Below are 57,671 nucleotides of genomic sequence, written 5' to 3'. Positions count from 1 at the left end.
TGGGAATGCTGCGATTTGCCGACCTCTCTAGCGCTCAACTGGGCAAAGTGCGATCGCGCTGTGAAGCTAGCGGCGGATTTCTCACGGTTTTGAGCGGGTCGATCGCCCTCAAACAGCAGTTCGACCTGTGGGGCAATGTTGGCAACGCCCTCCCCATCATGCACAAGCTCAAACAGCAATTCGACCCGCACTCCCTCTTCAGCCCTGGCCGCTTCGTCGGCGGTATCTAACCCAATTTTGCCGATACCCGACACCCCATTCCCCATGACCGCCAACCTCACTCCCGATTCCATCCCTGCAACGCCCGAACTCTCCTTCACGCAAGGCTTTGACGCCGATCGCCCGCCTGACCCAAAGCTGATCGATAGCTGCGTCCACTGCGGATTTTGCCTTTCGACCTGTCCGAGCTATCGCGTCATCGGCAAGGAAACCGATTCGCCCAGAGGCCGGATTTACCTGATGGACGCGATCAACGAGCAGGAAGCACCGCTCATTCCCAGCACGTCACAGCATTTCGATTCCTGCTTGGGCTGTTTAGCCTGCGTCACCGCTTGTCCATCTGGTGTGCAGTACGACAAGCTCATCGCCGCGACTCGTCCGCAAGTCGAGCGCAACGTGCAGCGAAACCTGGGCGATCGACTGTTTCGCCAGCTCATTTTCTCGATGTTTCCCTATCCCGATCGCCTGCGGGCACTGCTGATTCCGCTGTGGCTCTATCAAAAATCTGGTTTGCAGGGTGTGGTGCGCTCTTTGCCAATGCTGCAAAAAATTTCGCCTCGGCTGGCGGCAATGGAATCGATTTTGCCGAACATTACGGCCAAGGCGTTTGCCGCTCCGCCCCCGACGATCGTTCCGGCTCAAGGCGAAAAGCGCTATCGGGTCGGCGTGATTTTGGGCTGCGTGCAGCGGCTCTTCTTCTCGGAAGTGAATGAAGCAACGGTGCGCGTGCTGACGGCGAACGGCTGTGAAGTTGTGATTCCATCCGAGCAAGGCTGCTGTTCGGCACTGCCGCAGCATCAGGGGCAAACCGCTCAGGCGCAAGCGCTCGCTCGTCAGATGATCGACAGCTTCGAGAAGACGGATGTGGACGCGATCATCATCAATGCGGCGGGCTGTGGGCACACGCTGAAAGAATATGACCACATGTTGCAGGATGACCCGCAATATCGCGATCGCGCCAAGGCGTTTGTTGCCAAGGTGAAGGACGTGCAGGAATTTCTGGCGGCGATCGAATTCACCGCGCCGCTGCATCCTTTGCAAGATGCGCCGCTGACGATCGTGTATCAAGATGCTTGCCATCTGCTGCACGGTCAAAAGATCAGCCTTCAGCCGCGCCAGTTGCTACGCAAAATTCCGGGTGTGAAGCTGAAAGAACCGATCGATGCCGCCTTGTGCTGTGGCAGTGCAGGAGTCTACAACATGCTTCAGCCCGATGTTGCCGAAGAACTCGGACGCCAGAAGATTCAAAATTTGCTGGCAACAGGCGCAACGCTAATTGCTTCATCAAATCCAGGCTGTTCACTGCAAATTCAAAAGCATCTGCGCGAGCAAAATCAAACGGTGCCAATTTTGCATCCAATGCGGTTGCTGGATTATTCGATTCGCAATGTCAAGCTGTAGGTACATATTCGGACGACAATGCAGATAACGAAGCAAATGTGAGTTTGCGCTTTCAGCCGGAACTTGAGTTCACGGCTTCTGCTACTGAACGAAAACCGTCGATTCTCGGCTTGCTTGTAAAGTTACGTTAACTGATGCATAACGCCTTACCCAACTCCTGACCGATTAGCAGAGACAAACTGCTCAAATCACTTCACCAGGAGCTTTCGCAATGGTCACGAACCCCAACTTATTTGGTGTACAGCCTCTTCAGATTTCTCGATCGCTGCCGCTCACACAGCCGCTTCCGGCCTTTGGTGGAACGACACCGACCGCAACCGTCGCCGCCACAGGCGATCGCAACATCGACGGTTTACTATCTGGCGCGAAGTGGAACACGAATTCAGTCACCTTTAGCTTCACAGACAGCATCAGTGACTATGAATCTGGCTATCCCGATCGCGCTGCTCATGCCACCAACTTTCAAACCCTCAACGCAACTCAGCGAGCCGTTGCCCGCGAATGGATCGGTACGGGCGGCGAGTACTACAACGTTTCTAATCTTGCTCCTGTTGAACTGACGGGCACAAGCGATCGCGATGCCACGATTCGCATGGCAATGTCAAGCGTACCGGGAACTGCCTTTGCTTATTACCCTGAAAACACGGTGCAAGGCGGTGATGTCTGGTTCAAGCGGGGAACAGCCACCGATCCGGCATACAACAATCCGCAAATCGGCAACTATGCCTATCACACGGTTGGACATGAACTCGGCCATGCCCTCGGCCTCAAACATGCTCACGAGACAGGCGGGCCAGGCAACATTGCCATGAGTGCCGATCGCGACTCAATGGAGTTTTCGATCATGAGCTACCGTTCCTATGTCGGTGCTAGCACATCGGGGGGCTACACCAATGAAGCCTGGGGATATGCCCAATCGCTGATGATGTATGACATCCGAGCAATTCAGGAGATGTATGGCGCTTGGTTTGGTGCCAACGCGGGCAACACAACCTACACCTTCTCGACAACGACCGGAGAAATGGCAATCAATGGAGTCGGGCAGGGCGCTCCAGGCGCTGGCGCTCCAGGTGCTAATCGCGTGTTCCGCACCATTTGGGACGGCAACGGAATTGATACTTATGACTTTTCAAACTACACCACCAATTTATCGGTTGATCTCAGTCCGGGTGGCTGGTCTGACCTGAATGTGGGCGGAAACTTCCAGCGGTCTTACTTGGGCGATGGTCGATATGCGCGAGGTCACGTGTTCAATGCCTTGCAGTACAAAGGAGATGCGCGATCGCTAATTGAAAACGCCAAAGGTGGTTCGGGCAACGATACGCTCAAGGGGAACGCTGCCAACAACGCGCTGTACGGCAATGCAGGAAACGACAACATCAGCGGCGGTAGCGGCGACGACTACATGGATGGCGGATCGGGCATCGACACGGTTGACTACACCTTCTGGAACGGCGGCGGCACATACAACCTAGCAACCGGACAAGCCGTATTTGCTGGCTTCTACACCGAAGACATCCTCAACTTTGAGAACATCTCGACTGGCAATGGCAACGACACGATCGTTGGCACAACGGCCAGCAACACCATCAGCAGCAGCGGCGGCAACGACTCCATCAACAGTGGCGATGGCAATGACACGATCTACGCAGGCGACGGCAACGATCGCGTGGATGGAGGCAACGGCAACGATGTAGTTTACTTGGGAAATGGCGACGACTACCTCAACATTACCTCTTCCGGAAATGACACCTTCTACGGTGGCGCAGGCAATGACTACATTTACGGCTATACGGGCGACGAAGTTTACTACGGCGATGATGGCAACGACAGTCTATTGGGATCAGGCGGAAACGACAGCATCAGCGGCGGTAGCGGTGACGACTACATGGATGGTGGATCGGGCGTTGACACGGTTAACTACACCTTCTGGAACGGCGGCGGCACATACAACCTGGCAACCGGACAGGCCGTATTTGCTGGCTTCTACACCGAAGACATCCTCAACTTTGAGAACATCTCGACTGGCAATGGCAATGACACGATCGTTGGCACAACGGCCAGCAACACCATCAGCAGCAGTGGCGGCAATGACTCCATCAACAGTGGCGATGGCAATGACACGATCTACGCAGGCGACGGTAACGACGACTTGATTGGCGGCGGCGGCAACGATTACCTAGTAGGCGGTGCAGGCGTCGATTACCTCAACGGTTACGGTACTGTAACCAACGACCTGTCGCAGTTTGACACGCTTGTGGGTGGCGCAGGAGGCGATCGGTTCATCTTGGGCGGCAGTTGGGGTGTTTCCTACGTCGAGTCAGGCGATGGCTACGCTGTCATTGAAGATTGGGATGCAAGCGCAGACTGGATTCAAGTCACAGGAAGCCTCAGCCAGTACAGCCTGGAGTTCAAAAATGTCATTGGCTCGGCAGCGCAAGACACCGAAATCTACTTCCACAGTGCCACTGGCAAAGACCGCATCGGAATCATCAAGGACAACACCAACGTCGTTATCTCTCGCGATTTCACCATTGCATAAGGTCAGCAATGCTCACAGCAAGTTGAGCTACTAGAGGAATGGGCTTAGGCAGATCTGCGTCAGGGCATGGCAACACCGTGCCCCCGCAGTCTACAGATCTGACTTGTGTTCTCATCCAATTGGTAGCCGTAGAGAATGAAAGTTAGTTCAAATAGCTTGGTCACAACGCACAAGGAGAGAAGTTGGATGAAGAGCAATCGCCTGAAAAAATCTTTGATAATTGGTTGCCTTGCAGCGCTTTCGATCGCCTTACTTGGTGTCCTCAAATCAGCAACGCAAGAAGTTTCTTCCCCACAAAACGAAAATGGAATGAATCCTCACGTTGAACCGCAAAACCACGAGCAGCCCTCATCACCTCCGTCAAATTATCAACGGCCAACCGTGCAATTTAAGGCAGAAGAATTCAATTTTCAATCTCAAATCAATTCACCTTCAAGCTCGATCGATCTAGAGCAATACACCGAATTGGTCACCTCCAGCAACGGCACACTTGACCTCACCTTGATCGATCAAGGTGATGCAGTGACCTATCTCTTTCAAATCTCCAGCATTTCCACTCCTTGTGCACCAGAAGACGCTAGAGCCTGTCAAGCTGCGCCTGCCAGAGGCAATGTGGCAGAAGTTCAGCTTACTCTGCCAAGCGGCAGGTTAAGGCCAGGAGTTTATTCGTTCAGCGAGGAGATATCAGCATCCGGCAATGAGGCGATCGTTTACTCGCGCCAGCTTTATTCAGACCCTGCTCATGGTCAGTTAGGCTGTCAGCAATGGGGTCGCGGAACGCTGGATGTTGCGAGCGTATCATATGACGCGAACGGCAACTTGGAATATTTAGATGCATCCGTAATGCGAGAGTGTCGGCAAACCACACCACTGCCGCCCGTCCTGCCGCAAGATGGAATACCGCAAACAGAAGTCGAAAGGATGACAAGCTACACTTATCGCGCTTCGTGGCGTGGCAGGTATGTTCCAGTTTTGGAACAGGATTGAGGCAAAAGCCGTGAAATCAATTTCTGGCTGAAAGCTCAAACCCATTCAAATAGGTTAGTTTGAAAGGTTTAGTTCGTTTTAGCTGCTAATGCGTTGGTAGGAACAACAAAAAACTCGAAGTCCAGTTTTGAATCTAGGCTGACCAGGCTTCACGAAAGTCGGCATACAGCGTTAAGCCACCATCAATGTACAGCGTTTGTCCGGTGATGTAGGCCGCTTCATCCGACGCTAAAAACGCAACCGCTGCCGCCATTTCTTCGGATGTTCCAGCGCGTCCCATTGGGATATGGCTCTCAACAATTGCTTGTTGTTTGGGGTCTTCTGTCCAACTCTCGTTGATCGGCGTTATCGTTGCGCCAGGGGCGATCGCATTGACGCGAATGCCGCGATTAGCGTATTCCAAAGCGAGCGTTTTCGTTAGATTTCCCATGCCGCCTTTACTGATGGAATAGCTGATATACATCGGACGTGGAATCACTTCATGCACGCTGGAGATGTTGATAATCACGCCCGATCGCTGCTGGGCTAGCAAGTGCTTGATAGTTTCTCTGGCACACAAATAAGCACCGCGCAGATTCACCGCAAGAATGCGATCGAATTCCTCGGTTGGAACTTCGTGTGAGGCGCTTTCGGTTTGAATTCCGGCATTGTTAATCAAAATGTCGAGGCTGCCAAACTTTTCGATCGTTTCGTTCACCATGCGAAGAATGTCTGCTTCTTTGGACACATCGCCTTGAATCAGCAGCGTTTTCACAGCGCAGTTTGCCGCTTGACCGCAGGCAGTTTGCAGCGCCATTGCTTCGGTATCCTCGGCCTCTTGTGCACTTTTGCGGTAGTTGATGGCAACGTTGCAGCCTTCTTGAGCGAGGCGAATGGCGATCGCCTGACCAATGCCGGAACTAGCTCCAGTAATCAGTGCTGTTTTGCCTTGCAGTCCTTTCACGATCGTCCTCTCGCTGACTTCAAGTGGTTTTTCTTTGATCTCAACTATAAATTGCGGTTGAAAAATCAGTGGCGGTTCGATCGAAAAGCAGCGTTTTCGATCGGCAATTCGCAGAAAATTCGGCAGGGCGAATCGACTTTAGGGTAAGGTGAATCGACGGGAGCGATTTGCTTCCCTTGTCCTTTAAGAAATGTCGATTTGCTGAGGTAGCTTCATGACTCGCGCCATTATGGAAACCGAGAAAGGCACAATTAATCTCGATTTGTTTGACGAAGACGCGCCTGCCACTGTGAAGAATTTTGTTGATTTGGCTGAAAAAGGCTTCTATGACGGCTTGGTTTTCCATCGCGTCATCCCCAACTTTATGATTCAGGGCGGCTGTCCGAAAGGCACGGGCACAGGTGGCCCCGGCTACACGATCAAGTGCGAAATCAACTCAAACAAGCACAAAGCCGGAACGCTGTCAATGGCACACGCTGGACGCGACACGGGCGGCAGTCAGTTTTTCATCTGCCATTCGCCCCAACCGCACCTCGACGGCGTTCACACCACGTTCGGACAGACGCAGGATATGAATGTGGTCAATGCGATTCGCAAAGGCGACAAAATTCTCTCGGTGAAGATTGAAAAGTAGCCGCCCGCTTGCCTCAAATAGCGCCAAAATCCCTCGAAACAGAGGGATTTTTTGTAGGCTACTTCTGGTTACATCGATCGCACACGCGACTTTACAAAGCTTTACAAATCTGAAATCAGATAATGCACATTTTAGTGTAGTAACGTAGCAATGCTTTAGGAACAAGCATAAAAAAGCAACAGTTCAACACAAGATTAAAAAATTGTAAGGAATATAAATGGTAGTTATAGAAGGACAAAGAACATTCAAAGTTCTGGCCGAATTTGACTGTTCGATTCCTGATACTATGACTGATGAACCCGTCGGAGAGGGCGATCTAATCGTTGCGTTTGCCGCGCCAGTCGCGAATTTCGCAAACCCTAAGTTTATAGCCGATCGATTTCGTTGTCGCAAGTAGTGTCTTGAGATGCAATGCTCACTTTGTCAGTTTTGGCAAGTGAGAAAGGGTTCGATTTGATCCGAAGGTTCGGATTTTCAGTGATTCACAGGAAGGGAAACCAATGTCTTATTCTCAAACACGAACTCAGTCCAAAGCTGGGTATCAGGCCGGGGTCAAAGACTATAAATTGACCTACTACACGCCGGACTACACGCCCAAAGATACCGATATTTTGGCTGCGTTTCGCGTCACGCCTCAGCCCGGAGTGCCCCCGGAAGAAGCCGGAGCCGCCGTTGCCGCTGAGTCTTCAACCGGAACCTGGACAACCGTTTGGACAGACTTGCTGACGGATCTCGATCGCTACAAAGGCCGCTGCTACGACATCGAACCTGTGCGCGGCGCGGATGACGGTCAGTTCATCGCCTACATCGCCTATCCTCTGGATCTGTTCGAGGAAGGCTCGGTGACGAACATGCTGACTTCGATCGTCGGAAACGTGTTCGGCTTCAAAGCCCTCCGCGCCCTGCGTCTGGAAGACCTCCGCATCCCCGTCGCCTACCTGAAGACGTTCCAAGGCCCCCCTCACGGCATTCAGGTGGAGCGCGACAAGATCAATAAATATGGTCGTCCCCTCCTGGGCTGCACGATCAAGCCGAAGCTCGGTTTGTCTGCGAAGAACTACGGTCGCGCCGTGTACGAATGTCTGCGCGGCGGTTTGGACTTCACCAAGGATGACGAAAACATCAACTCGCAGCCGTTCCAACGCTGGCGCGATCGCTTCCTCTTCGTGGCTGACGCCATCCACAAGGCACAAGCCGAAACCGGAGAAATCAAAGGCCACTACCTCAACGTCACCGCTGCTACCTGCGAAGATATGCTGGAGCGGGCACAGTTCGCCAAAGAACTGAATATGCCGATCATCATGCATGACTTCTTGACGGCAGGCTTCACGGCAAACACAACCCTGGCGAAATGGTGCCGCGCCAATGGCGTGCTGCTGCACATCCACCGTGCGATGCACGCGGTGATCGATCGCCAGAAGAATCACGGAATGCACTTCCGCGTCCTCGCCAAGTGTCTGCGGATGTCCGGCGGCGACCACATCCACACGGGAACGGTTGTGGGTAAGCTCGAAGGCGAACGCGGCATCACGATGGGCTTCGTGGATCTCCTGCGTGAAAACTACGTTGAAAAAGATCCAGCTCGCGGCATCTACTTCACCCAAGACTGGGCTTCGATGCCTGGAGTGATGGCCGTTGCATCCGGTGGTATTCACGTCTGGCACATGCCCGCCCTGGTGGAAATCTTCGGGGATGATTCCGTCCTGCAATTCGGCGGCGGAACGCTCGGCCACCCCTGGGGCAATGCTCCCGGTGCAACCGCAAACCGCGTCGCGCTGGAAGCCTGCATCCAAGCTCGTAACGAAGGCCGCAACCTGGCTCGCGAAGGCAACGACGTGATCCGCGAAGCCTGCAAGTGGTCGCCGGAACTGGCTGCTGCCTGTGAACTGTGGAAGGAAATCAAGTTCGAGTTTGAAGCAATGGATACCGTCTGATCCGAGTGAATTTGGCAAAAGGTGGAGGATAAACACGCTTCCACCTTTGACCCTTCATCTCATCGGACGCGATCGATGGATCTCAAGCAAATTGCGAAAGACTCAGCCAAAACGCTGATCAGCTACCTGACCTATCGAGCCGTCCGCGTGGTCGTGGCGCAACTGAGCGAAACGAATCCGCCGCTGGCAATTTGGCTCAATAGCTTCTCCAGCACTGGAAAAATTCAGGACGGAGAACTCTATCTTCAGGAACTCATGCAGGCTGAGCAAGGGTTGGCGCTGCGAGTGATGACGGTGCGGGCACATCTGGCGCAGGAAATTACCGAATTTCTGCCGGAAATGGTTCGCACGGGCATCGATCAGGCTAATGCCGATCATCGCCGCCAGTATCTCGAACGCATCACGCAAATGGGCGCGATCGAACCTTCCACCGATGCGATCGATCCGCCTTCCGAATAACCTTACTTTTCATCCAACACCATGCAAACTCTCCGTAAAGAGCGCCGCTACGAAACCCTGTCCTACCTGCCGCCTTTGAGCGATCAGCAGATCGCCAAGCAGGTGCAGTACATTCTCGATCAGGGCTACATTCCGGCTGTCGAGTTCAACGAAACCTCGGAACCGACCGTCTACTACTGGACGCTGTGGAAGCTGCCGCTGTTTAACGCAACGGGCGTTCAAGAAGTGCTGGGCGAAGTCAACGAGTGCCGCAACTCGTACCGCGATTGCTACATCCGCGTGGTCGGTTTTGACAATATCAAACAGTGCCAAGTGCTGAGCTTCATCGTCCACAAACCGGGAAGCGCCAACAACGGCAGCAGCTATCGGTATTAATTTGTAGGACGCGATCGAGCTTCGATCGATTTTTGAACGGGGTGGGTTTCGACTCACCCTGTTTTTTGATTGCAGTTTTCTAGCAGTATTATCACAGAAACAGATGTGTGAATTCTCACCCGCAAGTTTGTAAATTTACGGATAAGTCTCCGGTATTGAAATTTTACTTGTGTATCATTAGGTATGGCTTAGAGAGAATGTTACACCCAATCTTTTGCTGGGCACATTTAACTGTAAACATATTTGAATCCACCTTAGTTTGGAGGCTGATTTCAATGGAATGGCATCTTAATGATTCTATTCAAGCCGTGAAGAATGCCTTCTTGCGGGCACTACAATCAATTCCTGAATTTCTCGGCCTGCCTGCTACAGAGAAAGGAAAAGTAGTAGATGCAAACTTCAAATCTATGTTGGGAGATTTGATGGATCAAGCTGGCATGATTCCTGGTGAGGATTATGAAGATAATCTACGCTCCAATGAGCCAGGGTCAGATTTTGTTGTCTACAGCAAAGAAGCTAACGACCTGATTAAAGAGTTGCTGGCAGGAAATATAACTGTCGTTAGAGAGCATACAAGGGTACTCCAATCTGGAAAAACTATTACAGTGAAAGCTCACTTCAAAAAGATCCGTTAGTAATCTGAGACAGAGACACATGGAATCTAAAGTCTTTAAAGATGGATGCTATGTCTGGGAATGTAAGTCTAGCTACACTGATCCAGGTGGCGAAATCGATGTTGGGTATCTAAAAAGCGCAATTATGGGCGTTGAAGATAGATGGATGTTGGAGGGAAGACCAAGCGGCTACTACTATGTTTTTCCCGTGAATTTTATTAGCAATACCGGAAGACGAGAACTAGAAAGGTTTCGAGCTGCATATGCAGGAGAAGTAGATATTAATTTCTACGATCGTGTCGACATGCAAAGATTAATTCAAAATCTTGAGAAGCTGAGCAGCATGGAATCGCTCGTTAACTATATAAAACAAGTTTGGATGGAAGGATGACGCAGACAATCCAATTTCGGAAGCTGAATATGTTTTTGGAAGGAGTCACATCTGATTTTCCTTACGAGAGCATTTATGAATCGTTGAAGTTGTTACTTCGAGGTACTGAAAAGGATTCAGCAGAGTATGTAGAAAAGTACTTTGAATTTGTTAGAGTGCCTTATGTACAGATTAAGGTATCTCAAGTTGAGCAACTGATTCCCGACTTTTATAAAACGGTAGAATACCCTCTTTTCGACCCAAAGAAAACAACATTTTTTATGATGGATCACAAAATTTGGAATGGAGTACAGAGGATTACGGAAGGATTACTGAAAGATGCCATTTTGCAGGAAGAAAAGCTTGATAGCAAGCTGAAAAAAACTACTGGTATTGCTAAAGACTACGATCTTCTGCTAGAGCTTCATACGAAGAAGATACTATTTGTCAACATCTTTTAGCTAATGATCGAGGCCAATTCGCAGTTTGCTCTAAGCGATGAGAGCTAGCCTTGCTCAAATATTTGTTGGTCGCATATCGTCCGGCAATTCATCTAGGGTGACTCCTAGCGCTTTGCAGAGTGCTTTGACCTGTGGGATTGTCAGTTCTGGCTGATACTCACCTCTTTCCCATGCGCTGATCGCCCTTGCCGAAAGCGTTTTACTTCCAGCTTTATCAGGAATTCGCGCTGCTAAATCGGCCTGAGTCAAATTCGCTTTCAGGCGTAGGAGTTTTAGCGGCGATACAAGTTCTCCTGGTTCTTCAGACATGAAGCACACTGCTAGAAGTAGACCTCTTGACAAGCGAAATCACTAGAGGTACACTTCAAGTTAAAGAAGGATAAGACAGACGATTTCAACTGATTGCTTGTCGCTGATTGTCCTTACTTAGTTTCTCACCATTGCAGTCATTTTCACCTGTTTGATAACTGGTTGCTTTCGCTTTGTTGTAAGCGATCGCTGCTTTGCTGTTTGCGAATTGAGTGCGATCGCAACTCGATCGCCCCGCTTTGCCCTGTCATCTTACCGTTTTGTGAACCCTATGAAACCACCTGCCGTCATCCTCGATCTATCGCTCGTGTTTGAAACCGTGATCAAACTTGATGCGGCCAACCCTGAGCAACTTCAGGAAGATATTCGTCGCGTCAATGATCTGCTGCGCGACTTGGGCGAACTGCTGTCGCGCTATTCCTAATTCAGCGCTCAATTCCAGCTAAAAGCTGACTGGCGCTCGATGCCCAACGGCTGTTGCCCTGCTGCGTGAACAGATCGCGAGCAAACTGCAAAACGCGCTGCGCCTCAGCCATGTTGCCCTGCCGCAAAAAGACCAACCCCGCGCCGTAGTAGGCATTGGCGTAGTTGGCATTGGCCTGAGCCGATCGCCGGAATGCCGCTAGCGCCCCGTCCAAATCGTTTTGCTGCAAACGAATTGCGCCCAAATTGTAGAGCGCTTCCGGGTAGTTGGGATTGATGGCGATCGCCTGCTCAAAAGCCGTCTGTGCCTGCGCGGTTTGTCCCTGCTGGAGGTAGATTTCGCCCAGATGGAATGCGGGTTCTGGCGCGTTGGGGCTGAGTTGCTGAGCCTGCTGGAAAGCGGCGATCGCTTCCGGCCAGTTTTGCTGGCGCTGACGGACGAGGCCGAGATTGTAGTGAGCCAGCCCAAGCGTGTTGTCCAGCTCGATCGCTCGTTCTAGATAGTCGCTGGCCTGAGCAAAATTGTTGCCCTCCAGCAACGCCGCGCCCAAGTTGGCGTAGGCAAGGGCAAATCCGGGCTGCACCTGCGTCGCCTGATAAAACGCGCTGGCGGCTTCTTGAAGCTGGCCTTGCTGCCTGAGCGCCAGTCCCAAATTGTAGTGAGCCGGAGCCAGATTGGGATTGAGGGCAGCGGCCTGACGAAACGCGGCGATCGCCTCTGGCAGTCGATTTTGCTGCACCAGCCGCAAGCCCGCATTCACCTGTTCTTCTGCCGACTGCGGATTAAGCTGCACGGTCGGCAAGGACTGCGCCCCGACAGGAGAAATCACGCTGCCGCTCAACCCCAACCCGATCGCCAGTCCGATCCAACGCCTGCTCATGAATCTTCTCCTGCCACACAGTTCGCGTTCAAAACAATCAATCGCCGCAGCCGCAAGGCGGCACATTGCCGAATCGATCGCTGAAGAATCGGTCTTTCACCGCGTTCTAATTGATCGATCGCTGCGTCCGTCACCGTCCCAAATTGCTCTAACCAGTCGCTATCGTCGATGTAGTCTACCTCAAAGGCATCGCGATCGAGTACAAAAAAATCCACGCCATACTGATTGACAAAACTCTTAACAATTTGCCGATCAGAACTGTATTGAGCCGTCAGCAAATCGATCGCCCGCTGCCGCATTTCTCGGTAATAGCCCATGTGATAGGGCAACACATATTCTCGACCAACCAGAATCGATCGCTTGCTAAAGGTTGGAACGCTGTTAATTTCCTCGCTTAGTGAAGCAATCAAAATATCTTTGGGCTGCTGAGCAAAAAACTCATACAGGTTCGGAACGGCTCCAATCAATTGAGCATTTTCGCCAATAAATACGCTGGGAATTTGCGGCAGAATCAGCAGAATTGCCAGCAGAATTCCGCTGACTCGAAGAGCGATCGACTGCCAGCGTTTTCGCGGTTGCCACTGTCGCGCTCGATCGAGCAGTAGAGTCAGGACAATTCCAGCCGCGATCGCCATCAAAACTCGCAAACTATGCTGAGTAAAGCGAGCCGGAACATACAGTTTCGGCAACAGCAAATGCGCCAGAAAAAACCAGCCCAGTGAAGCCAGCAAAATATCCGTCAGCAGTCGAATTTGCGCGATTCTCTCCACACCAAACTGTTTGCGCCAGTAGAAAATCGGCAGCAGCAAACTGAGCCAAATCAGCGGTGGATCAGCCGACAGCGCCAAACCAGAATTTCCCGTCAGCCAAAACTGAAACGGATTCGGATTGAAAAACTGAGCGCGGCCATCAACACCAAATTCCGGCATGACGCGCATTTCGGCAAGGCTGACAGGCGGAGCATACGCGCCGAGGTTAGGACGAAATGCTAAGAGCAAAATGAGGGCGATCGCGCCACTCACCATCCACCAAACGTAATCTTTTCGATTTCGACTTGCGGTAATTTGGCCTTCATTCCAGCCCAGCAATCGAACGGTGAGAATCCCGACTTCAACCAGGGCAAGCTGTGGATAGAAAACAGACTGAAGGGCGATCGCGCCTGCACAAATCAGCGGCTTTCGCTTCAGCAAATAATACAGAAATGCCAAAAAAATCGGATAGACAAACGATCGCGGTGTTGCGGTTACGATGTCGTCTTCTAGCCACAAGCTCTGCATTAAAATTACGCTGCTTAAAAATGCGCCTGCCGGAATTTGAATAAGTTCGATCGCAATTCCAAAACAGTAAGCTCCGGCAATCACGCTCAGCACGAGCGGCAGAATCTTTGCTAGCAACAGCGGCTCAATGCCAAGCTGAGCAAACAAATAGTAAAATGCCTTGAAGCCAGCAGGTGAAATTGTCTGGAAATATCCGGCAATCCAGTCATTGGGAAACAGTTCTGGATCGATAAACTGCTCAAACCAAACGACATGCTGTCGCACATCATCCTGGACGGCATACGGATAGCTGAGCGATCGCAGCAGCGACACCACGCCGAAATAGATCGGCAGCAATAAACTTAGCCCAAACCACAGTTTTACTCGCGATCGATCAGGCATTGGGCATCCAATAAAACGAGGTCATCTTGTTGCCAAACCGAGCAGCGATTGATCGATCGCCGCACAAACGGATTTCCGGTTTGCACTTCTGCCGCTGCGGGAAACTGCGATAGCCAGCGCGTAATCCGAATTTCACCTGTGTTGTTGGCAGGAATGGGACTGGCAGCATAGCGGCGATCGAGCAGCCAGAAATCAATGCCGTATTGCTCAATAAATTCTCGAACGATCGCACGATTCGGTGAATATTGAGCGCGAATTAAATCATTGGTGCGCTGATAAATTTGTCCGTAATAGCCTGTGTGGTAGGGAATTGAATATTCGCGACTCGTGAGGATCGATCGCTTTGCAAACGTCGGAATATTATCCGCTTCTCTGGCAACTGAGGCGATCATAATATCTTTTGGCTGTGCAGCTAAAAATTCGTAAAGAGTGGGATATTGACCGATCGAAAAGACTCGCGTTTGCTTCGGAAATTCCCACAGATAAGGCGAGAAAAATAGAATTCCGGCTAAAGCTAGCGTTGCAAGCAGGGCGATCGCCTGACGATTTTTGAATAAGCGCAACAGGCCATCTAGCAATACGATCGCTGCAATTCCACCGGATAAAGCGGTGATCATCTGTAGCGTATTTTGACTGTAGCGGCTGGGCAAATAAAGGGTGAACATCACCGCATGAGCCGCAAGAAACATGAAGAGCGAAACGATCGCCACCTGTCCTAAAATGCCAATTTGCTTGACCTGTTTAATTAGCGGAAATCGATCGGGCTGACGCCACATGAGAATGAGCAGTGGTAAGGAGAGGATGCACAGCGGCATCACCCAGCGAAATAGTCCGGTGCGTTCTTCGGTCAGCCAATATTCCCAAGGGTTCGGGACAAATAGGCGGGTGCGTCCTTGTGCCTGAAATTCCGGCATTGTCTTGGCTTCCGCAACCGTGACAACCGGGCCAAATGGTGAAGATTCGATCGCATACGGCAGCATCACCACAAACGCAACCGCCAGCCCGATCGCCACCATTCGGAAATTTTCTCGTCGCAGTTTGAAGCCATTTTCCCAGTGAATCAATTGCAGCAATAGCACTCCCGCCATGATGAAGACAAGCTGCGGGTAGATGAGTCCTTCCAGCGCAATCGTGATAAGTAAAGGAATCAGTGAGTGCTTCAGTAAATAATACAAGAACGCCAGAAACAAAGGGTAAACAAACGCTCTGGCAATGCCGGAAACCAAATCGTCTTGCAGCCACAAATTTTGATTGAGCAGCAGCGTTGAAACGAAAGCGGCGATCGGCAAATTCAGCAGTTGCAAAGCAACACCAAAACAGTAGGCAGTTGCGATTAAAGCTAACGCGAAAGGTAAAATCTTGCTAAACAGCAACGGATCGATTCCGAGTGCCGCCCCAGCTTGATAAATTGCCGTATATCCTGTTGGCGCAGTGGACTGAAAATAGTCTGCAATCAAATCATTGGGAAACAGTTCGGAATCGAGAAATCGCCGCATCCAAAAGACATGCTGTCTTGCATCATCCTGGACAACATACGCACTGCTAAACGCAATTCTTGACCCCAGCCAAGCATAAACTGCCGCAAAGGTCAGACTTAGCCAAAACCAAAACGACTGATGCGCTTTGCTGGCGCGATCGATCAAAACAGAATGCAGCATGGCAATCGGGCACAATTGGCAAGTTTTAGTGTCTCACATGAACGAGAAGGATGCCGAAAATCGTGAAGCGCTGACTTTTCCTGCTTCGGGGAATCCGGTAGACTTTAGGGCGATCGGCGTGAGGAATCGAGATGCACAACTGGAAATCATGGCAACGAGGCGCGATCGCGAGTTTGCTCGTGCTGCTGATCGCAACGGGCGTCGTTTTGCGCTTTGTCAATCTCGATCGCAAAGTCTACTGGGCGGATGAAGCCTACACCTCACTGCGAATTTCCGGCTTTACCGAGCGCGAATTTGTCCGCGACATCTTCACGGGCGATCGCGTCACAGTGGCAGATTTGCAGCGCTATCAGCATCCGAACGCGCAAAGAACCTGGGCAGATGCGTTCCGCGCCTTCCGGGGCAATGCCGAACATTCGCCGCTGTATTTCATCCTGGCGCGATCGTGGGTGCTGACGTTTGGCAGTTCGATCGCTACCATTCGCACCTTATCCGCTTGCATCAGTCTTCTCGCCTTTCCTGCGCTCTATTGGCTCTGTCAAGAACTGTTTGCCTCGCGCACCATCAGCATCGTTTCACTCGCCTTTCTTGCCGTTTCGCCGCTGCATATTCTGTATGCTCAAGAAGCGCGGCAGTACAGTTTGTGGACGGTGACGACGCTGTTTTCCTGTGCGGCTTTGCTGTGGGCAATGCGGACGCAAACTCGCCGCAGTTGGATTATTTTTACGCTGTCGATCGCGCTGGGTTTCTATTCGCATTTGCTGTTTGGTTTGGTGGCGATCGCGCAGGCCACTTACGTTTTTTTGCAGGAAAAAGGTCGCAGTCGGAATGCGCTCGCTTATGTCTTCAGCACGATTGCCGGATTCATTTTATTTGTGCCCTGGCTGACCGTTGCGTTTATGAATCTGGAGCGCATTCAGCGCACAACTGCCTCGCTGAATCTGCGCCAATCGCTTTCATATGTGTTCGATCGCTGGTTTTTGAATCTCAATCTTGTGTTTGCCAATCAAGATTTTGGTTCGGCTAATTTGATTTTGGTTTGCATTGCGATCGCTGCCCTATTGTTCCTCTGGCGCAGTTCTTCTCGACTAGCTTGGCTGGTGCTGCTGCTAGTTGCCGTGACGAGTTTGCCGCTGGCTTTTCCCGATCTAATTTTGGGCGGACAGCGATCGCTGCGGGTGCGCTATCTAATTCCCTGCTATGTCGGTTTGCAGATTGCGATTGTTTATTTTCTGACGATTTTGGGGACGCGCTGGACAGGTTGGCAAAAAGCGATCGGGCGAATTCTCCTCATCGCTTTGCTGGCAGCAGGTTTACAGGGCTGTTTACTGAGCATGAATGCTGAAACCTGGTGGAACAAAAGTCGCGTCCGCACTTCATTTTTCCCGCCCGTTGCTGACATTATTAACCGAGAAAGACGCCCCTTAGTTGTAAGCGATGCCGTTCCGATCGATCTGCTCTCTTTCAGTCACGAACTCAAGCCATCCACCCGACTTCAGCTTTCTCGAAATCCTGCCGATATTCGCATTGGAAAGCGAGTCAGGCGGCTCTATCTATTCAATTCCTCTGATCAATTGCGAAATCGCTTGATGCGCGTCTATGGCTTTCGTGCAACACCCAGATATCGAGACGGAACGCTAACCCGACTTTGGCGACTCGATCGCCGCCGAGCTGATTGATCGCTGCCAATCTTTTCGGCAATGGTGATAGAAACCTCTTTAGAATTAAGTGATGACAACTGCTGTTTTGCCTCCTTTTTTACTGCTCGATCGACTTCTGCAAGACTGGCTGCTTGAAGATATTGGACGCGGCGATCGCACCACGCAATCGCTGTTGACCTCGAATCAAACCGGACAGGCTCGCTGGATTGTGAAGGAACCGGGGATCATCGCGGGACTGCCGATCGCCGCACGAGTCTTTCGCCTGCTCGATTCGCAAACAGAATTTCGATCGCTTGTGGAAGAAGGGCAGTGGTGCGATCGCGGCGTAGTGATTGCGGAAATTAACGGTTCCCTCGCCGCCCTGCTCACCGGGGAGCGCGTTGCGCTGAATCTCGCCATGCGACTGAGCGGCATCGCCACAACAATTAACAAATACGTCGAGCAAATTGCCGATCTGCCTGCACAACTGGTCGATACGCGCAAAACCACGCCCGGACTGCGAATTTTGGAGAAATACGCCACGCAGGTCGGCGGCGCAACCAATCACCGTATGGGCTTGGACGACGGCGTGATGATCAAGGACAATCACATTGCGGCTGCGGGCGGCATTGGCGAGGCGATCGCCCAAGTCCGCGCCCGCATTCCCTATCCGCTCACCGTCGAAGTGGAAACCGAAACGATCGCGCAGGTCGAGGAAGCGATCGCCCATCGCGCCGACATCATCATGCTGGACAACATGCCAATCGATCGAATGATGCAGGCCGTCCAGCAAATTCGGGCGGCCAGCGATCGCATCAAGATCGAAGCTTCCGGCAACATTACGCTGGAAACGATTCGATCGGTGGCGGAAACGGGCGTGGACTACATCTCCAGCAGTGCGCCAATTACGCGATCGACTTGGCTCGACCTCAGCATGAAAATTTTGTAAAGCTTGCGATCGAAAGCCTTCTATAATCACTAGATAGCGCTGTTCAAAGCAGTAGCGAGCTAGCTGTACCCGTTCTATTTGCCGAATATGAATTCTACGATCGCCCAACTCAAAGCACAGCTAGAAACCGCTTTAATTGCCGCTTTTGGCACAGACTTAGCCGGAGTCGATCCGGTTTTGGTTCCCGCTAGTAATCCCAAATTTGGTGACTATCAGGCGAATGTTGCGCTGTCTTTGGCGAAGAGATTAGGACAAGCACCAAGGGCGATCGCCGAACAAATTGTGCAGCATTTGAACGTCAACGAAATTTGTGAGCCGCCGACTGTTGCAGGTCCCGGTTTTATCAATTTGCGGCTAAAAACTAGCTATCTGGAAGCACAGCTTAAGGCGATTCAAACGGATGCGAGATTGGGGGTTGGGGCGATCGAAAATCCGCAACGAATCATCGTCGATTATCCCAGTCCCAACATCGCCAAAGAAATGCACGTCGGGCATTTAAGAACTTGCTTCATCGGCGATTGTTTCGCTCGAATTTTGCAATTTCTAGGCCATGAAGTGATCGGAATTAGTCACATTGGCGATTGGGGAACGCCATTTGGAATGCTGATCGCTTACTTAAGAGAAGCATTTCCTGAAGCGTTGACTGAAGCAAGCTTAGATTTGGGCGATCTCGCAACTTTCTATCGTCAGGCAAAAAAGCGCTTTGATGAAGACCCAGCATTTCAAGAAGCAGCAAGACAAGCCGTTGTCGATTTGCAAGCAGGCGATGAAAACACCTTGAAAGCCTGGAGAATTGTTTGCGATCTATCCAACCGCACGAACCAAAAACTATTCGACTTGATGGGATTGCTGCCTTTCATCAATCGCGGCGAATCGTTCTACAATCCCTTCTTAGCTGATGTGATTGAAGAACTCGACAAGCTAGGATTGCTGGTCGAAGATCAAGGCGCAAAATGCGTTTTCCTGGAAGGATTCACCAACAAAGAAGGCGATCCGTTGCCATTAATTGTTCAGAAATCAGATGGCGGCTACAACTATGCGACAACCGATCTAGCTGCAATTCGCTATCGCGCCAATGTGGACAAAGCCGATCGCATCATCTACGTGGTGGGAGCCGAACAAACCAATCATTTCGCCCAAATTTTTCAAGTTGGTAAGCGAGCAGGTTGGATCACGCCCGATCGAGAATTTGTGCATACGCCACTCGGTTCAGTGTTAGGAGAAGATGGCAAAAAGTTGAAGAGTCGATCGGGTGAAGCCGTCCGGCTACAAGACTTGCTCGATGAAGCGATCGATCGTGCCCGCACCGATTTGGAAACTCGCTTGCAAGAGGAAAACCGTCAGGAAACTGAAGAATTCATTTCATACAATGCTCAAGTGGTGGGAATTAGCGCGATTAAATATGCAGATTTAAGCCAAAATCGCACGAGCAGCTATGTGTTTAGCTATGACAAAATGCTGGCCTTGCAGGGTAATACTGCGCCTTACATGCTGTATGCCTATGTGCGAATTCAAGGAATCAGTCGGAAGGGGAATATTGATCTTGAACAAGTTGAAACGGATGCGCCGATCGCTCTGCAAGACGAATCCGAATTGGCGATCGCTAAACATCTACTTCAGCTTGATGAAGTTCTGGCAGAGATCGAAAAAGACTTATTGCCAAATCGGTTGTGTCAGTATTTGTTTGAATTGAGTCAAAAATTCAATCAGTTTTACGATCGCTGTCCGGTTCTGAAAGCAGAAGAACCTTTCCGCACTTCGCGCTTAATTGTTTGCCATCTGACTGCTCAAACCATCAAATTAGGTCTATCCTTATTGGGAATTCCGGTTCTAGAGCGGATGTAGTTCTAAGGATCGATCGCATCAACAAATAAAAATCAAATGTCTAACGTCATTGTTCAACTTCTCGTGATTGGGTTTGTCGCAGGCATTGCGGGCGGCATGTTTGGAATTGGCGGCGGCGCGATTATGGTTCCAGCGATGGTGCTGCTGATGGGAATGGATCAAAAGTTTGCCACAGGCACTTCTTTGGCGGCGCAAATTTTGCCGATCGGCATTTTGGGCGCAACGATTTACTACAAAAACGGCAATCTCAGCATTCGCGATGCAATCTTTATTGCGATCGGTCTGCTGATCGGGAATTTGTTCGGCGCACTCTTTGCCAATCAGCCATTTATTAGCAGTGCGCTGATGAAAAAGCTGTACGGAATTTTTCTGCTGGTGATTGGTTTGCGCTATTTGCTGTATCGCTAGCGCTGGATGAGCTTGAGATATTCCTGATCGGTGATGATTTCTTGGACGCTGTCGAGTCGATCGAGAAACACCAATCCGTCTAAATGATCGAGTTCGTGTTGAAAAATTCGGGCAACAAAATCGGCCAGTTCTTGTTTTTGAAGCTGGCCGTTTGGGTTGAGATATTCAACCTCGATCGATCGATAGCGCGGAATCAAACCGCGAATGCCCGGAATGCTCAGGCAGCCTTCCCAGTCTTTTACCACTTCATCGGAATGGCTGACCAAGCGCGGATTAATCATCGGCGTCGGTTCCATTTCCGGCGCGTTTGGATAGCGCAGATTTGGGCGAGAGGCAACGATAAATAAGCGTTTTGAAACAGCGACTTGCGGCGCGGCAATTCCCACGCCATTCGACTGTTGCAAAGTTGCCATCAGGCTCTCAATTAAAGTCACGATCGCCGGATCGGAAATGGAATCGATCGCTGTTGCCGACTGCCGCAAAATTGCGTTGCCAAGCTGAATAATTGGAAGCGTTTCTGTCATTTTGGACGGCAATTAGTTGGAAGGTAAAGCACCGGGTTTGACGGCGATCGTTTGCGTTTGACCGTTGCGCCGAATTTCAATTTGAAGGGTACTGCCGACCTGCGTGCCTTCCACGATTCGCTGCACATCTTCCGACTTGATGACGGGCTGGCCGCCGACTTTGCGAATCACGTCTCCCGGTTGCAGTCCGGCTTGGGCAGCGGGCGAGTTGGGCGCAACACCGATCACCAGCACACCGGAATCTTCCTGCACTTCGATTGGGCGGTTTGGCTTGCTGTTGAGTTGTTCTTTCAGTTCGGGCGTCAAGGTCGCCATTTGCACACCCAGATAGGGATGCTGAACGCGACCTGTGGAGATCAGTTGGTTGGCGATGCGCTGGGCAGTGGCGATCGGAATGGCAAAACCCAGTCCTTGTGCGCCGCCGATGATCGCGGTGTTCATGCCGATTACTTCACCTTGCTCGTTGAGCAAGGGGCCACCAGAGTTGCCCGGATTGATCGCAGCATCGGTTTGGATGAATCCGACACGGCGATCGGCCACGCCAATTTGGTCGCTGGTGCGGCCTGTAGCGCTGATGATTCCCGCTGTGACGGTGTTGTCGAGGCCGAGCGGATTGCCGATCGCGATCGCCCATTCACCCGGACGCAGCGCATCCGAATCACCGACTGCTACTTTCGGCAAATCTGCGGCTTGAATGCGAATGACAGCTACATCTGTGACCGAATCTTCGCCCAGCACTTCTCCGGCAAATGTGCGTCCGTCCTTCAGTGCAACCGTGACCTGATCGGCTCCATCGACGACATGGGCATTGGTGAGAATTAAGCCGTTGCTGTCGATGATGAAGCCTGATCCAGTGCCTTCTTCGACGCGAGTGCGCGGTTGTCTGGAAGGATTGGTGGGTTCGCCAAAAAAGCCGCGATTGAAAATGTCGGGGAGGCGAGCGGAAACGGTGCGCGATGAATCGATCCGCACGACCGCAGGCCCGACTCGCTCCGCCGCCGCCGCGATGAAGTTTGGATTACTAGCAGCGAGCAGCCGCGCACTTCCGCCGCTTGTTGGAGCCGCGATCGGTTTGGCTTCCGGCTGCACAGGGGAAGGCTGAGCATAAGCTTCGGGCGGCAGCGCGTTGGACTGGAGCCAGCGATCGCCCAAAATCACGCTCGTTGCACCAGCGACACCTAAACCAAGGTAGACCAGCGGTTGCCACCAGCCTTTTGTGCCCCGCCGATCGATCGGACGGTCATCAAACGGCTCCGGGTTGAAATCGTTGGGAGGACGATAAATCATTTTCATATCAATGAGTGGCCGCGATGAAGGAATCTGCCGCTGGGCGATCGCCGTTCATTGCACTTTTCTATTGTGTACTAGGTTAACCGCAAGCTAGCAGCATCCAATGGCAGAAACGCCAGCCGAAATCGTCACGTTCAGTTTAAGAAACGAGTGTGACAATTCAATGACATCTTTACGCCAAGCGCGTGAATGAAATGCAGTGTGAGCAGGCGATTCACAAAGTTTATGGGCGTTGAGTTGCGATCGCCAGCCGCACTCCAGGAATCGATCGCACCTGATCCATCGCCGCGACAACTTGACCATGCGGAACGGCGGCATCGGCATTAATCACCACAAGGGCATTCGGATTGGTTTGAGTGAGAGTACGCACCTGCACCGCCAGTTCGTTCAGCGCAGCGGGCTGACGATTGATGAAAATCTCACCTTGCGGATTGAGCGTAATCACAATTTGACTTTGCGGCTCGGTTTGCGTCGAGTTCGCGGTGGGTAAATTGACGGGCAAACCTTCTGATCGAGTCAGAAACAGCGTGGACAAAATAAAAAAGGTGAGCAGCGCAAAGATCACATCGATCATTGGCACGATGTTAATCTGCGGCGGAATGTCGGGTTCTTCAGGTAGGCGCATAGGGGTGTGAGCGGCGATCGTAGCGGCGACGATGCAGCAATTCTAGCTGACCGCCATATTCTTGAATCAGCGCAATCTGGCGAATGTATAGGCCGCGAAAGGTATTGGCACACAGCAGCGTGAAGATTGCCACAATTAAGCCCGCTGCTGTCGAGATCAGCGCTTCGCTGATTCCCGCCGTCACGTTGGCCGACTGCGTTCCCCCCAAGTCGCCAATTCGCAGCGAGGCAAAGGAAGTAATCAATCCCAAAATCGTTCCCAGCAAACCGAGCAGCGGCGCAACGCTGATCACCGTTTCAAAGAAAGTGTTGAAGCGTTTCAGCAGTGGAATTTCGGCTTGGGCTGCGCTTTCGAGGGCGAGGCGGAATTCGTCGGGCGTGGCCTGTTCCAGTTCCAGCGCGGCGAGGAAGATGCGAGCGATCGGCAAATCGGCGTTTTTTTCCAATAGCTCGATCGCGGCTTTCGGACTGCGGCGATACAGCCCTAAGGCTTCGCGCACCAGTCGCGTCTGCCTGCCCGTGACGCGCCGCCAAAACAAACCGCGCTCCAAAACTAAAGCGGTGGCAACCAGCGACAGCCCCAGCAGCGGAATCATCACAATTCCGCCTTGAATCAAAATGTTGATCAGCGACATTGCAGCGGCTAAGTTCCCGGAAAACGCTCTATCTGAGCATAGCCGCTAAAGACCAAATTTTTGCCTTGCGTCTCCAGCCGATTGACGCGCAGCAAAACGCCATCAAGATCAAAGCGATCGAAATCCACCATGTTATTGAGAATTTCGACAAACGCCTGCGTGACAATTTCCGACAAACCGCGCTGCGCTTCGGGAACGCTATCCGCCTCGAATTTCGCATCCGCAAAGGTGACGCGACGGCGCTTCTCGACGGCGATCGTGGCGCTGAGGGCGATCGGCAAATCTTGACAGTTGGGCAAATCCGTCTTCGCCAAAATCTTGACGCGATTTTCCGGCTGAAGCTCGATTTGCACATCGCGAAACGTCACAGGTTCGCCACCGGAAAGATTCGTGAGCGGCTCCATGTCCACATTTTGCAGGCGCTTTTCGACCAGATCGGCTTTGAAAGCGCGATTAATGCCGTCTTCGGTCAGCGTCACCTGGGCGATCGCCTGCGTCGGCTGCTTGAGGCGGATTTTGCCGCCCATCACCGAACCGGGATCGATCGACACGGCATCGGTTTCAAACGAGATTTCTGCCGCCTCAAACTGCCTGCGGATCACCAGATTGCGACCGCGCATTTTGAAATTGTCGATGCTGCCCTGAAGCAGTTTGCTGGAGGGAAAGCAGCGAATGTCTACTTCCACCGATTCGCTCTGAGTGAACAAATGGCGAATTGACTGGCTGGCGACGGCATTGAGCATCCGTTCGCCTAAGTCAGTTCCTCGGTTTTTTGAACCTGTAAGTCCACCAAACATGCAGTTGCCTGTTCACGACAGTCCTTCCACTTGTAACAAAATATGACTAAAGTGACAATCTGTCTAAACTTTTATTAAAATCATTTGACTTTCTTATGTTTTACGGGTTAAGCAAATTTGCTTATCAAATCACAGCCTGAACTGCTGCGATCGAGTACGCTATAAACAAAGGCTACGGCTTGACCGTACAATCTAAACTTACACCTGTTTGTTCCCCAACCTGGATGCCCAAAGCTGGGATTATCTACAACGACGTGAAGCCGATCGCCTGTCGCGTGGCTGAAGATTTGCAGGACAAGCTGACTGCAAACGGCTGGCATGTCCGCATGGCAACGGGCATTGGCGGCATTTTGGGCTACTCCAAGCCCGATCGCCCCGTTTGTCACACGCCGATCGAGCAGCTAGCTCCGCCCGGATTCGATGCGGATATGCAGTTTGCGATCGTGCTGGGCGGCGATGGCACGGTTTTGTCTGCTTTCCGGCAGGTCGCGCCCTGGCAAATTCCTCTACTGACGGTCAACACCGGGCACATGGGCTTTTTGACCGAAATCTATCTCAATCAGCTTTCGCAGGCGATCGATCTGCTGATGGCGGGCGAATACGAAATTGAAGAACGCGCCATGCTCTCCGTTCAGCTTCGGCAGTCTGAAACGGTGATCTGGGAAGCGCTGTGCCTAAACGAAATGGTGCTGCACCGCGAACCGCTCACCAGCATGTGCCACTTTGAAATCGAAGTCGGCAAGCACTCGCCCGTCGATATTGCCGCCGATGGCGTCATCATCTCCACGCCTACCGGATCAACCGCTTACGCACTTTCGGCCAGTGGCCCCGTGATCGCTCCGGGCGTTGCCGCCATGCAGCTTGTGCCGATCTGCCCGCACTCGCTCGCCTCTCGCGCCCTCGTGTTTGCCGATACAGAACCCGTGCGAATTTTGCCCGCCACGCCCAATCAACTGATTATGGTCGTGGATGGCAATGCCGGATGCTATGTGCTGCCGGATAATCAGGTGCGAATTGCGCGATCGCCCTACTCCGCTCAGTTCATCCGCCTCCGCCCCGTTGAATTTTTTCACGTCCTGCGCGAAAAACTCGGCTGGGGACTGCCGCACATCGCCAAACCGACCTCGGTGGAACTGCCTTGAGCGATCGATGCAGCAATTTCCGGTTGGACGATCGCCCTCCGCTCTTGCTATAACTCAAATGCCCCGGCAAAGTTAGGAGCGAGTTGACATCAGTTGTTACTATCGCCTGTCATCGCGTCATGTGGGCGATTCAGCTTGCAGCCATCTGAATGCTCGTTCTCCATATCAGCTTCGTTGCTACGGGGCACTTCGCTTTTATGGTCAAAGAAATCATTATCAAAGACACGCATCGCGGCTTGTATTACCGAGATGGCGTGATGGTGAGAATTCTCAGTGCAGGCCGCTACGAGATTCCCGAAGCGTTCAGCTTTTTCGGTTTCGCGCGGCGGCCAAAGGTGGAAATTGTCCTCGTTGATGTGCGCGAACGCGATCTGACAATTAAAGGGCAAGAAATTCTCACTGCGGATAAAGTCGCCGTGCGCGTCAGCATCATCGTGCAGTTTCGCGTCATCGATCCGCGTGCGGCACTGCATGAAGTCGAGCAGTATGAAGACCGACTGTACAGTGATGTGCAACTGGCGGCACGGCGATCGCTCGCGTCGATGTCGCTCGAAGCCATTCTGACCAATCGCAATCAGCTCAGCGAAGACATTTTGCGCGATGTGCAGGAAGTTGCCAGTCGCTACGGCGTGTCAATTTTGCGAGCGGACGTGAAAGATCTCGTCTTTCCGGGCAACTTGCAGGAAATTATGAATCGCGTCCTTGCTGCCGAACGGATGAGCGAAGCGCAACTGGTGGAAGCTCGCACCAAAGCCGCCGTCCAGCAAATTGACGCCCAAGCGAGAGCCGAATCGCAGCGAATCGAAATCGAAACGACGGCAGAGGCGAAGCGATCGACCGCCCAAAGTGAAGCCGAGCTTCAGCGCGTCAAAACCGAAGCGGAAATTCAGGCCTTGCGCGATCGAGAACAAGCCGCCCAAGCCTACACGCGCCATCCGGCTCTGCTGCGATTGCAAGAGCTTGAAACATTGCGCGAACTGGCTCGGACGGCGAACGCCCGCATCTACATCAGCATGGACAGTGCCAAAAATCTCAGTGGTGAGGACTAAGTCAATCCCAAGCGCCTGCATTCGTGATGCCGTAGGCTTGGCGGAGCGATCGCAAACTGCAATCCAGCAGTTCCTCAGTGTTGATGAAGCCATCGATCTTGCGGCGATAGCGCAGCCCTTCCCAAATGCCAGCCAGGTAGAATCGGCAAATTTGCAGCGGAGTGTAGTAGCGTGTGCCGCTGGATTGTCCGCGCAGGGCATCCCAAAGAACCGCGAGAAATAAAGCGATGCTGCGCGGATAGTAGTACCAGGGTCGTCTCCAGGTTAGAGCAGTGAGAAAAATGCCGTCCAACCGGACTTCTTCGGGCAGGCTGGTTCCGTAGCCTGTGACGACGTGCATCATGTCGTGCTTGTGCAAATCTATCCAGGAAACCGTCACCCAGCCGACCTGCAAATCGGCCTTTTGCGTAAAGTCGGGATGCGCGGCGTAATAGCGATCGAGTCCTTGCCGCAGCGTTAAATCTTCAGCCATTGCCGTTCTTTCAATTCACCGCTTTATTCTCGACGGCAGCGGCTTGGTTGGACGGGCAGCGGTGGCAGTTTGGCGATCGGCTGTCGGAAACCCAAAATTCTAGAGATAATTGGCATGAAAGGAATGGGTTGGCGATCGTCCGGCACATCGTTGAGCTACACGGCGGCAGAATTTCCGTAGCTTCGATCGAGCCACAATTCCACTCCAGCCATCGCCCTGACTGCCTTTGCGTCTGAAAGCGATCGAGAAGCGGCGATCGCGGCTGGGTTTCAACTGCATTTGGGCAAACCGATCGCTCCACAAGACTTGATCGAGAAGATTGCTGTTCTGATGGAGCGCATCTAACTTTCGATCGTTGCTGAGACAGCGATCGAGCGTTTATGGTTGCGACACTCACAATTTTCTCAAGGTGTGCAGGATGGCATTTTTGCCGCTAGATTTGCTGTTTCGGTGGCTTTCGGGACTGTTTTCGATCGCGCTCATTGCAGGCGGAATCTACATCTTGCGCTTATGCTACAGCGGTGAACTGATCAATTTTCCCGTTGACACTTGGCGCGAACGGCTTTGGCTGATTGCAGGCTGGGGACTGCTGGTCTGGTCGATCGTGGGATTTTTGCCGATCGCCCTTTTGCGGCGATTTGGCCGCGACGAACCAAAAATGTATCGCACAGTGGACGCGACGCGCATTTCTCGACCCGACGGCAGCGAAATTCACGTCGAGTTCTACGGCTCACCCGACGCGCCACCGCTGATTTTGACGCACGGCTGGGGGCCAAACAGCATGGTTTGGTATTACGCCAAAAAGCAGCTTGGCGATCGCTATCGCCTGATTCTGTGGGATCTGCCGGGATTGGGAAAATCCACCAAGCCCAACAATCGTGATTATTCGCTCGAGAAATATGCTCGCGATCTCGAAGCCGTTTTGGGGCTGGTCGAGCGCCCGGCTGTGCTGCTCGGTCACAGCATGGGCGGCATGATTTTGTTGACCTTTTGTCGTCTGTTTCCCGAACAGCTTGGCTCGCGAGTGGCCGGATTAATTTTGGTAGATACGACCTATACGAATCCTTTGAAGACGGCGATCGCCAGTCCGCTCCTCACCGCTTTGCAAAAGCCGCTGATTGAACCGTTGCTGCATCTGACCCATTGGCTCGCGCCGATCGTCTGGCTGCTCAGCGGTTTGGGCTACCTGAACGGCTCAATGTATCTAACAACAGAAATTTCTGGCTTTACGGGACGCGAAACGCGCGGCCAGCTTGATTTTGCGACGCGCCTTGGCCTGATGGGAAATCCTGGAATCCTCGTCCGGGGCGTCATGGCAATGCTGCACTATGACGAAACCGCTACCCTGCCGAACATCCCGATTCCCGTTCAGGTGATTGTCGGACGCACCGACATCGCCACCCGCTTTTCTGCCCATCAGTACATGGCCGAAAAAATTCCCGACGCCGAACTGATTGTGCTGCGGCCTGCTGGACACATGGGCTTGGTCGAGCGCAACATGCAGTTTGCCGAAGCGGTTCGATCGTTCCCGATCGCTTAGCCCAGCAGCTAAGGCCAGAACGTTAAGACAGCCCGATCGCTCGATCGAACCGGAGCATCTCTAAACTTCGCAGCCCATACATTGCTTCGATCTGCTCGTGGCAGCACTCGATCGCAAAATCGTTGACTTCTTCCGGTTCGAGATCATACATCTCGCAAAAAATTTCCGTCTCAACCCGACAAAAGCGAGGCCGATCAACATAAATTTGGCATTCGCGTCGGAGGTGGTCGTAGTTCACACACCAGCCATCGCTGCCCACCATGCTCAAATACTGATCGAGTTCAGCTTCAGTTAGATAAAGATCGAGGTCAGGTCGATCGCTCGGTTCCAAATAGCAGCAAGCTCCGCACTGCTTGACACACTGCCAAGTCGCCATAGATTCGATGCGTGAAAGAATACTCTAGCCTAGCGATTTTTCATTGCGGTTGAACGACACATCTGGCGACACCGTTTGCAGTCAGCCACCAGCCACCACCTGACACTCGATCGCCCACCTGAGAACTTTGTTAAAAACCTTAAAAAACCTGAGGAAATACCAGGTAAAATACGGTTCAGGATGCCTTGAGCTTTGCACAGCAACCGTTATTCGATTACTGGGAGAAGAACAAAAAATGGACGCGATTACAAGCATTGTGGGCAACGTGAATTGGGAAGCCATTGTGCAGCTAACGCTGGTTGCGGCAATTATGCTGGCTGGTCCGGCTGTGATCATTGTGCTGGCCTTTCGCGGCGGCGATCTCTAAACCTTCGATCAGGCCGCGATCGCCTGCCAAAAAGCATTCGAGCCGAGCGTTTTGTGAAGTGAATTCAGCGCTCGATCGAGTGCTTTTTTACTGAGAATCTGTATCACTTTGCATCAGTTCGATCGCCGATGTATCGTTGTTTATCAAAGCCTTCACTAAATTTACGGAGGCAGCAAACAAACGACTGTTTTGAAATGAAAATGATAAGATTGCGGTGATTTACGCTCCGAGGAACTGTCGTGATCCCCTCTGTTGCCTCCTTGACGCTTCAGCCGCCTTTATCCCACGTCACCGATAACAGTCGTTTGCGGCTGTTTTCAGGTTCAGCCAATCCCGCGCTCTCCGAAGAAGTGGCTCGCTACCTCGGTATGGATTTGGGGCCGATGGTTCGCAAACGGTTTGCCGATGGAGAACTCTACATTCAAATTCAAGAATCAATTCGCGGCTGCGATGTTTATTTGATGCAGCCGACTTGCTATCCGGTCAACGATCACCTCATGGAACTGCTGATCATGATCGATGCCTGTCGGCGAGCGTCGGCACGGCAGATTACCGCTGTGATTCCCTACTATGGCTATGCCAGAGCCGATCGCAAAACAGCAGGACGCGAATCGATTACGGCCAAGCTCGTCGCCAACTTGATCACGCAGGCCGGAGCCAGCCGCATTTTGGCAATGGATTTGCACTCGGCGCAGATCCAAGGCTATTTCGACATTCCGTTTGATCACGTCTACGGCTCGCCTGTGATCTTTGACTATCTGGCGCAAAAGCAGCTTTCCGATCTGGTCGTCGTTTCGCCAGATGTGGGCGGCGTGGCGCGGGCACGCGCTTTTGCCAAAAAGCTCAACGATGCACCCTTGGCAATCATCGATAAGCGGCGATCGGCTCACAACGTTGCAGAAGTGATGAACGTGATTGGCGATGTGTCTGGAAAAACCGCCGTCCTTGTCGATGACATGATCGATACAGCGGGCACAATCTGCGAAGGCGCAAAGCTGCTGCGCGAACAAGGCGCACGTCAGGTTTATGCCTGCGCCACTCACGCCGTCTTTTCGCCGCCTGCGGTCGATCGCCTCTCGACTGGACTGTTTGAAGAAGTGATCGTCACTAATTCGATCCCCATTTCTGAATCGAATCGCTTTGCCCAACTGACCACGCTTTCGGTTGCGAATTTGCTGGGCGAAACGATCTGGCGCATCCACGAAGATAGCTCGGTGAGCAGCATGTTTCGCTAAGGTTCAGCCTGACACTCGATCGCGAAACTGCTGCACCACGCGATCGAGTCCAACCGCTCGCGAAGCTTTGAACAGCAGGCGATCGCCCGGACGCACCCATTCCAACAAGCGATCGACGACTGCTTCAGCCGTTGTGAATTCTTCTGCGATCGATCCGGCTCCTTCTGACATGGCAGCACTTTCGATCGGGTCAGCCAGAATCAGCAGGCGATCGAGCGTTTGAGCCGCTTTGCCGACGCGCTGATGCAGTTCGGCAGAGCGATCGCCAAGCTCTTTCATCGTGCCCAACACGGCAATGTGGCGCGTTCCCGGCGTTTCTCGCAGCAGATCGATCGCAGCGAGCATCGATTCCAATCCGGCGTTGTAGGTTTCATCGAGAATCACAATGTCGTTGGGCAACTCGTAGCGGTGCGATCGACCCTGCGGCAGTTCGACCTGTAACCCCTGACTGAGCGGAGCGAGATCGAGATCGAGCAGTTTGGCGACGGCGATCGCTGCTAGATAATTGAGCGCATTGTGGCGTCCGGGTAGCGGCAAGGGAAATTTCATGCCGTCTACGAGCAGCGTTTGAGCATCAAGCAGTTGACCGTGTAGATCGCCGCCTTCAAGTCCATAAGTGATCGATGCCGTTCCCTCTGCGCTGCGCGATACCGTTCCCTCTGCGCTGCGCGATCGACTCGTCCAAACTTGCTCGGCGGTTTTGAGCAGCAGCGGATTGTCGTGATTCAACACGGCGATCCCCGTAGCCGGAAGTTCAGCCAACAGTTCGCATTTGGCCTGGGCGATCGCTTCTTCTGATCCCAACCGTCCGATATGTGCCGTTCCTACATTTGTAATCACGGCGATATCCGGCTGGGCAATTTGCGTCAGCAGCGCGATTTCGCCCGCCGCTCGCATTCCCATTTCGATCACGGCAAAGTCATGATCAGGTCTAAGCGCTAACAGCGTTTTGGGCACGCCGATTTCGTTGTTGTAGTTGGCTTGCGTTTTCAGGACATTTCCCTGCGTCGCTAGAACTGCGCTGATCAATTCTTTAGTAGTTGTTTTGCCGACCGATCCCGTCACGGCAATGACCGGGATCGCAAACTGCTGGCGATAGTGGCGGGCGATCGCTTGATAGGCCAATAGCGTATCGGGCACAACAATCAGCGGCAAATCTGCATCGATCGCGCGATCGACGATCGCCGCAATTGCGCCTTGGGCGATCGCTTGAGCGACAAACGCATGACCGTCAAAGCGATCGCCTCGGAGTGCCAAAAACACATCGCCCGATGCAATGCTGCGCGTGTCGGTTGAAATTCCGGCAATCGGAATCTGAAGGCGGTCGTCATCAAAATTAACAGTTGCAGATGACAACCAATCGCTAAGCTGCTGTATGGAAGGCCGGATCACGCTTTGGGTGGATGCAGTTGCCGCACTCGATTTCCGCAGATTGGACATAGCAAAAAAGATACGATCGCAAATTGTATGCCGGAAGTCACTTACACGTGACGAGCTAACCGTATCATGCAATGTGACGAATTTAGTTCGCGCTTTCTGCCCTTAGCGATGTGAAAGCTTCGCCATCCAACTGGGCAGACCGTAGCCTTCCAGACTGCTTCATCAAACCTTTAACGCTACGGTGATTTCAATCACCAATATCACTGAAACAGCTTCAGTAGGATTGAATACATGGGCGATCGCAGCATTACCTTAAACTTCAGTTGCAACTCTCCACCGTAGGGTAAAAACAATCTAATTCTTCAATCGCGGCAGCAAGAAAGGAGCGCCAGCAGTGGTGACAGTGTGGTCAGGCAGCAGTCAACGGCAAATTAGTCCACAAGAGCAGCACATCTACGATCATTTGCTCTACTGGATTGAGCGAGAAACGCCTGTCCAAATGATCGATCGCTTTCAAGCATTGTTCATCGAAGGCACCGACTATCCAGACGCAGCGGTTTGTACTGCGCTAGAGCAAGTGACGGCTTCGCCGCTGGCCGGAATTGAATTTCACTATGTTCTCAATCGCTGCTGCCACATCTTGATCAACCGCTGGCAAGCAGCCCGAACAGAATTTGCGATTCCACAACTGGTGAAGCTGTTTGAAGCCGAGCCTGCCACCGTTGTGCGATCGCGATCGCTGCGTCGGCTGCGCGAACTGGTCAAGCAGTTCCGCGAAACCGAGCAATATTTAACGCTGCGTCGCCTTGCCCAAGTGGTCGAAGCGGCTGATATGGGCGACATGAAGCGACCCCTGGGAACGTTGATTCGCCGCTATCCCTATCTGTACGAACACTGTTTGATCAGCGAAGACTGCACCCAAGAGCAGCAGCACACGGTCAAAGGCATTCAAACGCAGATGCAGCGCCAGTTTGAAATTGACCTGTCACAATACATCACCTATCAGGTGCGACGATCGCAAATCTCGTCGCGGCTTGTGCTGCCGTCTAGCCCGCGATCGATCTATCCCGTTTCCAATCCGACGCTGCTGCACGAGCAAGAACTCGCCCACGCGGTCAAACACTATGTCGGCAAGGTGCAAGGGACGCACAGCTATCGCGATTTGGCCTGCAATTTCTTGGCGCAAACCGGAGATGAACCGCTGTTTCGCCACTTCAAAGATGACCTGTACGACTACATCACCGCTTCGATCGATCGCGAATACGGCCAGCGTGCCTTCTACAATCAGCTTTACAGCCATCTCCAAACCAGCCTCAGCGACAGCAACGATCAGCGACTCAACGATTTTTTGCTGGTGCGTACCTGTAGCCAACTGCTGAACTTCCTCGTGGTCGAAAGTCCCCAAAGCCCTCAGCATTTTGTTTATCTCGATCTGATTACGAATTTGGGCGCGACGCTGACCACCGGACTGCTGCTGAAAATTGTGCTGCTTTGCCGCAAAGTGAAACCCTACCTGGAACGCCGCCTGTCAATTTTGTTTAATCACTACGAAACGCACAGCCGCGAAGCAGTCCAGTGGCTTGTGCTGGCGCTTGAACATGCCAACATCGCCCTTAGTACGCACTTTGGCGCGATCGATTTGTCGTTCATCCACTAAAACCTGGCAGATAGGCCGCCCGCAGGGTCATCGGAACATGGCACATCGTCCCCCTCCCGCAGCGATCGCTGCCCCGCCATTCATCTTTGGCCGATCAATCTTGACGGATTGTGTTATGCCAGAAAGCGATCGACTTGAAATGCTCGAGTTCCGATAAGATGATGCAACGCAAATGTTGCGGATTCGATTGCAAAGGCACTGGCATGTTAAATCCTGTGGAAGCACGTCCGGCTGCAAATAAATCTTTGTTGGCTCACTGGCTGGCGCAAGTCATTTCCCAGCGTGGGATGCGTGTCAAATTTCAGGTGCGCGGAAATGACCTGCATATTTTGTGTGATGGGCTACCTTGCCCAGACCAGGAAGCGGTGCTTTCGCATCTGGTTCCAGCTTTGGAACAAACTGACCTGAGCAAGCTGCTTCCCGACCCACCCTTGTATCAAGCGATCGTTTATGGTCGTGCCCTCGGCCAGTCGCGCCCCAGTTGGACAAGTACGCTGCAACTGCATTCTCCGCAATCTGCGAGTGCTTCGCAGACCTTCGATCGCGAACCGTCTGCTCCTCCATCGCTCCGCGCCACCGTTGTTTCCAGCGGCGAACTGATGCTGTCTAATCGCAGCTTGGCACGAAGCGGCGAGCCAGACGGAATTGCTCGCTATTTAAGTGAAAACCTCAGCGCTTTGGGCGTCGCAGTGCGCGTCAAGGTGAAATCGATTCCCTACCCCAATCGATCGCCTCAAGCCGCACCGCTCAAGCGACTGGGCGTCATTTGCGAAGCGAACTACAGCCCCGACCCAACTTTAATTAGCGAACCGATCGCCCAAAAGCTGCGCGAACTGGAACTGCAAGACTACCGCGATGCGATCGTGCTGATTCAAGTGCGGGGCGAAGCCGAACCCGACTGGATGCTGCGCGTGGATCTGACGCCGCAGTCAGAGATGCTGCGCGAGTGGGCACGCTGGGGCGATGCAGGCGCGATCGATCGCTTGCTGAAGCCGATGCTGGCCGATCGCGGCATTGCGCTTGAAACTACCACGTTGACTGACTCGACGCTGCATTTGTGTTGTCGCACAGGCACACAAGCGCCAGAGCAAGCAAAAACGGTTGAGGCGATCGCGCCGCTCTTGCAGCGGCTTGGCCCTCAAGGACTGCATCGCGCCGCAATCTACGGCTTGATTGCTGACCAGGAAAAACCCGCCTGGATGGAAGTGCTGAAGCTGCCTGCCCAGGAACATTTGGCCTTGGCAGATTCGGCTTGGACGCTGGCGCAAAAGGGCGACTGGGAAGCGATCGCCTTTCTGCTGAATCGGCTGCTCAACCCCGACATTGATCAGCAGCTTGCGACGGGCGGCATTCACGTCCAGCTTGTGCCCAAGCAAGACTTGCTGCATGTGATGCTGGATGCGCCCGTGTGTCCGAATCAGCCAGACGTTGCGCCGACTGTCGCTCGTTTTCTCAAGCCGCTAAATCTACCGGGAATTCAGGGCGTCCGCATCTACGGCAGGCGATCGGGTCAAAAGCGTCCGCTCTGGAGCACTGGCGAGAATTTCACGCCGCGATCGCGCCTGGTTCCCGAAGCAACGCCGGAATTTGCTGCTACTGACGCTTATGTCGGCGATTTGATTGCCCGACCCGATCCGCTCGTGCTGCGGCCTGATCTGACGCCCGCTGATGTGCAGACGGCTTGGGCACAAATGCGCGATCGCTGCGGTCAGCAGGTGCAAAAGCTGTTGCAGCACACGGCACTCTTTACAGCCGCAGAAGCAGAGCCAACAACGGTCAACAGTGGGCGCGTCGCTTTGGTGTGGAGCTTGGCGGGGCTGCTGCTGATGGTGCAAACAAACTGGCTGCTGGGACAAGTGCTGCGGCGTCCATCTGCACCAGCTTCATCTGTATCGATCGCGCCTTCAGAAGAAACGCCCTACAGCGGCGTGTCGCTGCGGCGATCGACCGGAGACGATCAGGCATTTAGCTCGGATGGCTTCACGCAGTCTGCCCCAGCAAAAGCGGCGATCACCGTTGCCTCACCGTTTGCAACGTTCAACAGTCGCCAAATTGACGAACAACTCGCGCTCTATCACCAGCATGTGCTGGAGTTTGGAGCGCCCGACGTGCTGGTTGTTGGCAGTTCTCGCGCGTTGCGGGGCGTTGACCCCTCAGCCTTGCAGCGATCGCTGGCCGAATCTGGCTACCCCAATGTTCGCGTATTCAATTTGGGACTCAATGGCGCAACCGCTCAGGTCGTTGATTTGCTGATGCAGCGCATTCTCACAACTGAACAGTTGCCGCGCCTGATCGTCTGGGCAGACGGAGCAAGAGCGTTCAACAGCGGCAATGTGGATGTCACCTTCAACGGCATGGTTGCCTCCGAAGGCTATCGACAGCTTGAGGAAACTGCCCCTACAACCAATGCACCGCGCCAAAATTCACCGATCGCCTCGGTCAGCAGCGGCTTAAGCGAAAGCTATCAAGACCTCGATCGCTGGCTGAGCGATCGCCTTGCCGATTTTTCTGCCGCGCACCGCGATCGCGATCAGGTGAAATCTCGCCTGCAAGAAGCTGCGAAGACAATCTTGCCCGCTGCCCCAGGTCCAACTGCGGATCTGGAAAATTTGCCGAATCAAGGCGTCCTCGATATCGACGGCTTTTTGTCGATCGCGCTGCGCTTCAATCCGGTCACTTACTACCAGGAATATGCTCGCGTCGCCGGAGCGTATGACAGCGATTATGAGAATTTTCAGCTTCAAGGCCGCCAGTCGATCGCGCTCAATTCGCTGCTGCAATTTACGCGCGATCGCCAAATTCCCCTGGTTTTTGTGAATCTGCCCTTAACCGACGAATATCTCGACCCGACACGAGCGCAATATGAGCAGCAGTTTCGCGAATTTATGACCGCGCAGTCGATCGAGCAATCGGGATTGACCTTCCGCGATCTCGGTCAAATTTGGCTGACGCAATACGACTACTTTTCCGATCCCAGCCATCTCAACCGCTATGGAGCTTACGAAATCTCGCAGCGGCTCGCGCAAGATCTGATGATTCCTTGGGTACAAGCGGTTTCTGAACCGCTGCGCCCAGCCCGCAACTAAGCGCTGACACCGTTCGGCTAAGCTTGTGTCGCAGCCCAACACGACCCCCCTCAACTCCTGCAAACCGTTTCCATCGATCGAGGAAACTCTGTATGCTAAAGATTAAAGACTTTTAATCTTTCTCTCAGAATTGTAATTTTTGCAGCGCCACAAGGGAAACTCGTGCAGGAAGATTTCAGATTAATCGTTGATTTGGTGATGGTGCTGGCAGCGGCGGCAGGAGGCGGGCTGATTGCCGCGCTGCTGAAACAGCCGATTTTGCTGGGCTATCTGGTCGGCGGCATGATCGTTGGACCTGCTGGATTAGGGCTGGTGAAAGAACTGGTGCAGGTGGAAACGCTGGCTCAGTTTGGGGCGGCGTTTTTGCTTTTTGCCTTGGGCGTCGAGTTTTCCCTAGGGGAATTACGCAAAGTGCAGGCGATCGCGCTGGGCGGTGGCGGTCTGCAAATTCTGTCAACGATTCTGGTGACCACCTTGGCCTCAGTCGGCATCGGCTGGGTCACGTCTCCAACGCAAGGCGTTTTCTTGGGCGCAATCCTCTCCCTGTCTTCGACAGCCGTTGTGCTGAAGTGCCTGATGGAGCGCAACGAAACGGAAACACCGCACGGTCGCGTCATGCTGGGAATCTTGGTGGTGCAGGATTTGGCGCTGGGCTTGATGCTGGCCGTTTTGCCCGCGCTCGATCGCCCCTCGGACGAAATCGGCATGGCGGTTGGAATTGCGCTGCTGAAGACGGGACTGCTGGCAGCGGGCGCGATCGCCGCCGGAATCTGGGTCATTCCCTCGCTGCTGCGGATGCTGGCTCGAACGGAAAGCCGCGAACTCTTCTTGCTGGGCGTGGTGACGCTGTGCCTGTGTATCGCGCTGCTCACCGAAGCGATGGGCTTGTCGATCGAAATGGGCGCGTTCATCGCTGGACTGATGATTTCTGAAGTGGAATACGCCGATCAGACGCTCACTTACGTTGAGCCAATCCGCGATATTTTTGCCAGCTTGTTCTTTGCGGCGATCGGAATGCTGATTGATCCGGTCTTCTTGTGGAACAACCTGGAATTGATTTTGGGACTGGTGGCGATCGTCTTTGTCGGCAAATTCTCGATCATCACGCCGCTTGTTGTTCTGTTCCGCTATCCGCTCAAAACTGCACTCATTGCTGGATTGGGACTGGCGCAGATTGGAGAATTTTCGTTTGTGCTGGCAAGTCAAGGACAAATGCTCGGCTTGGTGTCGCGGCGCGTCTATCTGCTGATTTTGGGCACAACAGCGGTCACGCTGATGATCACGCCGTTTGTGTTGCGCTTGGTTCCGCAACTGTTCGCTTGGGCAGAATTGGTTCCCTGGCTGAAGCGGTTTTTGGACGGCAGCAACCAGCCGATCGCCATCTCCGAAGAACTGCCGCAGCAAGATCACGTGGTTGTCTGTGGCTATGGGCAGGTCGGGCGAAACATCGTGCGGCTGCTGCAAGACCATCAGTATCCGGTCGTTGTGATCGAGCAGTCAGAGGGCACGATCGAGCAGTTGCGCGAAGCCGAAATTCCCTATGTCTATGGCAATGCTGTTAGTCTGCACGTGATGGAGGCGGCAGGCGTCGAACGTGCAAAAGGAATGGCGATCGCGCTGCCCGATTCGATGAGTGCGCGGCTGTGTCTCAAACGCGCACTGGAACTCGCGCCGGATCTCGATGTCGTTGTGCGAGCAGAAAAAGACAAAGATATCGAACTGCTCTATCAGTTGGGTGCTCATGAAGTGGTGCAGCCAGAATTTGAAGTCAGCCTGGAACTTGCCTCACATCTGCTGACCGAAATTGGCATTCCGCTACCGATTATTCAGCGTGAAGCTCAGCAGATTCGCAGCAGTCACTATTTGGAACTGCGCCCTGAGCAATCGTCTGACGAAATTTCGCGCACGCTCAAAACCGTAACGCAGGAAATGAGTAGCCGCTGGTTTACGCTGCCTGCTCACACGCCGCTGGCCGAAATGACGCTCGATGAAACGAATCTCCGCAGGCTCACAGGCATCAGCGTCATGGCGATCGAGCGACCCAATGGTGAAAAAATCGATTATCCCAACGGCGAAATTGTGCTGCACGGCGGCGATCGCCTGCTTGTCGTCGGCGAGACAAACGAGCTTGCAGCTTTCAGCGATCTTGCCAGCGGCGAAGCCGCGATGCCGCAAGAGCAAGCGTCTTGCCAATGGCTGCTGGTTCCGCCGCACAGTCCGGCGATCGGCAAAACCTTAGCAGAACTGCATATTCGCCGACAGTTCGGCGTTTTGGTGCAGGCAATTCGACGCGAAGGCAAATTCATTCGCTTTCCCGAAGGCAGCAGCGATATTGAAGTCGGCGATCGCCTTTTGCTCTGCGGCGGCTTCCACAACCTCAACGAGGCTAGACAGTGGCTTGCTCCCGTTTCCGAACCGCTGAAGCTGCCTTTGGTGGGCGTCAGCGAATCACTGGGCGACTTCATCTCGGTGAGCGATGCCGTTGAGCCGGAGGAGCGCAGCTTTGCTCCTGACTCTAAGGGCGCGGCTTGAGAAACGCGATCGCCTGCCGCCACACGATCGTTGCTTGGTCGTATTGGTCAATCAAGCAGAGGCAGTGCGGGTCTTGCCAGCGAATCTTGCCGGTGAGCAGATCGCCCGTGACAAGCTTCAGTTCCACTTCGGTTCCTTCACGGGTCAAGGATTGAATCTGGCGGGTGCTGGGTAGTCCTGTTTCGAGTTCGGTAGGCATCGTCTTTGAACGAAGGATAATGAAGAGTTAGGACGGGATGACGAGTGAGGAGAATCGCTTTTGACTCTGCTCGCATCCCTAATCCCTCATTCAAGCATGGAGGATAGCATGGCGATCGCATTCAGTAAATATCACGGACTTGGCAACGATTTTGTCTTAATCGACAATCGACATCAGCACGAGCCGATCTTGACACCGCAAGAGGCGGAGCGCTGGTGCGATCGCCATTTTGGAATCGGGGCAGACGGCGTAATTTTTGTGCTGCCAGGGCAAAACGACTGCGACTACACAATGCGGATTTTCAACTCCGACAGTTCTGAGCCAGAAATGTGCGGCAACGGCATTCGCTGCTTTGCCAAATTCATCGCGGATCTTGAAGCTGCCGACGGCAAAACCAGCCGCACCCAATACCGCATTCACACCTTGGCGGGCGCGATCGTCCCTGAACTAACTACAGATGGACAGGTGCGCGTCGATATGGGCTTGCCGCATCTGCTCGCCGCCGAAATTCCCACTTCGATCGCCGCTCCTGATCAGAAAGTCGTCAATCTGCCGCTGCAAGTCGCAGGTCAAACTTGGCAGGTGACTTGCGTGAGCATGGGCAATCCGCACTGCATCACGTTTGTCGAAGATGTCCAGTCGATCGATCTCGCTGCGATCGGCCCACAGTTCGAGCATCACCCTGTCTTTCCCAAACGCACCAATACGGAATTTATTCAGGTCGTTTGCCCCGACTATCTGAAGATGCGCGTTTGGGAGCGGGGTGCAGGCGCAACGCTGGCTTGCGGAACCGGAGCTTGTGCTTCACTGGTGGCCGCTGTCTTGAACGGCAAGAGCGATCGATCAGCCACGCTGGAACTTCCGGGCGGCAATCTGCAAATTGAGTGGGCAGACGATCAACACCTCTACATGACCGGAGCCGCCGATCGCGTTTTCACAGGCATCTACGGGTAAAAACGCCGACACCCTATGCCCGATCTTCTTCCCGCCCTTACTGCCAAATCAACCCGTGCGAACGGCCAAACCTACATCGTCGATGCTCAAGGTGTCCGACTGCCAAGCGTCACGACGATCCTCAACGCCACCAAACCTGCTGCCGATCGCGAAGCCCTCGCCCGCTGGCGGCAGCGCGTCGGCAGCGAACAGGCCAAGCAGATTTCGGGCACGGCCAGTCGGCGCGGTACGCAGACCCACAGCCACATTCGCCGCTATCTCTTGGGAGACGATCGCCCCTGTCCTCCTGCGGCTTTGCCGTATTGGAACAGTCTGCATCCGGTTCTGACACAGATCGATGCCGTCCGACTGGTTGAAGGATTTGTGTTTCATTACGATTTGGGCTACGCCGGAAAGGTCGATTGTGTCGCGAGCTATCAGGGAACGCCGTGCGTGTGCGACTGGAAGACGAGCGATCGCCCCAAGCAGTCGATCGAGCGGTTGGGCGATGCTCCCTTGCAGCTTGCGGCCTACTGCGGCGCCATCAATCAGGTGTATGACGAGCTAGACCTTGATCACGCTTTGCTAGCGGTGGCAGTGGCCGATCAGCCTGCGGAAATTTTTTGGCTCGATGCCGATCGCCTTGCCGCTTATTGGCAGCAATGGCAACTGCGAGTGAAGCAGTTCTATCGACGGCGACACGGGCTGGCTCGATCGTGAGACAATAGCCGCATCCGACTTTCTGCCTTTTGAGGTAGGGCAAGGGGATAAGCTCGTGGAAGATAATGTATCGATAGACGTGTGCCCTAAGGTGGCTGCAAAGTATACTTTGTTCGGCATGGCGGCGATTGCGAAAGGTGGAATGAAACGACCGCCGAATTTTCGCCGTGTCTGCCCTTTTGCCGCGTTGTCGTTGTAACGCTCAGCTTATGCAGTCGGAACCCCAAGTCAACGTCCTCATGGTGGACGACCATCCCGAAAACTTAATTGCGCTTGAGGCAATCCTGGACGGGTTGGGGCAAAATTTGGTCAAGGCACATTCTGGCGAAGAAGCGCTCCGCTGCCTGCTGCATCAAGACTTCGCCGTGATCTTGCTCGACGTGCAGATGCCAGGATTGGACGGCTTTGAAACCGCAACGCTGATTCGCCAGCGAGAGCGATCGCGCCTGACGCCGATCATCTTCCTCACCGCCTTTAGCACCAGCGACAACCTCAGATTCAAAGGCTATTCACTCGGCGCGGTCGATTACCTGCTCAAGCCGATCGAACCAGAAATTCTCACCTCCAAAGTCAGCGTTTTTGTCGATCTCTATCAAAAAAGCGCTGCGCTCAAACGTCAGGCCGTGCAGCTTGCGGCAATTAACTCGGAACTGCGGCAGAGCGAAGAACGCTTTCGATCGCTCAGCGCCTGTTCGCCCGTCGGCATTTTGCTGTTCAACAATCAAGGCTCTTGTTCCTACACCAATCCGCGCTGTCAGACCATTTGCGGCTTCACGCTTGGCGAAAGCTTGGGACAAGGCTGGACGCAGTTTTTCTATGATGGCGATCGCACTCGCGCCCTCGCAGACTGGACGAACTACATTGGCAAAGGCCACGAATTTTGGGGCGAATATCGCTTCCAAGCACCCGATGGCGAAATTCGCTGGACGCAGATGCGAGCCTCGCCAATGTATTCCGATCAAGGTGAATCGATCGGCTATGTCGGCACGATCGAAGACATCACCGAGCGCAAAGCCGCCGAAGAAGCGCGTGCCAACTTTATTCGCGAACAAGCTGCCCGCCAGCAGGCCGAAGCCGCCAACCGCATGAAAGACGAATTTTTGGCCGTCCTCTCGCACGAGTTACGCACGCCGCTCAACTCGATGCTGGGCTGGACGCGCCTGTTGTTGACCAAGAAATTTGATGAGGAGCGAACGACTCGCGCCCTCGAAACGATCGAGCGCAACGCCAAATCGCAAGCGCAACTGATCGAAGATATTCTCGACGTGTCGCTGATTATTCGCGGCAAGCTGCGCCTGCAAACTGGACCGCTGAATCTAATTCCAATTCTGGAAGCGACCGTTGAGGCGATCGCGCCTCAAGCGGAAGCGAAGAATATTCAGGTGATGACGCATTTTGACGCCAGCGCGGATGTCATCTGTGGTGATGCAGAGCGACTGCGACAAGTGGTTTGGAACCTGCTCACCAATGCGATCAAGTTCACGCCAGAAGGTGGAACGGTGCAGGTGCTGCTCAACCGCTGGCAGGATGACGACAAAAAAATGGATCAAACTAGCCACGATTTGCTGCCGTCTTCGTTCCTCCTGCATCCCTCTGACTACGCTCAAATTCAGGTCGTCGATTCTGGCATTGGCATCAAGCCCGAATTTTTGCCGTATGTGTTCGATCGCTTCCGCCAAGAAGACAGCACCACCACCCGACAATATGGCGGTTTGGGGTTGGGACTGGCGATCGTGCGGCACATCGTTGAACTGCACAGCGGTACGATCGCCGCAGAAAGCGCAGGCGAGGGACAAGGCGCAACCTTTACCCTCCGGTTGCCGCTGATGAAGTTGGGGCGATCGATCGCTGAGCAGTCTACGAACGGCAGCGAACCGCCACGCCCTGAGCTAGCTGGCGTGCAAGTTCTCGTTGTGGAAGACAATGACGACACACGTGAATTTCTCATGATGCTGTTGCAGCAGGCAGGTGCAGAAGTGCAAACGGCGGCTTCAGTGGCCGAGGCAATGCAGGCTTTGGCAGCAATGAAGCCGGATGTGCTGGTGAGCGATATTGGTATGCCAGAAGCAGACGGCTATGAGCTAATCCGCCAAATTCAAAATTTAGACATTCCAATTCCGGCGATCGCCCTCACTGCCTATGCCAAACAGGAAGAGAAGCACAAAGCGCTGAATGCGGGATTTCAAGTGCATTTGCCAAAGCCCGTTGAGCCGAATGAATTGCTGGCAAATGTTGCCAGTTTAGCGGGAAAAAACGCGGCGCAGCCTTCCATCTAGAGCGGGCTGCAAGGCGATCGATTCGGGCAGCGTTTACTCCGACAGTGCTTACGGAACCAAGGTGCGTCCGGAGTACCCCTTTTGACGGTATTGTGCTAGCGCCTGTTGTGCGATCGCTTCAGCTTTTCCTTCAGCAACCAGCGCAACACAAGCGCCACCAAAACCTGCTCCAGTCAGCCTTGCACCAAACACATCCGGCATCGCTTGGAGAATTGCAACCAGCGTATCAAGGCCAGCGATCGACACTTCATAGTCATCGCGCAAGCTGGCGTGAGAAGCGTTCATCAATTCGCCGAACTGCTGAGTGCTAACGCCATTTCGAGCAGTTAAAACGCGAGCGTTTTCGGTAATAACATGGCGGGCACGCTGTTGAAGTGGAGCAGGTAAATTGGCGATCGCCGCTAGATCATTGATGTCTCTCAATGCTGAAACACCTAACAATTTTGCGGCAGCTTCACATTCTGCCCGTCGCTGATTGTATCCGCTCGTTGCTAAAGTGCGTGGAATGCCGCTGTCGAGAACTAAAATTTCAGATTCAGCAGGAAAAGGTAAAAGTTGGCGATCGAGCGATCGGGTATCGAGAAATAGTAAATGATGCGTATCTGCCAAACTTGATGCCATTTGATCCATAATCCCGCACTGCACACCTGCATATTGCCGCTCGGCTTGTTGAGCAAGTTGGGCAATGCGAACATCATCCAGATCAAGCTGCAAAAGCGATCGCAACCCTCTTAGCATTGCCACTTCTAACGCGGCACTACTAGATAGCCCAGAGCCGATTGGCACTCTTGAAGTAATAAAAACATTGAGCGGTCGAATCGAAATTCCCTCGGCTGCTAAAACGCGAATACAGCCTAACAAATAGCTAGCAAAACCTTCGGATGACGAGTCGAGCGGGTCAACAGTAATCTGCTGTGCTAATTCTTGCGAATAAAAGTGGTGCTGGCTGTCTTTACTAAATCCTAAAGACACAATCGTCTGCTGCCCAATTGCAGTTGGTAACACAAATCCATCGTTGTAGTCCGTATGTTCTCCGAGTAGATTCACTCGTCCAGGTGCGCTAGCTTCAATCTGGGGAGCTTGCTCAAATACTTGCTCAAAATTCATGATCACTTAATCTAGTTCTAGTGGAATGGGTCGATCGCGCCCTTCTACATTCACACTAATCCAGTTTGGATCAAACGTCAGATTTTCTAAAGTACCATCGGCTTGAATAATAAAAGTATCCTCGATTTTAGCTCCTGGCAAACTAGGATTCCAAGCAATTGCCATTCCTGCCATGAGCGCATCGTTTATCTGTGGATTTGCTACAACTTCTCGCGCCAAATAGCCCGTAGTTCCGCCTTGATGATGTTCGCGAATTGCTTGCGGAAAACCGCACTGTTCGTAAGCTTGAGCGATCGAGCCATATACTGAATTCAAAGTTGCATTAGGCTGCGATCGATTCAGCGCAACGGCTTCAATTTCTCGCACTTTTTCGTGCAGTTTCACCTGTTCATCAGGCAGCGATCCAAAGCAAATGAAGCGGGTAAGATTGGCATACAAACCTGATTTTCGTGCACAAAACACCATCATTGCCATTTGCCCGATCGTCGCTGCGGTTGGCAGAGGATGACGATACAGCGGCAGGCGTCGTTCACCCGCCACAAGGGTTAATGCGGGATGCAGACCGCGCGACCACATCGCCGCCGCACCTGCTCCGGCCAGTTCATACTCTGTCCAAGTGGGCTGCGCCTGAGACATTGCCTCAGTCATTGCTTCAGTGGCAAGCCGTCCAACTTGACGGTAGCGATCGATTTCACTCGGCAACAAAATCCGCTTTTGGTGCAGCAGGGTTGTCGGTAGAGCCGCTTCACCAGCGGTGGGACGATCGCTCAAAATTGTGCCGCCACCCGTCGTTTTCTGCACAAAAATTTCGCGCTTTGCAAACTCCGCCCAAGGATTCACCTGAAGCTGAAAGTCGGCGGATAGTTGCTCATCGATTAAGCGCTGAGCTTCAATTTCGTCGGTTAAAATCCAAGCATTTTGTGCAGTCACAAAAACTTCAGCAACACCTGTTTCTGCTGCTAGCAAAACGCTATTGGATGCGCCTGCTGTTGCCCAAGCAAACCAGTCTGTGCCGCGCAAACGAATTGCTGCTGCACTCGTTTCATCTAGTGCTTCACGCATTCGATCTAGCTTGTGTGAAATTTCTGCGGATGGCGTTGTCATAGTGATGAATTACTGTTGAGATCGATCGCCACTGCTTGAAGCTCTTTCGCCTTTTCTTCAGGCAGCGCATCGTTCGCAAACATTCCCGCTGCCAGTTCAGTTCCAGCAAGATATTTGAGGCGATCGCGCGTGCGATAGGGCGGATAAAATTCAGCGTGAAAATGCCATTCGGGGTGGAGATTACCGTCCGTAGGCGCTTGAAACCAAGCCATGAGATAGGGAAAAGGTCGCTTCCACAAGCCGTCAAACTTGAGCGTTACGGTCTTTAATGCTGTTGCTAAACTGTTTCGCTGCTCAGGAAGAAGATCGGAGAAACCTGTTAGCGGCTGAATCGGTGCGAGCCAAACTTCATAAGGGTAGCGGGCGCAGACGGGCACAAAAGCGATCGACCATTCATCCCGGTATAAAATGCGGCGATCGTCCTCAATTTCTTTTTGAATTAAATCTTGCAAAAGTCCGCGCTGATGCTGCTGATAGTATGTTCGTTGAGTTGCCAGCATTCGCGCCGGAACCGGAGGTACAAACGGATAGGCGTAAATTTGTCCATGTGGATGATGCAGCGTTACGCCAACTTCAACGCCTTTATTTTCAAACGGTAAAACATACTGAATCTGTGAATTTTGACTGATCGTTTGAGTTCGATCGCCCCAAACTTGCAGCAGCAATTCGAGATGATCGATCGGCAATGAACTCAGCGAAGCTTGCGGATTTTGCGTGAACACAACGACCTCACAAACGCCATTTGCAGGCAGCGTTTCCACAATTTGAGCAGGTGGATCGTGGGCGGCGATCGTCATGGAGGGAAAGCGATTTTCAAACACCGCAATGTCATACTCGCCTTCTGGTAATTCTGTCGGAAACTCCGAATTTTTGGTGGGTGCGAGCGGATTATATTCAGGCGGCGGCATAAATGTCCGTCCCTGTCGATGGCTAGCGTAGGCAACCCATTCGCCCCGCAACGGATGCCAGCGCAAATGCGGATTTGCCTGCACCGATTCGCGGCTTGGACTGGTGGCAACGATCGCATCTGAAATCGATCGCCGACTATAGAGCGTCAGCGATCGACCGTCTGGCTTGAGCAGCTTTTGAAAATACATTCCAAATTTCGAGAATGTGTGTTTTGAGCTTTGCTTTCTTTGGTCGATCAATCAACACCTGAAGGCAGAATTCTCTGTAAAGAAATGCTGTCGAGTTTGGCACAGCCAGCGGCAAATTTTTCGTATAGACAGCCTTTACAGCATTTGCGGATGAATTGCCTTTTGTAAGGGTATGTGATGACGTGACCCTACAAAGGTCTAAATGGCATAGGACTGAGGCAGAAGCCGTGAACTCAAGTTCCGGCTGAAAGCGCAAACCCATTCAAATGGGTTGGTTTGACAGGCTGAGTCCGTTTGAACTGACTGGAGCTTTGAGCGTTGGAAATTCATTTCCGCGTGACAATGCGTCAGTCCTATGGCAGATGAATCGACAGTGGCTATTGAGGTTGAAGGGCTAATGGCCTTGACCCCCACCGCACTGCGGTAGCACTGGCTGTGTGGAAGGTGGCATGAGCGCCTCTAGGGGCTGCAAAACTCGTCCCAATGTAGCTGCCGCAATCGCTTCTAGCGGAAATTTAGGGGTGCGATCGGCATACAGCAAACCGTTGGCTTCTTGGAAAGTGTCTGTTAGCTGCGTGTAGCAAAAGCCGCTGAACAGTTCAATCTGGTTGACAGTGGCAAGCAGATTAGTGTAGCGAATTTGCAGTTCCGAAAGGTTGGACGATCGCACATAGCCCCAAGTTGAATGCTCAAATTCGCGATTGGTGTAGGCAATGCCGCCAAACTCCGTGAGCATCATGGGTTGACCTTGATGCGGATAGCCGTCGAGCGTGAGGACGCGCCCGCCCGGACGCTGGCGATCGAACAAATCTGAGAGTTTCACTTCGGGGCCATAGCGGTTGGCGAGTCGCTGCGGCTGATTTTCGTAGTCGTGAATTGCCAAAATGTCGGTTGCGGTGCTTTCCCAGCCGTCATTGCCAACCACAGGACGAGTCGGATCGAGCGTTTTGGTGAGGTGGTAGAGGGCTTGGACGTAGTTGCGGTGGGCGGGCGTCGCGCTCAAATCCGGCACGCCCCAAGATTCGTTGAACGGAACCCAAACCACAATGCAGGGATGGCTGGCATCGCGATCGATCACTTCTGTCCACTCACGGGTGAGGCGATCGACGGCTTTGGGCGTGAAGCGATAGGCGCTCGGCATTTCCTCCCAAACCAAGAGTCCCAAAACATCTGCCCAGTACAAAAAGCGCGGGTCTTCGATCTTTTGGTGTTTGCGAACGCCGTTGAAGCCCATCGCCTTGACGAGTTCCACATCGCGCCGCAACGCTTCATCAGAAGGCGCAGTGGTCAGCGTGTCCGGCCAGTAGCCTTGATCGAGGATGAGCCGCAGGTAGTAAGGCTGGCCGTTGAGCATGAATCGATCGCGCTGAATCGAAACCGTCCGCATTGCCGTGTAGGACTGGACGCGATCGAGCAGCTTGCCTTCGTGCCAAAGCTGAATTTCAGCATCAATCAGCGTCGGCTTTTCCGGTCGCCACAGTAGTTCGTTGCGATAGTCGTCGATGCCCGGATCGGAAAGGGCAATGCGGCGGTGAATTTCGCCGTTCAAAACGGCGTAGGTGTCGTTGACGAGAATTTGCTGGCCTGCCGTCAGCTTGACCTGAAGCTGAAGATTGTCCACAGGTTCACCCGCAATGAACGCTTCCACGCCAATTTCCCAGCGCTCAAAGTGCGGCGTCCAGCGCAGGCGATCGAGATAGGTCGTTGGAACGCGCTCTAGCCAAACGGTTTGCCAGATGCCAGAGGTGCGCGGATACCAAATGCTGTGCGGATGTAGCTGCCAGTCCTGTTTGCCTCTGGGCTGAGCGAGATCGTGCGGGTCATCTTGTGCCCAAACGGTAATCCGCTGCGAACCAGTCGGCTGCAAAACATCAGTGATGTCCACCTGAAACGGCGTGTAGCCGCCTTGATGGTCAACCACAAATTCACCGTTCACCCAAACTCGCGCTTCGTAGTCCACTGCGCCGAAGTGGAGGATCACTCGTCCTTCGCCCGCTGGCAAATCGAACTCGCGCTCATACCAGCAGTTCGGGTGAAATCCGGTATCGCCAATGCCGCTGCGGGTTGACTCCGGGGCGAAGGGAACCTCGATCGAATGCGTCCACTCCACTACGTCAGTAGGACGGGTAAACCGTCCCGTATCGTCATAGGCAAATTTCCACGTGCCGTTGAGCGACATCCAATCGTTCCGGCGCAGTTGCGGGCGCGGGTAGGCTGCGTCTATGGGTGGCGCGATCGCGCCACTCAGATCGCAGGGATAGCGGTCTTCCAAACACCGACCAAATGCTTTCATGCTCGAACCTCGGCCTTTGCAACGTGAAGAGGGTTTCGATGGCCTTTCCTATTTAACCCTTTCTACGTCTAAAGGTATAGATTTAACTCTTCTTATTTCATTGTATCCCCTGGGGCAGATGGAAAGCGTACGGTTAGTACGGTAGCGGCCTCCTCCACTCGCCAACTATGAGGAACACCAGGAAGCCACAGCACATAGTCGCCTGCTTGCGTGAGGAGAATTTCACGAGTCCGTCCCGGCAGCCCTTCGGGATCGAGAAAATACAGCCGAAAGCGTCCGTGAATCAAAATTGACAGCGTGGTGGCCGTGCGATTCGTACTCCACTCGCTGCGCTGTTCGCCCGCTGCATGAGCTGCCCACTTCACTTCAACATCCGCAGTTTGGCGGGCAGGATGAGCATCGATGAAGTGCCCCACGAACCAGCCGCGCCGACTAGCACCATCTGCAAGCGCGTTTCCAGAGACGATGTTTGAGGAAAAATCGGGCTGCATTGCGATCGCGTCAATTTCAAATTCTATTTCAGTAGGTTCTCAGAGGTACACATAATTAAACATAAAACCCATAGACCCAGTAACACCCGCTAAGAGGATGTTTTAGAGGCTCTACTGTCGGTAGCAACAATTTCAGATCCCCCTAAATCCCCCTTAACAAGGGGGACTTTGAGGCTGCTCCCTCCTTGTTAAGGAGGGCTAGCAGGGGAGCAGCAGATGACTAAACTCACAGCAAACCACTTTTCAAACACCCGCTAAAAGCGCTACTGGGTTTTGGAGCTGGTTTTGAATCAAGGGAGGCTATTGAATTGAATTAATCGCTACGATTGTTTATCTTCGAGATGTTAAGAATAATCGAGCTAACTGTATTGAAAACTACTAGTTTACTTAACATGCAATAGTCTTTAATTTGGAATTCGCTTATTTCTGTAGATAGAGGTAATTAGAACGGGTTGTAAGGCAATTATTGAGGGGTCACTTCAAAAAGTGATTCTACGAGAATCATTGTCAAAAATTTTTTAACATCAATATGTCGTACCAGCCCACTCGATCGCAAGATAATCATTACAAAAACGGTTCGCAAAATCAGCAAACATTGCTGTCTAGTGAGGTGTTGTCCTCTAGCTTATATCTGTCCTCATCGAAATTTGTAGATGATCTAGATGAACCAAAAACGACGATCGCCGCAACCGCTGATTTGATTTGCTTTTCGCACTTGCGCTGGAATTTTGTGTATCAAAGACCTCAGCATCTCCTGAGCCGTTTTGCTCAACAGCAGCGTGTCTTTTTCATCGAAGAACCGATCGCCCAGGCAGGCATTGAAGAACATCTGGAAATTTGTAATCCGACTGACAACGTTTGGATTGTGATTCCTCACCTGCCCACAGAACTAGGGGAAATTGACTCAACCTTTGCCCAGCAACGACTGCTTGAGCAATTGCTCAAAGAATACAGCATCGATCGCTACATTTGCTGGTATTACACGCCGATGGCGCTGGCTTTTTCCTATCATTTGGAACCGCTGGCGATCGTCTACGACTGCATGGATGAACTATCAGCCTTTAAGGGGGCTTCCCCAACGCTGAAAGCCAGGGAAGCCGAGATTTTTCGTCGTGCAGATGTGGTATTTACGGGCGGACAAAGCCTTTACGAAGCCAAGCGCAAGCAGCATGAAAATATCTACGCTTTTCCTAGCAGTGTGGAGGTCGCGCATTTTGCTCAGGCGCGATTGATAACGGAAGAACCTGCCGACCAAGCCAACATTCCGCATCCGCGACTGGGTTTCTTTGGCGTGATTGATGAACGAATGGATATTCAGCTATTAGCTGATATTGCGAATACTCGTCCCGACTGGCAGTTCGTGATGATTGGCCCCGTTGTCAAAATCGATCCGGCGACGCTGCCGCAGCATGAAAATATCCACTATCTCGGCGGTAAAACCTATCAGGACTTACCGAACTATCTAGCCGGATGGGATGTGGCGATGCTGCCGTTTGCCCGCAATGAATCGACGCAGTTTATCAGCCCCACTAAAACACCGGAATATTTGGCAGCCGGAAAGCCTGTTGTTTCCACTTCAATTCGCGATGTGGTGCGGCCTTATGGTCAGCAAAAAATGGTGCGAATTGCAGATAGCGCGATCGAGTTTGTTGCCGCAGCCGAAGCAGCAATGCGCGAAGATACGCCGCAATCGAACTGGATGAGTCGAGTTGATGCGTTCCTGGAGCAAATTTCCTGGGATCGCACACAGGCATCGATGCTTAAACTCATTGAAGAAGCGATCGCTGCCAAACAATCTTCATTAACAGGAATTCCCCGAATTTCAGCCGAATCAAGAGAATTTGCGTTCGATTACTTGATTGTTGGAGCCGGATTTTCTGGCAGCGTGATTGCACAGCAATTAGCGACATCGGGGAAGAAAGTGCTAGTGGTCGATCGCCGCAACCACATCGGCGGAAACGCTTATGATCACTACGATCGCGCTGGCATTCTGGTTCACAAATACGGTCCACACATCTTCCACACCAATTCGCGTGAGGTATTTGAATATCTATCTCAATTCACCGAATGGCGCTCCTATGAACATCGCGTTCTTGCGAGCGTCGATGGTCAACTGCTGCCGATTCCGATCAATCTCGACACAATTAACAAGTTCTATGGATTGAATTTGAATTCCTTCCAGGTAGAAGAATTTCTTGCATCGCTGGCAGAACCGAAAGATCATATCTACACTTCTGAAGACGTTGTAGTGAGCAAGATCGGACGGCAGCTTTATGAAAAGTTTTTCCGCAACTACACGCGCAAACAGTGGGAACTTGATCCGTCGGAACTCGATCGATCCGTAATCGCTCGTATCCCAATGCGAACTAATCGCGACGATCGCTATTTCACCGATAGCTATCAGGCGATGCCGCTACATGGCTTCACCAAGATGTTTGAAAACATGCTCAATCATCCGAACATTAAAGTGATGCTCAACACCGACTATCGCGAAATTGAGAAAACGATTCCCTGTCGCGAAATGGTGTACAGCGGTCCTGTGGATGAGTTTTTCAACTATCGGTTTGGCAAGCTGCCCTATCGATCGCTCAGCTTCAAACATGAAACGCACGACAAGCCGATTTTTCAGCCTGCGCCTGTCGTCAACTATCCCAACGAACACCTCTACACGCGCATTACCGAGTTCAAATATCTCACTGGGCAAGAACATTCCAAAACCAGTGTTGTCTATGAATTTCCGCAGGCAGAAGGCGATCCTTACTATCCGGTTCCGCGTCCTGAAAATGCCGAAATCTATAAGCAATATAAAGCGCTTGCGGATGCGACACCAAACGTGCATTTCGTTGGTCGATTAGCAACCTACAAATACTACAACATGGATCAGTGTGTTGCTCAAGCCCTCACAGTTTACAAGCAAATTGTGAACAACTCGCTTGAAAAAATTTGAGCTGCGTGACGCATTCACTGGAACGATCGCAATTAGAAATCAATGATTAGTCGCGATCGTTCCTTTCAATTTCCACTCTTCTTAACTCATCCACAAATGCATTGCCAACCAACCAACCTGCCACCGCTCGAAATTTGGGCAGGCGTTGAATGTACCGTCAATCGTGTGGGCGATCGCTATTTCGACCAGCTAGAGCGCAACGGTCATGCCGAGCGGCTTGACGACCTCGATCGATTTGCCGCACTGGGAATTCGGGCGATGCGATATCCCGTTTTGTGGGAACGCATCGCCCCAGACGGTGTACTCGACTGGCAATGGACAGACGAACGGCTGATCCGACTGCAACAGCTTGGGATTCGCCCGATCGCTGGACTGGTGCATCACGGCAGCGGCCCCCGCCACACCAGCTTGATCGATTCGGCCTTTCCCGAAAAGCTGGCCAACTTTGCGCGGGCAGTGGCCGATCGCTATCCCTGGCTCGACTGCTACACGCCCATTAACGAACCGCTCACGACCGCTCGGTTTAGCGGCCTGTACGGTCACTGGTATCCGCACGGGCGCAACGAGAATACGTTTCTTCGCGCTCTGCTCAATCAGTGTCGGGGAACGGTGCTGGCGATGCGATCGATCCGGCAGGTGAATTCGCAGGCGCAACTGCTGCAAACCGAAGATTTAGGCAAGATCTTCAGTACGCCACTGCTGAGCTATCAAGCTGAGTTTGAGAACGATCGCCGCTGGCTGTCATTCGATTTGCTCTGCGGTCGGGTCAACCGCGATCATCCGCTGTGGAGTTACCTGCTGAATGCTGGCATTGCTCCAGCGGAACTGCACTGGTTTCAAGACAATCCTTGTCCGCCGGACATCATCGGCATCAACCGCTATGTCTGTAGCGATCGCTTTTTGGATGAACGGCTCGATCGCTATCCGTCGCACACGCACGGCGGCAACGGTCGGCATCAGTACGCAGATGTGGAAGCGATCGGCGTTCGTGCCGAAGGACTCTACGATCATGTCGCGCTGCTCAAAGAAGTCTGGGAACGTTACCAGCAGCCGATCGCCATCACGGAAGCACATTTGGGCTGCACAAGGGAAGAACAGTTGCGCTGGCTCAATGAAATTTGGCAGGTTGCACAACGCTTACGCGATCAGGGCATTGACTTTCGAGCCGTCACGGTTTGGTCGCTGCTGGGAAGCTATAGCTGGAATAGTCTGGTGACTCGCGCCGATGATTTCTATGAACCAGGCGTGTTTGATCTGCGATCGCCCGCTCCGCGACCGACGGCGATCGCTCAGATGATGACTGATTTCGCAGCGGGACAACCCTACAACCATCCGCTATTGTTGGGGGCGGGCTGGTGGCAGCGATCGCAGCGACTACGCTATCCGCCTGTAATCTGCTCTGACCTGAACGGCTGCATCGATGCGCCAACGATCGCTCACTCGCCTCTGATGCGGCAAGCTCAAAAGGCGATCGCTGTGCCGCCACTTCTAATTACGGGCGCGACGGGCACGTTGGGTCAGGCTTTTGCTCGACTGTGCGAACTGCGCGGCATTCCTTACTACTTGCTGTCGCGGCAGGAAATGGACATCACCCAGCCCGAAATGGTGCAGCAGGTGCTGGATGAATTGCAGCCTTGGGCAGTCGTTAATACGGCGGGCTATGTGCGCGTTGATGATGCCGAACGGGAACCGCAGTTGTGTCGCTGCATCAATGCCGATGGAGCAGCAATTTTGGCGGAAATCTGTGCTCAACGCGATATCCAACTGGTTAATTTTTCTTCTGATCTGGTGTTTGATGGCGATCGCAATCAGCCGTATCTAGAGCGCGATCGGGTTGCGCCACTCAACGTTTATGGACACAGTAAAGCGCAGGCAGAACGCTGGGTTTTGCAGCATCACCCTGGCGCTTTAGTAATTCGCACCAGCGCTTTCTTTAGCCCTTGGGACAACTATAATTTCCTCACAGTTGCCTTGCGATCGCTCATGGATCACAATCATTTTGTTGCCGCCGATGATACCGTTGTTTCTCCTACTTATGTTCCTGATCTGGTTCATGCCACGCTCGACCTTCTGATAGATGGTGAAAGCGGCATTTGGCATTTAGCCAATCAGGGCGCGATCGCCTGGGCAGACTTGGCTCGTCAGGTGGCAAAGCAAGCAGGTTTGACTCAAGCAAACGTTGAGGCGCGTCCAACAAAAGCACTCGGTCTAGCCGCAGCGCGTCCGAGCTACAGCGTGTTGGGCAGTGAACGCGGCATCTTGCTACCCACTTTGGATGTAGCGATCGACCGCTACCTACACGATCGCAGGATGATCCACTAAAGCGTTCTTGATAGCGGGTTGAGGTTTCGCGATCGCGCTTAGTAGTAGTCGGGTTCAGACTGTGGCAGTTCAAAGTTTGACGGGTCGTGAAGATAGCGGAGGGCTTCTTCTTCGAGGCGATGAATCAGGTAGGGTTCGATCGCGTTGCTGTGTCGCAGGGCGGCCAGATAGCCGTCAAGATACAGGCGAAGTTCGTCGAAGCGATAGCCACGATTCCACTGTTCCACGAGGGCGTCGGAAAGCCACTGGTAGTAGCGAATCGTTTGAGTGTCCTGAAGCATAGCGGTGACTGAATGAGAATGGAAAGAACTACAGTTCGTCGCGAGCGAATGAAATAAATCGCGTCTAGAAGCTTGTCTGGGAGACAATTACACGAGATGTAGAGGTTAGGGCGTCTCAGTCAGTGCGGGTTCCTCCTGGCAAGGTGAAACTGGATAATCTTCATTTTAACCGTATGATTTCCTAGTTCTTCTGTCGGCTGAAGTATTGTGTCCTACAAAATCGAGTCAAAATGAGGATCGATCGCAAATCCAGCCTCTGTGAACTCCAGCAGTAGCAGGCATTACAAACTGGCAGATTTGAGTTTGTTAGGCTGAAGCCACTCTTCATCGGCTGAACATCAGTGGGTTCTGTCTGTATCCAAATTGTTGAAGGCAATCCGCATTTGCGATCGCTGCTCGGCTGGCACTTGCAGCAGAGCGGCTTTAACGTCGTTCAGTCGCCTGATTTGCACCATGCCAGAGAACTGTTTCAATCGCGGCAACCAAACTTGGTGATTCTCGATTCGGAACTGCCCGATGGTGACGGCATCGAGTTTTGTCGCTGGATTCAGCAGCAGCAGCAGGCAATGGTTTTGATGCTCTCTGCCCGCAGCAGCGAGGCCGATATTGTCATGGGCTTGCGGGCGGGTGCAGACGACTACCTCACCAAGCCGTTTGGAATGCAGGAATTTCTGGCACGGGTGGAAGCTTTGACGCGCCGCAGTCGATCGCCCGTTGCTCCTGCCGCACTCGACTTTGGCGACCTCAAAATTGACCTGGTTCAGCGACGGGTGCGCTACAAAGATGATGTGATCGAACTGACGCCGCAGGAATTTAGTTTGCTGTATGTGCTGGCGCAGGCGGGCGGATTGCCCTTGAGTCGATCGGAACTGCTGCAACGCGCTTGGCCGGATGCGATCGACAATCACCGCACGGTCGATACGCACGTCCTTTCGCTGCGAAAAAAGCTGGAAGTCGATCCGCGTCAGCCAAATCTAATTCAAACGGTGCGAAACGTTGGCTATCGGCTCAATGCCGAACTTGCCAAGCCCGACGAACCTGTGATGAAGCGCCCAGAGGCGAAGCCATCGTCCCGTCCGGCTCGATCGCAACCGCATTCCTTCTCGCGCTTTGCCGAAGGCCATTAATCCCACTCGGTCGCTACGTCCGCTTCCGCCTGCGCGATCGAATCTTCAACGCTTTCCCAGTCCAGTCGATCGCTCGACTCCTGCCACAGCAGCTTGCCCTGATGCAGACACCAAACACGCTGCGCCCACAATCGCACCAGTTCAACGTGATGCGTGCCGATGACGATCGTTGTTTGCCGCAAAGCGGAATCTTGCAGAATATTGAGCAACTGCTGACGGCGATCGCCATCCAGCGCCCCAAACGGTTCATCGAGCAGCAAAACAGCAGGTTCACAAACGCAGGCGCGGGCGATCGCAATCCACTGACGCTGATTGAGCGTGAGCTGCACTTCGGTTTTGTTGAGCCAGTCAGACGGAATTTGCAGGCGATCGATCCAATCTGTCACCCGCTGCTGAATGACGGTTGAACTCAGATTGCGGAAGGCGAGCGGGTAGGCGATCGCGTCGCGGACGGTCATGCCCAAGAGTCGCGGTTCCGGCAGAACGAGCGTGACGGTTTGACGCAGTTGGGCGATCGGAATTTGCCGCAGGTCGCGTCCTTGAAACAAAATGCTGCCTTGACTGGGATCGATCAGGCGATTGAGCAGGCGCAGAAGCAGCGTTTTTCCGGCTCCGGTTGCTCCGATCAGGGCGCAGCGATCGCCCGCCATCAATTCGCAGGAAATGCTTTGCAGCAGCAGATGCGAACCGAGCGGCGGGCGGAGGCTGACTTGCTCAAGCTGCCACTGATTGACAGCGGCATGATTCAAGCGGGAATTCCGTGTAGGGCTGTCCAAATTGTCCATCCGTCGATCGCCAGCAGAAACAGCGAAAAAGTCAGCAAAATCAAGTACATCCAGGGTTGCGCCAGCATCATCACGTCTTGCGTGTCGATTCCCGTCCGCGCCTGCACAATCCGCACAAGCTGAGCAAATCCGGCCACGCGCATCGGCAGCAAATAGCCTTCACCCGATCGACTCAGCAAATAGTAAACCAGTCCGCCCTGTCCGGTCGATCGCGGTTTGAGCGCCTGCACCTCTGCCCAAGGCAGCGACCAGCCTTTGCGAAAAATTTTGGGAACCCAAGCGGGATAAGTCACCTGAATTTGGTGTTCATCCACGATCACGCGCTCGGTGAGCGCGGCGTAGAGGGCGATCGCCCCCAATGCAATGCCGATCGCCAGCAGGTTCGGTGGAATTGGTGCTTGCGTGGCTGTTGCCAGAAACGGCAGCGGCAGCATCAAGGCGAAATACAGCAACAGCAGCGTCAGGCGAATCAGCGGAGAGAGGCGGAAGGTGCGATCGATCGGTTCAGCAGCGATCGAGGGATTCGAGTCAGTCATAGCGAAAGGATGCGGCAACCTTCACATCTTAAGAGGT

At 52.9% G+C, this 57,671-nt stretch carries 53 protein-coding genes (1 of these 53 running past the window's edge); 31 read left to right on the top strand and 22 right to left on the bottom strand.

Annotated features, from left to right (window positions below; translation table 11 throughout):
• The 4 genes from H6F67_RS02420 to H6F67_RS02405 all read left to right on the top strand — a co-directional run.
• Positions 1-230: the 3' portion of an FAD-binding oxidoreductase gene (locus tag H6F67_RS02420; RefSeq protein ID WP_190762963.1), read on the top strand. The gene continues 1,069 nt to the left of window position 1, outside the view; 230 of the gene's 1,299 nt are visible here — the last part of the coding sequence; its start codon lies off the left edge, out of view; it ends in the stop codon at positions 228-230.
• Between the two features lie 34 nt (positions 231-264).
• Positions 265-1,620 (top strand): (Fe-S)-binding protein, encoded by a 1,356-nt coding sequence (locus H6F67_RS02415; protein WP_190762961.1) that lies wholly within the window; start codon positions 265-267, stop codon positions 1,618-1,620.
• A 211-nt stretch (positions 1,621-1,831) separates the two neighbouring features.
• Positions 1,832-4,162, top strand: a complete 2,331-nt coding sequence (locus H6F67_RS02410) for a M10 family metallopeptidase (protein WP_190762960.1) — start codon at positions 1,832-1,834, stop codon at positions 4,160-4,162.
• Positions 4,163-4,471: 309 nt separating this feature from the next.
• Positions 4,472-5,149: a hypothetical protein gene (locus tag H6F67_RS02405; protein ID WP_190762958.1), complete on the top strand. Its 678-nt coding sequence runs from the start codon at positions 4,472-4,474 to the stop codon at positions 5,147-5,149.
• A 133-nt stretch (positions 5,150-5,282) separates the two neighbouring features.
• On the opposite strand, the gene H6F67_RS02400 is transcribed toward H6F67_RS02405, so the two are convergent.
• Entirely contained in the window at positions 5,283-6,092 is an 810-nt protein-coding gene (locus tag H6F67_RS02400) for a glucose 1-dehydrogenase (protein WP_190762956.1), read from the bottom strand.
• 214 nt (positions 6,093-6,306) lie between these two features.
• On the opposite strand from H6F67_RS02400, the gene H6F67_RS02395 reads away from it, so the two are divergent.
• From H6F67_RS02395 to H6F67_RS02365, 7 genes are all read left to right on the top strand, one after another.
• On the top strand, positions 6,307-6,726 hold the full coding sequence (locus H6F67_RS02395; RefSeq protein WP_190762954.1) for a peptidylprolyl isomerase: 420 nt from the start codon (positions 6,307-6,309) through the stop codon (positions 6,724-6,726).
• A gap of 500 nt (positions 6,727-7,226) precedes the next feature.
• Positions 7,227-8,660 (top strand): form I ribulose bisphosphate carboxylase large subunit, encoded by a 1,434-nt coding sequence (locus tag H6F67_RS02390; protein ID WP_190762952.1) that lies wholly within the window; start codon positions 7,227-7,229, stop codon positions 8,658-8,660.
• Positions 8,661-8,735: 75 nt separating this feature from the next.
• Positions 8,736-9,119, top strand: coding sequence for a RuBisCO chaperone RbcX (rcbX, locus tag H6F67_RS02385; RefSeq protein WP_190763034.1), 384 nt, complete (start codon positions 8,736-8,738; stop codon positions 9,117-9,119).
• A 21-nt stretch (positions 9,120-9,140) separates the two neighbouring features.
• Positions 9,141-9,494 (top strand): ribulose bisphosphate carboxylase small subunit, encoded by a 354-nt coding sequence (locus tag H6F67_RS02380; RefSeq protein WP_190762950.1) that lies wholly within the window; start codon positions 9,141-9,143, stop codon positions 9,492-9,494.
• Between the two features lie 275 nt (positions 9,495-9,769).
• Complete coding sequence (locus tag H6F67_RS02375) at positions 9,770-10,129, top strand: hypothetical protein (RefSeq protein ID WP_190762949.1); 360 nt, start codon at positions 9,770-9,772, stop codon at positions 10,127-10,129.
• A gap of 19 nt (positions 10,130-10,148) precedes the next feature.
• On the top strand, positions 10,149-10,499 hold the full coding sequence (locus tag H6F67_RS02370) for a hypothetical protein (RefSeq protein WP_190762947.1): 351 nt from the start codon (positions 10,149-10,151) through the stop codon (positions 10,497-10,499).
• Complete coding sequence (locus H6F67_RS02365; RefSeq protein ID WP_190762945.1) at positions 10,496-10,939, top strand: hypothetical protein; 444 nt, start codon at positions 10,496-10,498, stop codon at positions 10,937-10,939. The genes H6F67_RS02370 and H6F67_RS02365 overlap by 4 nt, the downstream gene beginning before the upstream one ends.
• 54 nt (positions 10,940-10,993) lie before the next feature.
• On the opposite strand, the gene H6F67_RS02360 is transcribed toward H6F67_RS02365, so the two are convergent.
• A complete protein-coding gene (locus H6F67_RS02360; RefSeq protein ID WP_190762943.1) occupies positions 10,994-11,248 on the bottom strand; it encodes a helix-turn-helix transcriptional regulator in 255 nt (84 codons plus the stop codon).
• Positions 11,249-11,519: 271 nt separating this feature from the next.
• Here H6F67_RS02360 and H6F67_RS02355 point away from each other — a divergent pair, with 271 nt between their 5' ends.
• Entirely contained in the window at positions 11,520-11,672 is a 153-nt protein-coding gene (locus H6F67_RS02355; RefSeq protein ID WP_190762941.1) for a hypothetical protein, read from the top strand.
• Position 11,673: 1 nt separating this feature from the next.
• Here H6F67_RS02355 and H6F67_RS02350 read toward each other — a convergent pair whose 3' ends face one another.
• From H6F67_RS02350 to H6F67_RS02340, 3 genes are read right to left on the bottom strand one after another with little or no spacing between them, the layout of a single operon-like run.
• Positions 11,674-12,552: a tetratricopeptide repeat protein gene (locus H6F67_RS02350; protein ID WP_190762939.1), complete on the bottom strand. Its 879-nt coding sequence runs from the start codon at positions 12,550-12,552 to the stop codon at positions 11,674-11,676.
• Positions 12,549-14,210 carry a hypothetical protein gene (locus tag H6F67_RS02345; protein WP_190762937.1) on the bottom strand — a complete coding sequence of 554 codons (1,662 nt, stop codon included), beginning with the start codon at positions 14,208-14,210 and terminating at the stop codon, positions 12,549-12,551. The genes H6F67_RS02350 and H6F67_RS02345 overlap by 4 nt, the downstream gene beginning before the upstream one ends.
• Complete coding sequence (locus tag H6F67_RS02340; RefSeq protein WP_190762935.1) at positions 14,189-15,868, bottom strand: hypothetical protein; 1,680 nt, start codon at positions 15,866-15,868, stop codon at positions 14,189-14,191. Before H6F67_RS02340 ends, H6F67_RS02345 begins: the two co-directional genes overlap by 22 nt.
• A gap of 131 nt (positions 15,869-15,999) precedes the next feature.
• Here H6F67_RS02340 and H6F67_RS02335 point away from each other — a divergent pair, with 131 nt between their 5' ends.
• From H6F67_RS02335 to H6F67_RS02320, 4 genes are all read left to right on the top strand, one after another.
• Positions 16,000-17,547: a glycosyltransferase family 39 protein gene (locus tag H6F67_RS02335; RefSeq protein WP_190762932.1), complete on the top strand. Its 1,548-nt coding sequence runs from the start codon at positions 16,000-16,002 to the stop codon at positions 17,545-17,547.
• 52 nt (positions 17,548-17,599) lie between these two features.
• Positions 17,600-18,457, top strand: coding sequence for a carboxylating nicotinate-nucleotide diphosphorylase (nadC, locus tag H6F67_RS02330; protein ID WP_190762930.1), 858 nt, complete (start codon positions 17,600-17,602; stop codon positions 18,455-18,457).
• An 87-nt stretch (positions 18,458-18,544) separates the two neighbouring features.
• Complete coding sequence (gene argS, locus H6F67_RS02325; protein WP_190762928.1) at positions 18,545-20,302, top strand: arginine--tRNA ligase; 1,758 nt, start codon at positions 18,545-18,547, stop codon at positions 20,300-20,302.
• 36 nt (positions 20,303-20,338) lie between these two features.
• Positions 20,339-20,710, top strand: coding sequence for a TSUP family transporter (locus H6F67_RS02320; protein WP_190762927.1), 372 nt, complete (start codon positions 20,339-20,341; stop codon positions 20,708-20,710).
• On the opposite strand, the gene def is transcribed toward H6F67_RS02320, so the two are convergent.
• From def to H6F67_RS02295, 5 genes are all read right to left on the bottom strand, one after another.
• On the bottom strand, positions 20,707-21,234 hold the full coding sequence (def, locus tag H6F67_RS02315) for a peptide deformylase (RefSeq protein WP_190762925.1): 528 nt from the start codon (positions 21,232-21,234) through the stop codon (positions 20,707-20,709). The two genes, H6F67_RS02320 and def, sit on opposite strands and share 4 nt — an antisense overlap.
• A 12-nt stretch (positions 21,235-21,246) precedes the next feature.
• Positions 21,247-22,521, bottom strand: coding sequence for an HhoA/HhoB/HtrA family serine endopeptidase (locus H6F67_RS02310; RefSeq protein WP_190762923.1), 1,275 nt, complete (start codon positions 22,519-22,521; stop codon positions 21,247-21,249).
• Between the two features lie 226 nt (positions 22,522-22,747).
• Positions 22,748-23,149, bottom strand: a complete 402-nt coding sequence (locus tag H6F67_RS02305; RefSeq protein ID WP_190762920.1) for a biopolymer transporter ExbD — start codon at positions 23,147-23,149, stop codon at positions 22,748-22,750.
• Complete coding sequence (locus H6F67_RS02300) at positions 23,136-23,783, bottom strand: MotA/TolQ/ExbB proton channel family protein (protein WP_190762918.1); 648 nt, start codon at positions 23,781-23,783, stop codon at positions 23,136-23,138. Before H6F67_RS02300 ends, H6F67_RS02305 begins: the two co-directional genes overlap by 14 nt.
• Positions 23,784-23,791: 8 nt before the next feature.
• The gene (locus tag H6F67_RS02295; RefSeq protein WP_190762916.1) at positions 23,792-24,580 is read right to left on the bottom strand and encodes a DUF2993 domain-containing protein; all 789 of its coding nucleotides are present in this window, start codon (positions 24,578-24,580) and stop codon (positions 23,792-23,794) included.
• A gap of 224 nt (positions 24,581-24,804) precedes the next feature.
• Here H6F67_RS02295 and H6F67_RS02290 point away from each other — a divergent pair, with 224 nt between their 5' ends.
• The gene (locus H6F67_RS02290) at positions 24,805-25,722 is read left to right on the top strand and encodes an NAD(+) kinase (protein ID WP_190762914.1); all 918 of its coding nucleotides are present in this window, start codon (positions 24,805-24,807) and stop codon (positions 25,720-25,722) included.
• 197 nt (positions 25,723-25,919) lie between these two features.
• On the top strand, positions 25,920-26,771 hold the full coding sequence (locus tag H6F67_RS02285; RefSeq protein WP_190762912.1) for an SPFH domain-containing protein: 852 nt from the start codon (positions 25,920-25,922) through the stop codon (positions 26,769-26,771).
• A 1-nt stretch (position 26,772) separates the two neighbouring features.
• Here H6F67_RS02285 and H6F67_RS02280 read toward each other — a convergent pair whose 3' ends face one another.
• Positions 26,773-27,243, bottom strand: a complete 471-nt coding sequence (locus H6F67_RS02280; RefSeq protein WP_190762910.1) for a hypothetical protein — start codon at positions 27,241-27,243, stop codon at positions 26,773-26,775.
• Here H6F67_RS02280 and H6F67_RS02275 point away from each other — a divergent pair.
• Entirely contained in the window at positions 27,243-27,479 is a 237-nt protein-coding gene (locus tag H6F67_RS02275) for an ATP-binding protein (protein WP_190762909.1), read from the top strand. The genes H6F67_RS02280 and H6F67_RS02275 overlap by 1 nt on opposite strands.
• Positions 27,480-27,661: 182 nt before the next feature.
• Positions 27,662-28,783 carry an alpha/beta fold hydrolase gene (locus H6F67_RS02270; protein ID WP_190762907.1) on the top strand — a complete coding sequence of 374 codons (1,122 nt, stop codon included), beginning with the start codon at positions 27,662-27,664 and terminating at the stop codon, positions 28,781-28,783.
• A gap of 22 nt (positions 28,784-28,805) precedes the next feature.
• On the opposite strand, the gene H6F67_RS02265 is transcribed toward H6F67_RS02270, so the two are convergent.
• Entirely contained in the window at positions 28,806-29,159 is a 354-nt protein-coding gene (locus H6F67_RS02265; RefSeq protein WP_190762905.1) for a YkgJ family cysteine cluster protein, read from the bottom strand.
• Between the two features lie 235 nt (positions 29,160-29,394).
• Between H6F67_RS02265 and psb30 the strand changes: the two genes are divergently transcribed.
• Both psb30 and H6F67_RS02255 read left to right on the top strand, forming a co-directional pair.
• Positions 29,395-29,526: a photosystem II reaction center protein Ycf12/Psb30 gene (psb30, locus tag H6F67_RS02260; protein ID WP_190762903.1), complete on the top strand. Its 132-nt coding sequence runs from the start codon at positions 29,395-29,397 to the stop codon at positions 29,524-29,526.
• 260 nt (positions 29,527-29,786) lie between these two features.
• Positions 29,787-30,761, top strand: a complete 975-nt coding sequence (locus tag H6F67_RS02255) for a ribose-phosphate pyrophosphokinase (RefSeq protein ID WP_199304206.1) — start codon at positions 29,787-29,789, stop codon at positions 30,759-30,761.
• 3 nt (positions 30,762-30,764) lie between these two features.
• Here the strand turns inward: H6F67_RS02255 and murF are convergent, their stop codons facing one another.
• Positions 30,765-32,201 carry a UDP-N-acetylmuramoyl-tripeptide--D-alanyl-D-alanine ligase gene (murF, locus tag H6F67_RS02250; protein ID WP_190762901.1) on the bottom strand — a complete coding sequence of 479 codons (1,437 nt, stop codon included), beginning with the start codon at positions 32,199-32,201 and terminating at the stop codon, positions 30,765-30,767.
• A 334-nt stretch (positions 32,202-32,535) separates the two neighbouring features.
• Between murF and H6F67_RS02245 the strand changes: the two genes are divergently transcribed.
• The 3 genes from H6F67_RS02245 (at position 32,536) to H6F67_RS02235 (ending at position 39,416) form a co-directional block, all read left to right on the top strand.
• Positions 32,536-33,798, top strand: coding sequence for a hypothetical protein (locus tag H6F67_RS02245; RefSeq protein WP_190762899.1), 1,263 nt, complete (start codon positions 32,536-32,538; stop codon positions 33,796-33,798).
• Between the two features lie 203 nt (positions 33,799-34,001).
• A complete protein-coding gene (locus H6F67_RS02240; protein ID WP_190762897.1) occupies positions 34,002-36,884 on the top strand; it encodes a DUF1574 domain-containing protein in 2,883 nt (960 codons plus the stop codon).
• A gap of 162 nt (positions 36,885-37,046) precedes the next feature.
• Positions 37,047-39,416: a cation:proton antiporter gene (locus H6F67_RS02235; protein WP_190762895.1), complete on the top strand. Its 2,370-nt coding sequence runs from the start codon at positions 37,047-37,049 to the stop codon at positions 39,414-39,416.
• Here the strand turns inward: H6F67_RS02235 and H6F67_RS02230 are convergent.
• Positions 39,400-39,615 carry an Hfq-related RNA-binding protein gene (locus H6F67_RS02230; protein ID WP_190762893.1) on the bottom strand — a complete coding sequence of 72 codons (216 nt, stop codon included), beginning with the start codon at positions 39,613-39,615 and terminating at the stop codon, positions 39,400-39,402. The genes H6F67_RS02235 and H6F67_RS02230 overlap by 17 nt on opposite strands.
• Before the next feature lie 108 nt (positions 39,616-39,723).
• Between H6F67_RS02230 and dapF the strand changes: the two genes are divergently transcribed.
• The 3 genes from dapF to H6F67_RS02215 all read left to right on the top strand — a co-directional run bounded on the left by dapF (position 39,724) and on the right by H6F67_RS02215 (position 43,544).
• Positions 39,724-40,569, top strand: a complete 846-nt coding sequence (dapF, locus tag H6F67_RS02225) for a diaminopimelate epimerase (RefSeq protein ID WP_190762891.1) — start codon at positions 39,724-39,726, stop codon at positions 40,567-40,569.
• Positions 40,570-40,584: 15 nt separating this feature from the next.
• Complete coding sequence (locus H6F67_RS02220; protein WP_190762889.1) at positions 40,585-41,268, top strand: PD-(D/E)XK nuclease family protein; 684 nt, start codon at positions 40,585-40,587, stop codon at positions 41,266-41,268.
• Between the two features lie 209 nt (positions 41,269-41,477).
• Positions 41,478-43,544 (top strand): response regulator, encoded by a 2,067-nt coding sequence (locus H6F67_RS02215; RefSeq protein WP_190762887.1) that lies wholly within the window; start codon positions 41,478-41,480, stop codon positions 43,542-43,544.
• Between the two features lie 48 nt (positions 43,545-43,592).
• On the opposite strand, the gene galK is transcribed toward H6F67_RS02215, so the two are convergent.
• From galK to H6F67_RS02190, 5 genes are all read right to left on the bottom strand, one after another.
• Entirely contained in the window at positions 43,593-44,651 is a 1,059-nt protein-coding gene (gene galK / locus H6F67_RS02210) for a galactokinase (protein ID WP_190762885.1), read from the bottom strand.
• Between the two features lie 6 nt (positions 44,652-44,657).
• Positions 44,658-45,755: a Xaa-Pro peptidase family protein gene (locus H6F67_RS02205; protein ID WP_190762883.1), complete on the bottom strand. Its 1,098-nt coding sequence runs from the start codon at positions 45,753-45,755 to the stop codon at positions 44,658-44,660.
• Positions 45,752-46,852 (bottom strand): galactose-1-phosphate uridylyltransferase, encoded by a 1,101-nt coding sequence (gene galT, locus H6F67_RS02200; protein WP_190762881.1) that lies wholly within the window; start codon positions 46,850-46,852, stop codon positions 45,752-45,754. The genes H6F67_RS02205 and galT overlap by 4 nt, the downstream gene beginning before the upstream one ends.
• 394 nt (positions 46,853-47,246) lie before the next feature.
• Positions 47,247-49,145: a glycoside hydrolase family 2 protein gene (locus H6F67_RS02195; RefSeq protein WP_190762879.1), complete on the bottom strand. Its 1,899-nt coding sequence runs from the start codon at positions 49,143-49,145 to the stop codon at positions 47,247-47,249.
• Between the two features lie 92 nt (positions 49,146-49,237).
• On the bottom strand, positions 49,238-49,636 hold the full coding sequence (locus H6F67_RS02190) for a signal peptidase I (RefSeq protein ID WP_190762877.1): 399 nt from the start codon (positions 49,634-49,636) through the stop codon (positions 49,238-49,240).
• 529 nt (positions 49,637-50,165) lie between these two features.
• Here H6F67_RS02190 and glf point away from each other — a divergent pair.
• Together glf and H6F67_RS02180 are read left to right on the top strand one after the other, a co-directional pair.
• Positions 50,166-52,583: a UDP-galactopyranose mutase gene (gene glf, locus H6F67_RS02185; RefSeq protein WP_190762875.1), complete on the top strand. Its 2,418-nt coding sequence runs from the start codon at positions 50,166-50,168 to the stop codon at positions 52,581-52,583.
• A 96-nt stretch (positions 52,584-52,679) separates the two neighbouring features.
• A complete protein-coding gene (locus H6F67_RS02180; protein WP_190762873.1) occupies positions 52,680-54,905 on the top strand; it encodes a family 1 glycosylhydrolase in 2,226 nt (741 codons plus the stop codon).
• A 38-nt stretch (positions 54,906-54,943) separates the two neighbouring features.
• Here H6F67_RS02180 and H6F67_RS02175 read toward each other — a convergent pair whose 3' ends face one another.
• Positions 54,944-55,186 (bottom strand): DUF6761 family protein, encoded by a 243-nt coding sequence (locus H6F67_RS02175; protein ID WP_190762871.1) that lies wholly within the window; start codon positions 55,184-55,186, stop codon positions 54,944-54,946.
• A gap of 341 nt (positions 55,187-55,527) precedes the next feature.
• Here H6F67_RS02175 and H6F67_RS02170 point away from each other — a divergent pair, with 341 nt between their 5' ends.
• The gene (locus H6F67_RS02170; RefSeq protein WP_190762869.1) at positions 55,528-56,313 is read left to right on the top strand and encodes a response regulator transcription factor; all 786 of its coding nucleotides are present in this window, start codon (positions 55,528-55,530) and stop codon (positions 56,311-56,313) included.
• Here H6F67_RS02170 and H6F67_RS02165 read toward each other — a convergent pair.
• Together H6F67_RS02165 and H6F67_RS02160 are read right to left on the bottom strand one after the other, a co-directional pair.
• Positions 56,310-57,062: an ATP-binding cassette domain-containing protein gene (locus H6F67_RS02165; RefSeq protein ID WP_242020454.1), complete on the bottom strand. Its 753-nt coding sequence runs from the start codon at positions 57,060-57,062 to the stop codon at positions 56,310-56,312. The two genes, H6F67_RS02170 and H6F67_RS02165, sit on opposite strands and share 4 nt — an antisense overlap.
• Entirely contained in the window at positions 57,059-57,634 is a 576-nt protein-coding gene (locus H6F67_RS02160) for a hypothetical protein (protein ID WP_190762865.1), read from the bottom strand. Before H6F67_RS02160 ends, H6F67_RS02165 begins: the two co-directional genes overlap by 4 nt.
• Between the last annotated feature and the right edge of the window lie 37 nt (positions 57,635-57,671).

It is taken from the genome of Microcoleus sp. FACHB-1515, from assembly GCF_014696105.1.
Classification (GTDB): domain Bacteria; phylum Cyanobacteriota; class Cyanobacteriia; order Elainellales; family Elainellaceae; genus JAAUTJ01.
This window is presented reverse-complemented; position numbering and strand designations above follow the sequence as displayed.

Coding starts and splice junctions, on each gene's coding strand:
- H6F67_RS02370 (WP_190762947.1), top strand. CDS start 10,149: ATGGAATCTAAAGTCTTTAAAGATGGATGCTATGTCTGGGAATGTAAG.
- H6F67_RS02335 (WP_190762932.1), top strand. CDS start 16,000: ATGCACAACTGGAAATCATGGCAACGAGGCGCGATCGCGAGTTTGCTC.
- H6F67_RS02195 (WP_190762879.1), bottom strand. CDS start 49,145: ATGAAAGCATTTGGTCGGTGTTTGGAAGACCGCTATCCCTGCGATCTG.
- H6F67_RS02290 (WP_190762914.1), top strand. CDS start 24,805: ATGCCCAAAGCTGGGATTATCTACAACGACGTGAAGCCGATCGCCTGT.
- H6F67_RS02320 (WP_190762927.1), top strand. CDS start 20,339: ATGTCTAACGTCATTGTTCAACTTCTCGTGATTGGGTTTGTCGCAGGC.
- H6F67_RS02215 (WP_190762887.1), top strand. CDS start 41,478: ATGCAGTCGGAACCCCAAGTCAACGTCCTCATGGTGGACGACCATCCC.
- H6F67_RS02340 (WP_190762935.1), bottom strand. CDS start 15,868: ATGCTGCATTCTGTTTTGATCGATCGCGCCAGCAAAGCGCATCAGTCG.
- H6F67_RS02305 (WP_190762920.1), bottom strand. CDS start 23,149: ATGCGCCTACCTGAAGAACCCGACATTCCGCCGCAGATTAACATCGTG.
- H6F67_RS02375 (WP_190762949.1), top strand. CDS start 9,770: ATGGAATGGCATCTTAATGATTCTATTCAAGCCGTGAAGAATGCCTTC.
- rcbX (WP_190763034.1), top strand. CDS start 8,736: ATGGATCTCAAGCAAATTGCGAAAGACTCAGCCAAAACGCTGATCAGC.
- galT (WP_190762881.1), bottom strand. CDS start 46,852: ATGTATTTTCAAAAGCTGCTCAAGCCAGACGGTCGATCGCTGACGCTC.
- H6F67_RS02390 (WP_190762952.1), top strand. CDS start 7,227: ATGTCTTATTCTCAAACACGAACTCAGTCCAAAGCTGGGTATCAGGCC.
- H6F67_RS02350 (WP_190762939.1), bottom strand. CDS start 12,552: ATGAGCAGGCGTTGGATCGGACTGGCGATCGGGTTGGGGTTGAGCGGC.
- H6F67_RS02365 (WP_190762945.1), top strand. CDS start 10,496: ATGACGCAGACAATCCAATTTCGGAAGCTGAATATGTTTTTGGAAGGA.
- H6F67_RS02205 (WP_190762883.1), bottom strand. CDS start 45,755: ATGACAACGCCATCCGCAGAAATTTCACACAAGCTAGATCGAATGCGT.
- H6F67_RS02410 (WP_190762960.1), top strand. CDS start 1,832: ATGGTCACGAACCCCAACTTATTTGGTGTACAGCCTCTTCAGATTTCT.
- H6F67_RS02380 (WP_190762950.1), top strand. CDS start 9,141: ATGCAAACTCTCCGTAAAGAGCGCCGCTACGAAACCCTGTCCTACCTG.
- H6F67_RS02285 (WP_190762912.1), top strand. CDS start 25,920: ATGGTCAAAGAAATCATTATCAAAGACACGCATCGCGGCTTGTATTAC.
- H6F67_RS02265 (WP_190762905.1), bottom strand. CDS start 29,159: ATGGCGACTTGGCAGTGTGTCAAGCAGTGCGGAGCTTGCTGCTATTTG.
- psb30 (WP_190762903.1), top strand. CDS start 29,395: ATGGACGCGATTACAAGCATTGTGGGCAACGTGAATTGGGAAGCCATT.
- murF (WP_190762901.1), bottom strand. CDS start 32,201: ATGTCCAATCTGCGGAAATCGAGTGCGGCAACTGCATCCACCCAAAGC.
- H6F67_RS02395 (WP_190762954.1), top strand. CDS start 6,307: ATGACTCGCGCCATTATGGAAACCGAGAAAGGCACAATTAATCTCGAT.
- H6F67_RS02180 (WP_190762873.1), top strand. CDS start 52,680: ATGCATTGCCAACCAACCAACCTGCCACCGCTCGAAATTTGGGCAGGC.
- H6F67_RS02230 (WP_190762893.1), bottom strand. CDS start 39,615: ATGCCTACCGAACTCGAAACAGGACTACCCAGCACCCGCCAGATTCAA.
- H6F67_RS02345 (WP_190762937.1), bottom strand. CDS start 14,210: ATGCCTGATCGATCGCGAGTAAAACTGTGGTTTGGGCTAAGTTTATTG.
- H6F67_RS02160 (WP_190762865.1), bottom strand. CDS start 57,634: ATGACTGACTCGAATCCCTCGATCGCTGCTGAACCGATCGATCGCACC.
- def (WP_190762925.1), bottom strand. CDS start 21,234: ATGACAGAAACGCTTCCAATTATTCAGCTTGGCAACGCAATTTTGCGG.
- galK (WP_190762885.1), bottom strand. CDS start 44,651: ATGAATTTTGAGCAAGTATTTGAGCAAGCTCCCCAGATTGAAGCTAGC.
- H6F67_RS02310 (WP_190762923.1), bottom strand. CDS start 22,521: ATGATTTATCGTCCTCCCAACGATTTCAACCCGGAGCCGTTTGATGAC.
- dapF (WP_190762891.1), top strand. CDS start 39,724: ATGGCGATCGCATTCAGTAAATATCACGGACTTGGCAACGATTTTGTC.
- H6F67_RS02175 (WP_190762871.1), bottom strand. CDS start 55,186: ATGCTTCAGGACACTCAAACGATTCGCTACTACCAGTGGCTTTCCGAC.
- H6F67_RS02220 (WP_190762889.1), top strand. CDS start 40,585: ATGCCCGATCTTCTTCCCGCCCTTACTGCCAAATCAACCCGTGCGAAC.
- H6F67_RS02415 (WP_190762961.1), top strand. CDS start 265: ATGACCGCCAACCTCACTCCCGATTCCATCCCTGCAACGCCCGAACTC.
- H6F67_RS02300 (WP_190762918.1), bottom strand. CDS start 23,783: ATGTCGCTGATCAACATTTTGATTCAAGGCGGAATTGTGATGATTCCG.
- glf (WP_190762875.1), top strand. CDS start 50,166: ATGTCGTACCAGCCCACTCGATCGCAAGATAATCATTACAAAAACGGT.
- H6F67_RS02280 (WP_190762910.1), bottom strand. CDS start 27,243: ATGGCTGAAGATTTAACGCTGCGGCAAGGACTCGATCGCTATTACGCC.
- H6F67_RS02295 (WP_190762916.1), bottom strand. CDS start 24,580: ATGTTTGGTGGACTTACAGGTTCAAAAAACCGAGGAACTGACTTAGGC.
- H6F67_RS02270 (WP_190762907.1), top strand. CDS start 27,662: ATGGCATTTTTGCCGCTAGATTTGCTGTTTCGGTGGCTTTCGGGACTG.
- argS (WP_190762928.1), top strand. CDS start 18,545: ATGAATTCTACGATCGCCCAACTCAAAGCACAGCTAGAAACCGCTTTA.
- H6F67_RS02240 (WP_190762897.1), top strand. CDS start 34,002: ATGTTAAATCCTGTGGAAGCACGTCCGGCTGCAAATAAATCTTTGTTG.
- H6F67_RS02355 (WP_190762941.1), top strand. CDS start 11,520: ATGAAACCACCTGCCGTCATCCTCGATCTATCGCTCGTGTTTGAAACC.
- H6F67_RS02405 (WP_190762958.1), top strand. CDS start 4,472: ATGAATCCTCACGTTGAACCGCAAAACCACGAGCAGCCCTCATCACCT.
- H6F67_RS02360 (WP_190762943.1), bottom strand. CDS start 11,248: ATGTCTGAAGAACCAGGAGAACTTGTATCGCCGCTAAAACTCCTACGC.
- H6F67_RS02190 (WP_190762877.1), bottom strand. CDS start 49,636: ATGCAGCCCGATTTTTCCTCAAACATCGTCTCTGGAAACGCGCTTGCA.
- nadC (WP_190762930.1), top strand. CDS start 17,600: ATGACAACTGCTGTTTTGCCTCCTTTTTTACTGCTCGATCGACTTCTG.